Annotated in this window: 42 protein-coding genes, 6 tRNA genes and 1 riboswitch (1 of these 49 running past the window's edge); of the genes, 23 read left to right on the forward strand and 25 right to left on the reverse strand. The window is 72.5% G+C overall.

What is annotated here, in order from left to right:
- Positions 1-453 precede the first annotated feature (453 nt).
- A complete protein-coding gene (locus AB0E62_RS02590) occupies positions 454-1,002 on the reverse strand; it encodes a MarR family transcriptional regulator (protein ID WP_362186976.1) in 549 nt (182 codons plus the stop codon).
- 122 nt (positions 1,003-1,124) lie between these two features.
- On the opposite strand from AB0E62_RS02590, the gene AB0E62_RS02595 reads away from it, so the two are divergent.
- Complete coding sequence (locus AB0E62_RS02595) at positions 1,125-2,399, forward strand: MFS transporter (RefSeq protein WP_362188070.1); 1,275 nt, start codon at positions 1,125-1,127, stop codon at positions 2,397-2,399.
- 78 nt (positions 2,400-2,477) lie between these two features.
- Here AB0E62_RS02595 and AB0E62_RS02600 read toward each other — a convergent pair whose 3' ends face one another.
- Together AB0E62_RS02600 and AB0E62_RS02605 are read right to left on the reverse strand one after the other, a co-directional pair.
- Positions 2,478-4,124 carry a SpoIIE family protein phosphatase gene (locus AB0E62_RS02600; protein WP_362186978.1) on the reverse strand — a complete coding sequence of 549 codons (1,647 nt, stop codon included), beginning with the start codon at positions 4,122-4,124 and terminating at the stop codon, positions 2,478-2,480.
- A gap of 155 nt (positions 4,125-4,279) precedes the next feature.
- Positions 4,280-5,653, reverse strand: a complete 1,374-nt coding sequence (locus tag AB0E62_RS02605; protein WP_362186981.1) for an NAD(P)/FAD-dependent oxidoreductase — start codon at positions 5,651-5,653, stop codon at positions 4,280-4,282.
- A 378-nt stretch (positions 5,654-6,031) separates the two neighbouring features.
- Between AB0E62_RS02605 and AB0E62_RS02610 the strand changes: the two genes are divergently transcribed.
- Positions 6,032-6,793 (forward strand): helix-turn-helix domain-containing protein, encoded by a 762-nt coding sequence (locus AB0E62_RS02610; protein WP_362186983.1) that lies wholly within the window; start codon positions 6,032-6,034, stop codon positions 6,791-6,793.
- A gap of 532 nt (positions 6,794-7,325) precedes the next feature.
- Positions 7,326-9,230, forward strand: a complete 1,905-nt coding sequence (locus AB0E62_RS02615) for a sigma-70 family RNA polymerase sigma factor (protein WP_362186986.1) — start codon at positions 7,326-7,328, stop codon at positions 9,228-9,230.
- 6 nt (positions 9,231-9,236) lie between these two features.
- Here the strand turns inward: AB0E62_RS02615 and AB0E62_RS02620 are convergent, their stop codons facing one another.
- On the reverse strand, positions 9,237-12,566 hold the full coding sequence (locus AB0E62_RS02620; protein ID WP_362186989.1) for a BTAD domain-containing putative transcriptional regulator: 3,330 nt from the start codon (positions 12,564-12,566) through the stop codon (positions 9,237-9,239).
- Between the two features lie 169 nt (positions 12,567-12,735).
- Complete coding sequence (locus AB0E62_RS02625) at positions 12,736-14,817, reverse strand: asparagine synthase-related protein (protein WP_362186992.1); 2,082 nt, start codon at positions 14,815-14,817, stop codon at positions 12,736-12,738.
- A 710-nt stretch (positions 14,818-15,527) separates the two neighbouring features.
- Here AB0E62_RS02625 and AB0E62_RS02630 point away from each other — a divergent pair.
- The 4 genes from AB0E62_RS02630 to AB0E62_RS02645 all read left to right on the forward strand — a co-directional run bounded on the left by AB0E62_RS02630 (position 15,528) and on the right by AB0E62_RS02645 (position 20,792).
- Positions 15,528-16,952: an MFS transporter gene (locus tag AB0E62_RS02630; protein WP_344350222.1), complete on the forward strand. Its 1,425-nt coding sequence runs from the start codon at positions 15,528-15,530 to the stop codon at positions 16,950-16,952.
- 100 nt (positions 16,953-17,052) lie between these two features.
- The gene (lhgO, locus tag AB0E62_RS02635) at positions 17,053-18,264 is read left to right on the forward strand and encodes an L-2-hydroxyglutarate oxidase (RefSeq protein WP_362186995.1); all 1,212 of its coding nucleotides are present in this window, start codon (positions 17,053-17,055) and stop codon (positions 18,262-18,264) included.
- 326 nt (positions 18,265-18,590) lie between these two features.
- Complete coding sequence (gene trmB, locus AB0E62_RS02640; protein WP_362186998.1) at positions 18,591-19,406, forward strand: tRNA (guanosine(46)-N7)-methyltransferase TrmB; 816 nt, start codon at positions 18,591-18,593, stop codon at positions 19,404-19,406.
- A gap of 90 nt (positions 19,407-19,496) precedes the next feature.
- Positions 19,497-20,792 carry a PrsW family intramembrane metalloprotease gene (locus tag AB0E62_RS02645; RefSeq protein WP_362187001.1) on the forward strand — a complete coding sequence of 432 codons (1,296 nt, stop codon included), beginning with the start codon at positions 19,497-19,499 and terminating at the stop codon, positions 20,790-20,792.
- Positions 20,793-20,846: 54 nt separating this feature from the next.
- On the opposite strand, the gene AB0E62_RS02650 is transcribed toward AB0E62_RS02645, so the two are convergent.
- Positions 20,847-21,791 carry an aldo/keto reductase gene (locus tag AB0E62_RS02650; RefSeq protein WP_362187004.1) on the reverse strand — a complete coding sequence of 315 codons (945 nt, stop codon included), beginning with the start codon at positions 21,789-21,791 and terminating at the stop codon, positions 20,847-20,849.
- A gap of 141 nt (positions 21,792-21,932) precedes the next feature.
- Positions 21,933-23,000, reverse strand: a complete 1,068-nt coding sequence (locus tag AB0E62_RS02655; RefSeq protein WP_362187006.1) for a M23 family metallopeptidase — start codon at positions 22,998-23,000, stop codon at positions 21,933-21,935.
- Positions 23,001-23,007: 7 nt separating this feature from the next.
- Positions 23,008-23,178, reverse strand: a riboswitch (cyclic di-AMP (ydaO/yuaA leader).
- A 321-nt stretch (positions 23,179-23,499) separates the two neighbouring features.
- On the opposite strand from AB0E62_RS02655, the gene AB0E62_RS02660 reads away from it, so the two are divergent.
- Positions 23,500-23,573 (forward strand) — tRNA-Met (locus tag AB0E62_RS02660).
- A gap of 100 nt (positions 23,574-23,673) precedes the next feature.
- On the opposite strand, the gene AB0E62_RS02665 is transcribed toward AB0E62_RS02660, so the two are convergent.
- Complete coding sequence (locus AB0E62_RS02665) at positions 23,674-24,807, reverse strand: dihydrofolate reductase family protein (RefSeq protein ID WP_362187009.1); 1,134 nt, start codon at positions 24,805-24,807, stop codon at positions 23,674-23,676.
- 95 nt (positions 24,808-24,902) lie between these two features.
- Here AB0E62_RS02665 and AB0E62_RS02670 point away from each other — a divergent pair, with 95 nt between their 5' ends.
- The gene (locus AB0E62_RS02670) at positions 24,903-25,412 is read left to right on the forward strand and encodes a MarR family transcriptional regulator (RefSeq protein WP_362187011.1); all 510 of its coding nucleotides are present in this window, start codon (positions 24,903-24,905) and stop codon (positions 25,410-25,412) included.
- Positions 25,413-25,534: 122 nt separating this feature from the next.
- The gene (ribA, locus tag AB0E62_RS02675; protein ID WP_362187014.1) at positions 25,535-26,179 is read left to right on the forward strand and encodes a GTP cyclohydrolase II; all 645 of its coding nucleotides are present in this window, start codon (positions 25,535-25,537) and stop codon (positions 26,177-26,179) included.
- 13 nt (positions 26,180-26,192) lie between these two features.
- Here ribA and AB0E62_RS02680 read toward each other — a convergent pair whose 3' ends face one another.
- Both AB0E62_RS02680 and AB0E62_RS02685 read right to left on the reverse strand, forming a co-directional pair.
- Entirely contained in the window at positions 26,193-27,617 is a 1,425-nt protein-coding gene (locus tag AB0E62_RS02680; RefSeq protein WP_362187017.1) for a DHA2 family efflux MFS transporter permease subunit, read from the reverse strand.
- A 14-nt stretch (positions 27,618-27,631) separates the two neighbouring features.
- A complete protein-coding gene (locus AB0E62_RS02685) occupies positions 27,632-28,264 on the reverse strand; it encodes an NAD(P)H-dependent oxidoreductase (RefSeq protein WP_362187020.1) in 633 nt (210 codons plus the stop codon).
- A gap of 144 nt (positions 28,265-28,408) precedes the next feature.
- On the opposite strand from AB0E62_RS02685, the gene AB0E62_RS02690 reads away from it, so the two are divergent.
- Positions 28,409-29,095 (forward strand): TetR/AcrR family transcriptional regulator, encoded by a 687-nt coding sequence (locus AB0E62_RS02690; protein ID WP_362187023.1) that lies wholly within the window; start codon positions 28,409-28,411, stop codon positions 29,093-29,095.
- 117 nt (positions 29,096-29,212) lie between these two features.
- On the opposite strand, the gene AB0E62_RS02695 is transcribed toward AB0E62_RS02690, so the two are convergent.
- From AB0E62_RS02695 to AB0E62_RS02725, 7 genes are all read right to left on the reverse strand, one after another.
- Positions 29,213-30,319: a DUF6615 family protein gene (locus tag AB0E62_RS02695; protein ID WP_362187026.1), complete on the reverse strand. Its 1,107-nt coding sequence runs from the start codon at positions 30,317-30,319 to the stop codon at positions 29,213-29,215.
- Positions 30,320-30,721: 402 nt separating this feature from the next.
- Entirely contained in the window at positions 30,722-31,579 is an 858-nt protein-coding gene (locus AB0E62_RS02700; RefSeq protein WP_362187029.1) for a hypothetical protein, read from the reverse strand.
- A 1,342-nt stretch (positions 31,580-32,921) separates the two neighbouring features.
- Positions 32,922-32,994: transfer RNA gene (locus tag AB0E62_RS02705), tRNA-Lys, on the reverse strand.
- A 100-nt stretch (positions 32,995-33,094) separates the two neighbouring features.
- Positions 33,095-34,612: an amino acid permease gene (locus tag AB0E62_RS02710; protein WP_362187032.1), complete on the reverse strand. Its 1,518-nt coding sequence runs from the start codon at positions 34,610-34,612 to the stop codon at positions 33,095-33,097.
- A gap of 108 nt (positions 34,613-34,720) precedes the next feature.
- Complete coding sequence (locus AB0E62_RS02715) at positions 34,721-36,880, reverse strand: DEAD/DEAH box helicase (RefSeq protein ID WP_362187035.1); 2,160 nt, start codon at positions 36,878-36,880, stop codon at positions 34,721-34,723.
- Positions 36,881-37,138: 258 nt separating this feature from the next.
- Positions 37,139-37,696 carry a hypothetical protein gene (locus tag AB0E62_RS02720; protein ID WP_362187037.1) on the reverse strand — a complete coding sequence of 186 codons (558 nt, stop codon included), beginning with the start codon at positions 37,694-37,696 and terminating at the stop codon, positions 37,139-37,141.
- Positions 37,697-37,871: 175 nt separating this feature from the next.
- Complete coding sequence (locus AB0E62_RS02725; RefSeq protein ID WP_362187040.1) at positions 37,872-38,222, reverse strand: metallopeptidase family protein; 351 nt, start codon at positions 38,220-38,222, stop codon at positions 37,872-37,874.
- A gap of 105 nt (positions 38,223-38,327) precedes the next feature.
- On the opposite strand from AB0E62_RS02725, the gene AB0E62_RS02730 reads away from it, so the two are divergent.
- From AB0E62_RS02730 to AB0E62_RS02755, 6 genes are all read left to right on the forward strand, one after another.
- Positions 38,328-39,836: a metallophosphoesterase gene (locus AB0E62_RS02730; RefSeq protein ID WP_362187043.1), complete on the forward strand. Its 1,509-nt coding sequence runs from the start codon at positions 38,328-38,330 to the stop codon at positions 39,834-39,836.
- A gap of 80 nt (positions 39,837-39,916) precedes the next feature.
- Positions 39,917-39,989, forward strand: a tRNA-Glu gene (locus tag AB0E62_RS02735).
- A gap of 36 nt (positions 39,990-40,025) precedes the next feature.
- Positions 40,026-40,100, forward strand: a tRNA-Asp gene (locus tag AB0E62_RS02740).
- A gap of 24 nt (positions 40,101-40,124) precedes the next feature.
- A tRNA-Phe gene (locus AB0E62_RS02745) sits at positions 40,125-40,198 on the forward strand.
- A gap of 554 nt (positions 40,199-40,752) precedes the next feature.
- The gene (locus tag AB0E62_RS02750; protein WP_362187046.1) at positions 40,753-41,448 is read left to right on the forward strand and encodes a histone deacetylase; all 696 of its coding nucleotides are present in this window, start codon (positions 40,753-40,755) and stop codon (positions 41,446-41,448) included.
- Positions 41,449-41,551: 103 nt separating this feature from the next.
- Positions 41,552-41,872 carry a hypothetical protein gene (locus tag AB0E62_RS02755; RefSeq protein WP_362187049.1) on the forward strand — a complete coding sequence of 107 codons (321 nt, stop codon included), beginning with the start codon at positions 41,552-41,554 and terminating at the stop codon, positions 41,870-41,872.
- On the opposite strand, the gene AB0E62_RS02760 is transcribed toward AB0E62_RS02755, so the two are convergent.
- Complete coding sequence (locus AB0E62_RS02760; protein WP_362187052.1) at positions 41,869-42,903, reverse strand: ABC transporter permease; 1,035 nt, start codon at positions 42,901-42,903, stop codon at positions 41,869-41,871. The genes AB0E62_RS02755 and AB0E62_RS02760 overlap by 4 nt on opposite strands.
- A 116-nt stretch (positions 42,904-43,019) precedes the next feature.
- Between AB0E62_RS02760 and hrpA the strand changes: the two genes are divergently transcribed.
- The 3 genes from hrpA (at position 43,020) to AB0E62_RS02775 (ending at position 47,455) form a co-directional block, all read left to right on the forward strand.
- Positions 43,020-46,964, forward strand: a complete 3,945-nt coding sequence (gene hrpA, locus AB0E62_RS02765; protein ID WP_362187055.1) for an ATP-dependent RNA helicase HrpA — start codon at positions 43,020-43,022, stop codon at positions 46,962-46,964.
- Between the two features lie 93 nt (positions 46,965-47,057).
- Positions 47,058-47,132, forward strand: a tRNA-Asp gene (locus AB0E62_RS02770).
- Between the two features lie 131 nt (positions 47,133-47,263).
- Entirely contained in the window at positions 47,264-47,455 is a 192-nt protein-coding gene (locus AB0E62_RS02775) for a DUF6274 family protein (RefSeq protein ID WP_362187058.1), read from the forward strand.
- Between the two features lie 461 nt (positions 47,456-47,916).
- On the opposite strand, the gene bldC is transcribed toward AB0E62_RS02775, so the two are convergent.
- Positions 47,917-48,123 carry a developmental transcriptional regulator BldC gene (gene bldC, locus AB0E62_RS02780; RefSeq protein WP_003949541.1) on the reverse strand — a complete coding sequence of 69 codons (207 nt, stop codon included), beginning with the start codon at positions 48,121-48,123 and terminating at the stop codon, positions 47,917-47,919.
- A gap of 519 nt (positions 48,124-48,642) precedes the next feature.
- Positions 48,643-49,485, reverse strand: coding sequence for a hypothetical protein (locus AB0E62_RS02785; protein WP_362187061.1), 843 nt, complete (start codon positions 49,483-49,485; stop codon positions 48,643-48,645).
- A gap of 199 nt (positions 49,486-49,684) precedes the next feature.
- Between AB0E62_RS02785 and AB0E62_RS02790 the strand changes: the two genes are divergently transcribed.
- Both AB0E62_RS02790 and AB0E62_RS02795 read left to right on the forward strand, forming a co-directional pair.
- Positions 49,685-50,791, forward strand: coding sequence for a Glu/Leu/Phe/Val dehydrogenase dimerization domain-containing protein (locus AB0E62_RS02790; protein WP_362187064.1), 1,107 nt, complete (start codon positions 49,685-49,687; stop codon positions 50,789-50,791).
- A gap of 290 nt (positions 50,792-51,081) precedes the next feature.
- On the forward strand, positions 51,082-51,327 hold the full coding sequence (locus AB0E62_RS02795) for a DUF3073 domain-containing protein (RefSeq protein ID WP_189752880.1): 246 nt from the start codon (positions 51,082-51,084) through the stop codon (positions 51,325-51,327).
- Between the two features lie 114 nt (positions 51,328-51,441).
- Here the strand turns inward: AB0E62_RS02795 and purM are convergent, their stop codons facing one another.
- From purM to AB0E62_RS02815, 4 genes are all read right to left on the reverse strand, one after another.
- A complete protein-coding gene (gene purM / locus AB0E62_RS02800; RefSeq protein WP_362187067.1) occupies positions 51,442-52,506 on the reverse strand; it encodes a phosphoribosylformylglycinamidine cyclo-ligase in 1,065 nt (354 codons plus the stop codon).
- 35 nt (positions 52,507-52,541) lie between these two features.
- Entirely contained in the window at positions 52,542-54,071 is a 1,530-nt protein-coding gene (gene purF / locus AB0E62_RS02805) for an amidophosphoribosyltransferase (protein WP_362187070.1), read from the reverse strand.
- Between the two features lie 203 nt (positions 54,072-54,274).
- The gene (locus tag AB0E62_RS02810) at positions 54,275-54,640 is read right to left on the reverse strand and encodes an META domain-containing protein (RefSeq protein WP_362187073.1); all 366 of its coding nucleotides are present in this window, start codon (positions 54,638-54,640) and stop codon (positions 54,275-54,277) included.
- 119 nt (positions 54,641-54,759) lie between these two features.
- On the reverse strand, positions 54,760-55,557 hold the full coding sequence (locus tag AB0E62_RS02815; protein WP_362187076.1) for a sterol carrier family protein: 798 nt from the start codon (positions 55,555-55,557) through the stop codon (positions 54,760-54,762).
- A 112-nt stretch (positions 55,558-55,669) separates the two neighbouring features.
- Here AB0E62_RS02815 and AB0E62_RS02820 point away from each other — a divergent pair, with 112 nt between their 5' ends.
- Entirely contained in the window at positions 55,670-56,254 is a 585-nt protein-coding gene (locus tag AB0E62_RS02820) for a Uma2 family endonuclease (protein WP_362187079.1), read from the forward strand.
- 60 nt (positions 56,255-56,314) lie between these two features.
- Here AB0E62_RS02820 and purL read toward each other — a convergent pair whose 3' ends face one another.
- Positions 56,315-57,671, reverse strand: the 3' portion of a protein-coding gene (gene purL, locus AB0E62_RS02825; protein WP_362187081.1) for a phosphoribosylformylglycinamidine synthase subunit PurL. The gene runs 902 nt beyond the window's last position; the window shows 1,357 of its 2,259 coding nt (coding positions 903-2,259); its start codon lies off the right edge, out of view; it ends in the stop codon at positions 56,315-56,317.

Genomic DNA, 57,671 nt, shown 5'->3' on the forward strand with positions numbered 1-57,671 from the left:
TCTCGGGCTTTCCTCCGGGCGCTTCCCTTCGGTCTTGCGTTTCCGACTCTATCAGATCTTTTCTCGATCCGATTTCCTCGGTGCTTTCCAGGTTCCCGCTCTCGCGTTTCCCTTTCCGGCGGTTCCGACTCTATCAGATCCTTTCGGCGTCTGACTCCCAGTCAGGGGGGCTTGCCTTCCCGGCTGTTGGGCCGTTCCGACGTCTCAAACCTTAGCGGATCCGCCCGGCGAATCCCAATCGGGCCGCCGCGCCCGTATTCGAATTGAATTCGGGCACGCCGAAATCAACCCGTACGGGAGATCCTGCTGGTGGTGTGAGGGTGCCGCTCGAGGCGGCGGAGTGCTGTCGAGGAACCGTTACGGCTCCGCGGCAACCCGAAGAACTTTACGGATGGGACCGGGGCGTGTCAACACCCCCCTGTCAAGATCTTTTCGGCGTCCCGGGGGCCGGTGTCAGTCGAGGTCGCTGAGGCGGCCGCCGGCGTCCGGCTGGGCGTGCTCCACCCGGCGCAGGAGCCGGGTCAGGACCTCTCCGAGCACCGCCCGCTCGACGGGGGTGAGGTCCTGGAGCAGGTCCTCCTCGAAGACCGTCGCCAGGCGCATGGCCTCCAGCCACTTCTCACGCCCCTCGGGGGTCAGCTCCACGATGACGCGGACCCGGTTGGTCTCGTCCCGCTCCCGGGTGACCAGACCCTCGGCCACCATGCGGTCGATCCGGTGGGTCATCGCGGCCGGGGTGAGGCCGAGCCGCTTGGCCAGGTCGCTCGGGCCCATGCGATACGGCGCTCCGGAGAGGACCAGCGCCTTGAGGACCTCCCACTCGGCGTTGCTGATGCCGAGGGCGGCGGTCTGACGGCCGTACGCGACGTTCATCCGGCGGTTCAGCCGGGACAGCGCCGACACGATCTTCTCGACCTGGGGGTCCAGGTCCTGGAACTCGCGCTGGTAGGCGGCGATCTGTTCTTCGAGTGTCGGCTCCGTGACGCCGGGGGTGTCGGCCATGGCCGCAGTATCGCACGCGACCCCTTTGCCTTGAAGTCCTTCACTGTGTACTCTTTAGCTTCGAACTTTAGCTTCGAAGTCTTCAGGTCTAACTAGTGAGAGAGGTGAACGTGACCAGGGCGATGGGCGCGGCGATGCGCCGGATCCACGTGGGCAACGCACTCAGCGCGTTCGGGCTCGGCTTCACCGTCCCGTACCTGTACGTCTATGTGGCGCAGGTGCGGGGACTGGGAGCCATGACGGCGGGTCTCGTGCTCGCCGTCTTCGCCGTGGCCGCGCTGATCGTCCTGCCGTTCGCCGGCCGGGCGATCGTGCGGCGGGGCCCGCTGCCGGTCCTGCTCGCCGCCCTGGTCCTCGCCGCCCTGGGCGCGCTGAGCCTCGGTCTGGCGGGCGGTGCCGCGACCGTGCTGCTGTCCGCGGCCGCGCTCGGTGCCGGGCAGGCCGTGATGCAGCCGGCGCTGGCGACGATGATCGTGGACTGCTCCTCGGCGGACACCCGCTCGCGCGCGTTCGCGATGCAGTTCTTCCTGCAGAACCTGGGGCTCGGTGTGGGCGGCCTCATCGGCGGTCACCTCGTCGACACCACGCGCGTGTCCTCGTTCACGCTGCTGTTCGCGATCGAGGCCCTGATGTTCCTGGTGCTGGTCGTGGTGATGGCGACCGTGCGCATGCCGCACTCGCCCCGGATGGCGGACGCGCCCGCGCGGTCGGCCGCGGGCGGCTGGAAGCGGCTGCTCGGGAACCGGGCGATGGTGCAGCTGTGCGTGCTGGGCTTCGTGCTGTTCTTCGCCTGCTACGGGCAGTTCGAGTCGGGGCTGAGCGCCTACGGCGTGGAGGCGGCCGGGATCTCCACGTCCGCGCTGGGGACGGCGCTGGCCGCGAACACGCTGATGATCGTGGTCGCCCAGTTCGCCGTGCTGAAGCTCGTGGAGCGGCGCCGGCGGTCCCGGGTCATCGCCGCGGTCGGCCTGATCTGGGCCGTCGCGTGGCTGGCCGCCGGTTACGCGGGGCTGGGGCACGGCAGCCAGGAGATGGCCACGGCCGCCTTCGTGTCGACGTACGCGCTGTTCGGCCTGGGTGAGGCGATGCTGTCGCCGACGGTCGCGCCGCTGGTCGCCGATCTGGCGCCGGAGGGGCTGGCCGGTCAGTACAACTCGGCGTTCGCCCTGGTCAAGCAGCTGGCGCTGGCGGTCGGCCCGGCGGTGGGCGGTCCTCTGGGCGCCTCCCTGCACGCGCCGTACGTCGTGACCTTCCTGCTGTTCTCGCTGTCGATCACCGTGCTGGCCCTGCGGCTGGGGCGGCGCCTCACCGCGGCGCAGGACCGGCCGTGGACGGCTCGGGAGAGCCGGGTGGTCACTCGGGGCGGGGCGCCGGAGCCGGTCACCGCGGAGGCGTAGGAGCACGCCGCCGGGGTGGCGCCGCAGGGGCGCGAGGAACCGCGCTGACGGCCACGGATCACCCGTGCCCGCGCGGACTCACCCCTTCGGCAGGACGAACTCGCACCAGACCGCCTTGCCGCCGCCCGGGGTGCGGCGGCAGCCCCAGTGGGTGGCGATCGTCGCCACGATGGCGATGCCCCGGCCGGACTCGTCGCCCGGCTCCGCGCGCCGTCGGCGCGGCAGGTGGTCGTCGCCGTCCGTGACCTCGACGATCAGCCGGCGGTCGGTGCGGCGCAGGCGCAGCCGCATGGGCGGTGTGCCGTGCTGGAGGGAGTTGGCGACCAGTTCGCTCGCGGCGAGGACGCCGAGGTCGTGCAGCTCGGCGGGGAAGCGCCAGCTGGTCAGCACGCCGGAGGCGAACGCCCGGGCGCGCGGTGCCGCCTCGACGCCGCCGAGGAGTTCCAGGGCCGCGTTGCGGAAGAGATCGCCGTCGGGGCCGGTACGCGCCGGATGCTGGAGGACGAGGACGGCCACGTCGTCGTCGTGGTCGGCGGTGACGCCGGCCGAACGGACCAGGCGGTCGCAGACGACCTGAGGGGTGCCGGTGGCGCCGGCGAGGGCGCCTTCGAGGGCCGTGATGCCCTCGTCCAGATCGGCGTCCCGGCGTTCCACCAGTCCGTCGGTGTAGAGGACGGCCGTGGCGCCGGGGCCGAGGGCGATGCAGCCGGAGGAGTGGATCCAGCCGCCGGTGCCGAGCGGCGGGCCGGTGGGCTCGTCGGCGCGGGAGACCGTGCCGTTCTCGTCGCGGACCAGGATCGGCAGATGGCCGGCGGACGCGTACACCAGGCTGCCCTCGTTCGGGTCGTGGATGGCGTAGACGCAGGTGGCGATCTGGTTGGGGTCGATCTCGGCGGCGAGGCCGTCGAGCAGCTGGAGCACCTCGTGCGGGGGCAGGTCCAGGCGGGCGTAGGCGCGGACGGCCGTGCGGAGCTGGCCCATGACGGCCGCGGCCCGCACCCCGCGGCCCATGACGTCGCCGATGACGAGGGCGGTCCGGCCGCCGCCGAGGGTGATCACGTCGTACCAGTCGCCGCCGACCGCGGCCTCGGTGCCGCCGGGCTGGTAGGTGGCGGCGATGCGCAGGTCGTCGGGCTGCTCCAGTTCCTGGGGCAGCAGGGAGCGCTGGAGGGTGACGGCGGTTTCGCGCTGGCGGCGTTCGCTGGCGCGCAGGCGTTCGGCGGCCTCGGCGTGGTCGGTGACGTCCGTGGCGAAGACGAGGACGCCCGCGTCGCGGTCGCCGTCCTCGGTGACGGGGGTGCAGGTGAAGGTGTACGAGCGGCCGTCGACGGCCTTGCGGGACTTCAGGGTGCGGGGTCTGCCGCTGCGCAGTACCTGGTCGAGCAGCGGGAGCAGGCCCAGTTCGGCGAGCTCGGGCAGGGCGTCGCGGGCGGGGGTGCCGGCGGGGCGGGTGCCGAAGGCCGCGGTGTAGGCGTCGTTGACGTAGCCGATGCGGTGGTCGGGGCCGTGGACGAGGGCGACGAGGGCCGGGACGCGGTCCAGGACGTCACGCGCGGCCAGGACGTCGACGGCGGGCACCGGGGCGCCGCCGGCGGCGGACCGTTCGGCGCGGGCCGCGGGTACGGAGCCGTCACCCCGCCGGTCCGGGGAGAGCGCCGACTCGGTCCGCGCGGCGGCGCGGCGCTGCGTTCCGGGGAGCCGGGCGCTCCAGCGCGTGAAGTTCACTGTCGGGAATGCCTCGTGGGTGCGGTGGGCGGGCGGGGTGGCCGGTCCGGGGGCGTGGGCGGTCCGCGGACGTGGGCAGTCTGGCAGGGGGGCGGACCACGGCGACAACCGTCAGACGCCTCGAGGGTCCGCGGAGTTCCCGGGTCCGGTCAGGACTACCCCTTCGGGTCGGCGGAGGGGCTGTGGGGAGGTTTTCCACCGGCCGCCAGTTCGAACTCCGCGCGAGGGTGTTCGAGCGAGCCGAGCGAGACGATCTCCCGTTTGAACAGCCCGGCGAGGGTCCATTCGGCGAGCACCCGGGCCTTGCGGTTGACGGTGGGCACCCGGCTGAGGTGGTACGCGCGGTGCATGAACCAGGCCGGGTAGCCCTTCAGCCTGCGGCCGTAGACCTGGGCGACGCCTTTGTGCAGGCCGAGGGAGGCGACCGAGCCGGCGTTGCGGTGGGCGTACGTCTCCAGGGGCTCGCCGCGCAGCGCGTGCGCGATGTTGTCGCCGAGGACCCTGGCCTGGCGGACGGCGTGCTGGGCGTTGGGGGCGGTCTCGGTGCCGGGTCCGGCGGCGGTGACGTCGGGGACGGCGGCGGCGTCGCCCGCGGCCCAGGCGTGCTCGGTGCCGTCGACGGTGAGCTGGGCGGTGCAGCGCAGCCGGCCGCGGTCGGTGCGCGGCAGGCCGGTCGCGGCGATCAGCGGGTGCGGTTTGACGCCGGCCGTCCACACGAGGGTGCGGGTCGGGAAGCGCTGGCCGTCGCTGAGCACGGCGACCCGGTCGGCGCAGGACTCCAGGCGGGTGTTCAGCAGCACCTGGATGTTGCGGCGGCGCAGCTGGGTCACCGTGTAGCGGCCCAGCTCGGGACCGACCTCGGGCAGGATCCGGTCGGTGGCCTCGACGAGGATCCACTTCATGTCCTCGGGGCGGAGGTTGTGGTAGTAGCGCGCGGTGTAGCGGGCCATGTCCTCCAGTTCGCCGAGGGCCTCCACGCCCGCGTAGCCGCCGCCGACGAAGACGAAGGTGAGGGCGGCGTCGCGGACCGCGGGGTCGCGGGTGGAGGAGGCGATGTCCATCTGCTCGATGACGTGGTTGCGCAGGCCGATGGCCTCCTCCACCGTCTTGAAGCCGATGCCGTACTCGGCGAGGCCGGGGACGGGCAGGGCGCGGGAGACCGAGCCGGGGGCGAGGACCAGTTCGTCGTAGCCGAGCAGTTCGGTGGCTCCGCCCTGGTCGGAGGTGGCGAGTGTGCGGACGGCGGCGGTGCGCGCCGCGTGGTCGAGGGAGGTCACCTCGCCGACGATCACCTGGCACCGGTCCAGTACGCGGCGCAGCGGTACGACGACATGGCGCGGGGAGATCGAGCCCGCTGCGGCCTCGGGGAGGAACGGCTGGTACGTCATGTAGGGGTCGGGGGTGACGACCGTGATGACGGCCTCGCCCCTTCTCAGCTCGGTCTTCAGCTTCCGCTGGAGACGCAGGGCCGTGTACATCCCGACGTAGCCGCCGCCGACAACCAGAATGCGCGCACGTTCCTTCACCATCCCATGACGCACCCGGCGCTGGTGTTTGTCCACAGGCCCGACAATTTGTGTGACCGGCGGCCGGGTGTGCGCGGGGCCGGCCGCGGTGTCCCCGGGGAGCGAAAGGGAGCAGGTCAGCGCGGGCGGGCGAGTGGGTGGGAAGGGAGGGAAACGGGACGTACACGCCTCGTACTCCGATCGGGGGGCGCACTGTACGGAACCTGCCCCTTCTGAATTGACTCCCTCTCAACTATGTTCGTGTGTCGACGGAGTGTAGGGAATGTGGTCGAACGGGCCCGCGACGGGCGGATCCGGTCGGAACCGATGCCTGTTCCGCGCACTTCGCGTCCAGTGGTGGGGAAAGTCTCCGGGGGGAGACGTCATTACCGGGGGAAACACATGCATGTTCAGGACACGCATTGGGCATCGGCCACCGCCATCGCACCCGGCGGCAGACCGATGAGCACGGCGGCGGGCACCGGACGCGCGGACGGGGCGCGGACGACTCCGCTGCGGGTGGACGCACAGCGCAATCTGGAGCACGTGCTGCGCGCGGCGCGTGAGGTGTTCGGCGAACTGGGCTACGGCGCGCCGATGGAGGACGTGGCGCGGCGCGCCCGGGTCGGGGTCGGCACCGTGTACCGGCGCTTTCCCAGCAAGGACGTGCTGGTCCGGCGGATCGCCGAGGAGGAGACCGCGCGGCTGACCGAGCAGGCGCGGGCCGCGCTCGGCCAGGAGGACGAGCCGTGGTCGGCGCTGTCCCGGTTCCTGCGGACGTCGGTGGCGTCGGGGGCGGGGCGGCTGCTGCCGCCGCAGGTGCTGCGGGTCGGCTCCGCCGGTGCGGACGGGGCGGGCGAGGTGGCGCGGGTGCCTCAGCAGCGGATGCAGCCGGTGAGCGGTGAGCTGCGGCTGGTGCCGGACCCGCCCTCGCTGGGGGCCGACGACGGCGGGGCCGGGGCACTGCTCGACGTGGTCGGGCAGTTGGTGGAACGGGCCCGGGCGGCGGGTGAGCTGCGGGCGGACGTGTCGGTGGGCGATGTGCTGCTGGTGATCGCCACGGCGGCGCCGTCCCTGCCGGATGCCGCGCAGCAGGCGGCGGCTTCGGCCCGGTTGCTGGACATTCTGCTGGAGGGGCTCCGGTCCCGGCCGACGGCGGTCTAGGCGGGCTCGGCTCCGCCTGCACCGGACCAGGGCACCCGCCTTGCGGGGGGCGTCCGGCGGCTGCGGGGCCTGACGTCCGGTGCGCCGGGCGGCGCCGCCGGACGGCTGTGTCGCCGTGACGAGACGTACGGCATGGCAGGTGGCGGCGGGGCGGGCCGGCCGAGCGGCCGCGAGGCAGCCGCGAGCCGGACGGGGTCGCCGAGCGGCCGTGGCGCAGTGGGCGACGTCTGCCCGGTGGCCGCGGGGCAGCGGCTCGGTGCTGCTGCCCGGTGCTGTTGCCCGGTCGCCCCAGGCGTCCCCGGCCGCCGGCGCGGCGACGGCCCGGTGGCACCGCCGGGTGGCCGGCGACATGGCGGGCCGGGGCCCGCAGACCAGCGGCGAGGCCGCCAACTCCCCATCGTCCGACAGGCGTTCGGGTACCGGCGGACACGTGCCCCCGGACGAGTGGTTCAGGAGTGCGGGGGCGCTCGGGGGGTCCGGGTGTGGCAGTCTGAGCCGGTGACGGGTTGGGCTGGGCCGGGGGCTTGCCGTGATGAGCGCTGACGGGTGGGACGGGTCACGCGTGGACGACGGGGACGCGGAGGCGCACGGGCCGGTCCCCCCGCACGTACCGCACCAGGGCGGACGCCCCGGGCGCGGGGACGGCGGCGTGCCCGCGCAGCGGGACGGGAGTGCGCTGCCCCCGCCCCGCGGGACGCCCGCCGCCGACGGTGAGCTGATCGGGCGGATGCGGGCCGGTGACGACTCCGCCTACGAGGAGCTGTACCGGCGGCACGCCGACGCGGTACGCCGGTACGCGCGCACCTGCTGCCGGGACGGCCACACCGCCGACGACCTCACCGCCGAGGTGTTCGCCCGGATGCTCCAGGCGGTGCGCGGCGGCGCCGGTCCCGAGTACGCCGTGCGGGCCTACCTGCTGACCTCCGTCCGGCGCGTCGCCGCGCACTGGGCGACGTCGGCCCGGCGCGAACAGCTCGTCGACGACTTCGCCGTCTTCGCCCAGCAGGCCGCCCGGGCCGCCGGGGCCTCGGACGCCGGCACGCTCGACCAGGGCGCGGACGTGCGCGCCCTGCACGAGGCCGAGCAGTCCCTGGCCATGCGGGCCTTCCGTTCGCTGCCCGAGCGCTGGCAGGCCGTGCTGTGGCACACCGAGGTGGAGGACGAGTCCCCGAGCGAGGTGGCCGTCCTGTTCGGGCTGGACGCCAACGGCACCCGGGTGCTCGCCAGCCGCGCCCGGGAGGGGCTGCGGCAGGCCTACCTCCAGGCCCACGTCAGCTCCGCCCTCACCGCCGACGGGGAGTGCGCCCGCTACGCCGACCAGCTCGGTTCCTACGCCCGCCGCAAGCTGCGCGTCCGGGCCGAGCGGGGCCTGCGCAAGCACCTCGGGGAGTGCGCCCGGTGCCGGCTGGCCGCGGCGCAGATCGAGGAGGTCGCGAGCGGCATCCCCGCGGTCGTGCCGGTCGCGGTCATCGGCTGGTTCGGGGCCGCCGGATACGCCAAGGCGCTCGGGATCGTGGCCGGTGGTGCCGGGGCCGGGGCCGCGGGGGCCGCCGCCGCGGCCACCGGCTCGTCCTCCGGGGCGGGCGGCGCGGGCGGTGCCGCGGCCTCCGAGGGGCTCGGGGCGCCGGTGAAGGCCGGCATCGCGGCGGGGGTGGTCGCGGTGGCCGTCGCCGCGGTGGCGCTGGCCCTGGTGAACGACGACCGTCCGGTGCGGGAGGCCGCCGCCAGGCCGTCGCCGTCCGCACCGGTCGTACGCTCCGAGCCGCCCGCGCCCACGCCGACTCTCCCGCCGACGCCTACGCCCCCGCAGGAACCGAGGCCGGTCACCGCCGCACCCGAACCGGCCCCGGCCACGCCCACCCCGCCCCCCACCCCGACCCCCACACCTACGCCCACGCCCACGCCCCCGCAGAAACCGAAGCCCAAGCCCAGGCCGACCCCCACGCCCACGCCCACGCCCACCCCGACCCCGTCCCCCACGCCCACCCCGCCGCCCGCGCCCACCGTCTACGAGCTGAGTGCCCTGCGCTTCGACGCCTCGGGGGACGGCACCGAGCCCGAGATCAGGCTGGCCGGGAGCAGCTGGGTGTGGCAGCGGTACGGCCTGTCGGCCGGCGGCACGACGTACGCGTACGGGGTCACCGTCCACGGCGAGTCGTCCGTCACCGTCGACCTCAACCGGCAGTGCACGGCGTACGACGCGCGGGCCGGCGTGGACGACATGACCCTCGGCCTCGGCAAGGTCGCCTTCTCCGTCTACGCCGACGGGGTCCCGCTGTGGCGGTCCGGCACGGTCAGGGGCCGCGAGCCCGCTATCCCCGTCCATGTGGACCTCACCGGGCGCCGGACCGTACGGCTGGTGGTGGAGCCGCACGACCACGGGCTCGGCCGGGTGGCGCTGGCGGACTGGGCGGACTCCCGGTTCACCTGCCGGTAGGCCCGGTCACCCGGAGGCCGTGGGGCTCGCCTCCGTCGCCGCGTCCAGCTCCCCCAGGACGTCCGCCACGTCGAGCAGGGCGCCCCGGGCGCACTCGGCGGCGTGGGCGTCGGGGCCGAGGGCCGCCCGGGCGCCGGCGTGCACCCGGGCGGCCTCGGAGCGCTCCGGCTCGGGCCGTGGTACGCCCGCGCGCCAGTGGTCCGCGGCGGTGAACAGCCGGACGGCGCGCGGCAGATCGCCGTCCCGGGCCAGCACCCGGGCCGCCGCGTCCACCAGCCCGGAGGTGACCGCCTCGGCACACCGGTTGTCCACGGCCTCGCGCAGGGCCTCCGCCAGGATCCGCAGGCCCTGGGCCGGACCCGACTCCTCGGCCACGACCAGCCCCTCGACCGCCCGCTGGGCCGCCACGAACTGCGGGGGCGCGGTGCTGCCGTCCCCGACCAGCGTGCGGGACGCCCCGTGCAGTGCACGGGCGCGGGCGGTGTCCCCGTCCATCAGGGCGATGTGGGCGCGCAGCAGCAGCACGAAGGCGCGGGACTCCGGCACCGCGTACCGGTCGGCGGCCGCCTCCGCCTCGTCCAGGGCGGTCAGCGCGCCGTCCCGGTCGCCGCAGCGGTAGCGGATCTCGGCGAGCCGGGCGAGCAGGAACGGCGCCTCGGTGTCCGCGCCGACCTCGTGGGCGAGGCGCAGTCCCTCCTCGTACTCGGCGCGGGCCTCGTCGAACCGGCCGCGTGCCATGGCCGCCTCGCCGGCCGCGCTGCACACCTGGGCGCCCATCCAGCGGTCGCCCACGCGCCGGCACAGGAGCCGCAGCTCGGCCAGGTCCTCGTCCACGCCCTGGAGGTTGCCCGACGTGTCGACGGTCACGTGGGCGCGGTACATCAGGGCGACGGCGATCTCCCAGTCCCCGCCGTACCGGCGGGCGTTGGCCACGCACTCCGACAGATTCGGGCGGACGTCGGACGGGCCGCCGAGGTAATAGGTGGTCAGCGGCCAGAGGATGCCCGGGAACCGGGCGGCCTGGGGGCCACCGCGCTCGTAGGCGTTCCGTACGCGGGCGACGTACTCCGGGGCCCGCTCGTCGCCCGCGAGGTGGTCGGCGCCCGACTCGGAGGTCAGGAACAGGTCGAGCATCCGCAGGTCCGTCCGCAGCTCGGCCAGCGGGTGCCGGGCCTCGCCGTCGGGGCCGGCGAGGAAGGCGCCCACCGGGTCGGCGGACTCCACCCGCGCCGCGAGCTCGCCGGCCGGGGCGTCCGCGGGCAGGGTGTCCAGGGCGGCGCCCAGGCGGAGCACCAGCCGGACCCAGGTGACCGCCTCCTGGCGGTGGCTGCGCAGCCACCAGAACCAGCTGATGGCCAGCACCAGGGCGCCGGCCTCGGCCTCGTCGCCCGCGCGGACCGCGCGGTCCAGTGCGGCGCGGATGTTGTCCAGCTCGGTCTCCAGGCGGGTGAACCAGGGCAGCTGGGCCGCCGACCGCAGCTGCGGGCCGGCCTCCTCCACCAGCGAGCGCACCCAGGCGCGGTGGCGTCGCTCGGCCGCCGCCCGCAGTCCGGGGACCTCGGCCGCGCGCTCGGTGGCGTACTCGTGGATGGTCTCCAGCATGCGGTAGCGCATACCGGTGCCGCCGCCGGTGCCGTCCGGGTCGCCGGGGGCGGCGACCACGAGGGACTTGTCGACCAGGGCGCCGAGCAGCTCCGCGGCGGGGCCGGTGCACACGGCCTCGGCCGCCGCGAGGTCCCAGCCGCCGGCGAACACCGACACCTCGCGCAGTACCGTCCGTTCCCGCTCGTCCAGCAGGTCCCAGGACCAGTCGACGACCGCGCGCAGGGTCTGCTGGCGGGGCAGGGCCGTGCGGCTCCCGGAGGTGAGCAGGCGGAAACGGTCGTCCAGGCGGTCGGCGATCTGCCGTGGGGTGAGCAGCCGGAGCCGGGCGGCGGCCAGTTCGATGGCGAGCGGCAGCCCGTCCAGGCGGCGGCAGATCTCGGCGACGGCCTCGCCGTCGCCGAGCACCGCGTCGGCGTCGGGGCGGACGGCCCGCGCGCGCTCGGTGAAGAGGCGGTGCGCCTGGTCCGGGACGAGGGGCTCGACCGGGCGCACCGACTCCCCGGGGACGCCCAGGGGTTCCCGGCTGGTGGCGAGGACCGTGAGCCCGGGGCACCGGGTGAGGAGGGTCTCGGCGAGGGCGGCCGCCGCGCCGATGACGTGTTCGCAGTTGTCGAGGACCAGGAGCAGGCCGCGCGAGGAGCAGTACTCGATCAGCAGGGCCGTGGGGTCGGTCTGCGGGGTGCCCAGCTCGTTGGTCAGCAGCACGGTCTCGCGCAGGCCGAGCGCGCTGACCACGGCGCCGGGGACGGCCTCCGGCCGCTCGAGCGGGGCCAGCTCCACCAGCCAGGCCGAGGGGTGGGCCGCGGCGGCCTCCTCGGCGAGGCGGGTCTTTCCGGAGCCGCCCGGCCCGGTGAGCGTCACCAGGCGGGTCCGGCGCAGGTCGGCGCGGATGGCCTCCAGCTCCGGTTCCCGCCCGACGAAGGAGGTCAGCCGGGGGCGGAGGTTGCCGGTGCGCCGGGGCGGGCGGGCGGGGGTGGCGGGCTCCGCGGCCGGGTGCTCGGGGGCGGCGGGGGGCTCCTGCCGCAGCAGGGACGCGTGCAGGTCCCGCAGTTCCCGGCCGGGGTCGGTGCCGAGGGTGTCGGCGAGGGTGCGGCGGGCGGACTCGTAGGCGGCGAGCGCGTCGGCGGTGCGGCCCGTGTCGCGCAGGGCGCGGATGAGCAGGACGCGCAGCGGCTCGTCGTAGGGGTGCGCGGTGGTCAGTTCCCGCAGCTCCGGTACGACCTCCTGGGCGCGGCCGAGGTCGAGGGCGGCGGCGGCGCGGGCGCGGGCCGCCTCCCGGCGCAGGGCCTCGGGGCGGGTGGCCGCGGTGCGGTCGGGCAGGTCGGCGAGGGCGGGGCCGTACCAGAGGGACAGGGCCTCGGTGAGGGTGCGGTGGGCGGTGGCCGGGTCGCCGGCGGCGAGGGCGGCGGTGCCGGTGCGGGTGAGCCGCTCGAAGACGTGGAGGTCGACGTCCTCCGTGCCGGCTTCGAGGCGGTAGCCGCCCGGGGTGGAGGTGACGGTGTCCCGGCCGAGGGTGCGGCGGAGCCGGCCGACGAGGGCCTGGAGGGCGGCGGTGGCGTCCTGGGGCGGATCGTCCGCCCACACCTCCCCGATGAGGGTCTCGGGGGTGACGGTACGGCCGGGCCGCAGGGCCAGCGCGGTCAGCAGCGTACGCAGCCGGCGCCCGCCGATGGGTACGGCGGTCCCCTGACCGTCCGCCGCTTGGGCCACGCCCAGGATTCTGTACCGCACCTGGACATTGTGGCGGGGGGCGGGGGGCGGGAGCACGGGGGTTCCGGCGTCGGGGTTCGTCACCGGGCCCGGAACCGGCGCGCTGGAGGGTGCCCCGTGCGGTGGCCGGGAGCGCCGCAGGGGCGCGGGGCCGGCGGCCCCGGCCGCTCGCTCCGCTCCCCCGAACCGCTCACGCCCCCGGCGCCAGCGCGCCCCGCCTCGGCTGGATCCCCGAGGGGACCGCGCGGGCGCGGGACGGCGTGCCCGTCCAGCACGTGCCGCGGCGGGCGAGGAGCCGCCGCAGCCACAGTTCGAGGGAGACCAGGTCGGCGAGGCCGTCCAGCGGCAGGGGCTCGCCCGCCGCCCCGCTCCGCAGGGCTGCGCGCACGACGCGGGCCTCCACCAGCCCGGCGTCGGCCAGCAGCGGCGTGGCGAACAGGTCCAGGAGGGGGTCGGCCGCGGCCCGCAGCCCGGCGCGCGCGGCCGCCGCCGTGGACGCGTGGGAGGGGGTGCCCCAGCCGGCCGGGAGACCGGCGACGCCGGCGCCCTCCAGGACGGTACGCAGGACGGCGGCGCGGGCGCCCGGCCGGACCCGCAGGGCCTCGGGCAGGTCGCGGCAGGCGCGGACCACCTGGTTGTCGAGGAAGGGGGCGTGCAGCCGCTGGGAGCGAATCTCCGCGGCCTGTTCCAGGACGCGGAGGTCGGCGGCGTGCCGGGCGAGCGCCGCCCGCGCGCGGTAGTCGCCGGGCCGCTGCGCGCCGGTTGCGGAGCGGTCGGCCTCCGCCTGGAGCAGAACCGATACTTCGGCCAGCGCCTCCCCGGTCAGCCACCGCGCGGCGGGCCCGGGCCCGGCCCAGCTCAGCGCGGCGAGGGACGCGTCGGCCGCCCCCTGGGGCTCGTCGAAGCGGCGCCGCAGCAGCCGCTCGGCCAGCCCCTCCAGCCCGGCCCGGTACGGGGTGCGGGCCAGCCGCCGGGCCGCGCCGTACACGCGCGCGGGGACGAACACCGAGCCGTCGGCCCGGGCCAGCGCGGCGACCGGCCGGACCAGGTGGCGCCGCCGGCGGTCCACGAGGAGGTCGGCGAGCCGGGCCGGGTGGGCGTCCAGGACCTGGCGGGCGCCGTGGCCGGTGAAGTGGTCGGCGCTGCCGGCGGCGAGCCGCGCCCGGTGCCGGGCCGCCTGGACCAGGCAGGGGCCGGGTTCGTCGGTCAGGGGGCCGTCCAGGTCGGCGTACGGGAGGGTCTCCTGGCCGCCGGTGACCACGACGTGGTGCAGCCGGGGGCTCGCGGCCAGGGCCGCCGCCCGTTCGAGTTCGGCCTCGCGGCCGGGCACGGCCAGGTCGTTGAAGGTGACGGCGAGCAGGCGCTCGCCCGCGCCGGTGCGGTGGCCGAGGAGCGTGCCGGGCCGGCCGGGCAGCCCGGCGGCCAGCAGCGCGAGGGTGCCGGAGGCGGGGCCGCCGGACAGGTCGGCGCCGACGCCGGGGACCGGCATGCCGCGCGCGGCGCGCCGCTCGGCGGGGCCCATGCCGGGCACCGGCCCCGGGTCCAGGTCGGGGACGTGCCGGGGGGCGGCGAGCCGGGTGCGGACGGCCTCCACCAGCGCGTCCCGTACGGCGTCCACGGCGCGGTCGGGGTCGGCGGGGGGCGCGGCCACGGCGAGGGAGGCGACCGGTTCGTACCCGGCGATCTCGCGCGCCCCGGCGCGCAGCACCAGGGCGTGCCCCGGCGGAACGCGCCGTACGCCGTCGTACGGGGTGGTGTCGCGGAGCGCCGCCGGCACGTCCGGGGCGGCGAGCAGGGCGGCGAGGTGGGTGAAGTCGAGGTTGGCCTCGATCAGGTCGGCGAGGGGCAGGGCGGCGGTGGCGTAGGCCGTGCCTCCGGCCCACGGGGTGTAGAAGACCGGCCGGGCGCCCGCGAGGTCGCCGCAGACGGTGATGCGGCGGCCGGCCCGGACCACGGCGGTGTAACTGCCGGGCCAGGTGGTCAGATGGCGCACCGCGCCGCCGCGCGCGGTGAACAGGCCGCGCCGCAGTTCCTCGTCGGTGGCGCCGCAGATGCCGAGGACGGCGATCCGGTGCTCGGGGTCGGCGTGCACCACGCGCACCTCGTCCGGGCGCCAGTCGCCGACCGCCCACAGCGGGTCCGGGTCGCCCCACAGGAGCTGGGAGCCGACCGGTTGCAGGGTTTCGCCGTCGTGGCCGACCGCGCCCGCGGAGCCGGGGCCGGGCCCGGCGGCGCCCGCGGCGGTGCTGCTCCACCCCACCAACCACCGCATCGACGCCTCCACAGGCTGTGGACCACCAGTGCACCGCACGAACGGCCCCCATGCTGCCACGAAGCACCGGGCTCGGAGGCGCGGCGCGACCGCCTTCGGGCGAGGGATGTCCGCGGTGCGGGAAGGGGAGTTGAGGGCCGGCCGGTCGGCGGGGCGGAGACGGCGTCCCAGGAGGGCGATACGAATGCGCCCCCAATGCGCTCCCCCAAAACCTCTTTCACGCCCTGGAGTTACATGGTCACGAAGGAAATGCACCACACGACTGGGGGATTATTTTCAGCCAAATCCTCGACGGCGTGCCGGAATTGAGCACTCTCCGTACAGGCCTGCGGGGCGCCTGGGGGCTTACCCACACGCACGGTCCGGGAGGCGGATGACGCCTCCCGGACCGGTCCGCCGCCCGCGGGGATGAAGGCGGCGGTGTCCCCCAGCCCGCTGGATCCAGTACAGCGGGCCGACCCACGCACGACCCATGGAATCGTCCCCCCGATGGCCGGAGGAGAGCGCACGGGCAGGCGCACGGCCACACGAACGGGGGCACGTCGCGACAGCGCGTGCACGGTGCGTACAGGGCCGCGCGTCCGTACCGACCACAATCCCGCCATCCGGAACATTGCCCCTTAACGCTTGGGATGCGGCGAACTACGCTGGGTTTACGAATGCCGCACGGTTATGCCAGCGCGGCAGCCGTCTGTGTCGAGGGGTGGCGCATGTCCAGGGAGCAACGCGGGCCGAACGAAAAGCTCGGCGCCGTTCTCGCCCTCGCGGGAATCAGCAACGCCGGACTCGCCCGGCGCGTCAACGACCTTGGCGCCCAGCGCGGTCTGACGCTTCGCTACGACAAGACGTCCGTGGCGCGCTGGGTGTCGAAGGGCATGGTTCCGCAGGGTGCGGCGCCGCATCTGATCGCCGCCGCCATCGGCCAGAAGCTCGGCCGCCCGGTCCCGCTGCACGAGATCGGCCTGGCCGACGCGGATCCCGCGCCGGAGGTGGGCCTCGCCTTCCCCCGGGACGTGGCGCAGGCGGTGAAGTCGGCGACCGAGCTGTACCGCCTCGACCTGGCCGGCCGCCGGGCCGGCTCCGGCGGCATCTGGCAGTCCCTCGCCGGATCGTTCGCAGTGAGCGCATACGCAACGCCCGCCTCGCGCTGGCTGATAACCCCCGCCGACAGCTCGGTGGCGCGGGAGGCGAGCGCCGCCGAAGGCTCCGGCGCACCGCTCAAAGTCGGCCACAGCGATGTGCAGAAGCTGCGGGAGGCCGCCGAGGACGCCCGGCGCTGGGACTCCAAGTACGGCGGCGGGGACTGGCGTTCCTCCATGGTGCCGGAGTGCCTGCGGGTGGAGGCGGCACCGCTGCTGCTCGGCTCCTACTCCGACGAGGTGGGCCGCGCCCTGTTCGGCGCCTCCGCCGAACTCACCCGCCTCGCGGGCTGGATGGCCTTCGACACCGGGCAGCAGGAGGCCGCGCAGCGGTACTACATCCAGGCCCTGCGCCTCGCCCGCGCGGCGGCGGACGTCCCCCTCGGGGGGTACGTGCTGGCCTCCATGTCGCTGCAGGCCACCTACCGGGGCTTCGGCGACGAGGGCGTCGACCTCGCGCAGGCCGCGCTGGAGCGGAACCGGGGGCTGGCCACCGCCCGCACCATGAGCTTCTTCCGGCTGGTCGAGGCGCGGGCACACGCGCGCGCGGGCGACGCCCAGGCGGCCGGCGCGGCGCTCAAGGCGGCGGAGGGCTGGCTGGAACGGTCCCGGCCCGGCGACAACGACCCCTCCTGGCTCGGTTTCTACGGATACGACCGGTTCGCCGCGGACGCCGCGGAGTGCTACCGCGATCTGAAGGCGCCCCGGCAGGTCCGGCGCTTCACCGAGCAGGCCCTGTCGAAGCCGACGGAGGAGTTCGTGCGGTCGCACGGGCTGCGGCTGGTCGTCTCCGCCGTCGCCGAGCTGGAGTCGGGGAATCTCGACGCGGCCTGTGAGCAGGGGGTGCGGGCCGTGGAGGTGGCGGGGCGGATCTCGTCCGCGCGGACCACCGAGTACGTGAAGGACCTGCTGCACCGGCTGGAGCCGTACGGGGACGAGCCGCGGGTGGTGGAGCTGCGGGAGCGAGCCCGGCCGCTGCTGATGGCACCGGCGTAGGGCCGCGCCGCACCGGTGTCCGCCGCGGGGCGCCGAGGGTCCGGCGTTTGAAGCCGCTGTCAGTGGCGCAGTGCACTATCGGGAGTGGAGGTGGTGCTCGGTGCTGGGCGGGGCGTACGACTGTGATGTGCTCGTGGTCGGCGGGGGGATCGTCGGGCTGTCGACGGCGTACGCGATCACGCGGGCGGCGCCGGGCACACGGGTGACCGTGCTGGAGAAGGAGGACGGGCCCGCCCGGCACCAGACGGGACGCAACAGCGGGGTCATCCACAGCGGGATCTACTACCGCCCGGGCTCCCTCAAGGCGCGGTACGCGGTGCGGGGCGCCGCCGAGATGGTGAAGTTCTGCGCCGAGTACGGCATCGCCCACGCCGTCACCGGCAAGCTGATCGTCGCCACCGAGCGCGCCGAGCTGCCCCGGCTGCACGCGCTCGTACAGCGGGGCCGGGAGAACGGCATCCCGGTGCGGGAGCTGGGCCCGGCGCAGATCGCGGAGTACGAACCGGAGGTGCGCGGCCTGGCCGCGATACACGTCGGCACGACCGGCGTGTGCGACTACGCGGCCGTCGCCCGGGAGCTGGCCCGGGCCTCCGGGGCGGAGATCCGGTACGGCGCGGAGGTCGTCCGGGTGGACCGGCGGCCGGAGCGGGGCGTGGCCGTGCTCACCGCGGCCGGGGCCGTCGTCCGCGCGCGCGTGCTGGTCAACTGCGCCGGGCTGCACTGTGACGAGGTGGCGCGGCTGACCGGCGACGACCCCGGGATGCGGATCGTGCCGTTCCGCGGGGAGTACTACGAACTGGCCCGGCCCGAGCTGGTGCGGGGCCTGGTGTATCCGGTGCCGGACCCGGCGTTCCCGTTCCTCGGCGTGCATCTGACCCGCGGCATCGACGGCACCGTGCACATCGGCCCGAACGCGGTGCCGGCGCTGGCCCGCGAGGGGTACGGCTGGACGGTCGTACGGCCCCGGGAGCTGGCCGGCACCCTGGCCTGGCCCGGCTCGTGGACGATCGCCCGGCGGCACTGGCGGTACGGGGCGGGCGAGGTGCGCCGCTCGGTGTCCAAGGGGGCGTTCCTGGCGGCGGTGCGCCGGCTGCTGCCCGGTGCGGACGCCGGGGACCTGGTGCCTGCCCCGGCCGGGGTGCGGGCGCAGGCGGTGCTGCGGGACGGAACGCTGGTGGACGACTTCCTGATCCGGGAGGGAGTGCGGGCCGTGCACGTCCTGAACGCCCCCTCCCCCGCGGCCACCGCCTCCCTGCCCATCGGCCGCGAGATCGGGCGCCGGGCCCTGGACATGCTCCGGGCCCCGGAGTGACCCGCCCGGACCGGCGGAACCGACCCCTGGCAACCGGACCGGCGGGACCGGACCGGACCGGGCCCGCGGAACCGGCCGCGTAGACCGGGGCCTGCGGAACCGGACCGGGCCCGCGGAACCGGACCCACCGTGCCCGTCGCCCCGGCCCCACCAGATCCACGGAGCCGGACCAGAACCAGCCGGACCGGACAGGACAGGACAGGACCCACAGAACCAGAACCGTGGCACGAGCCCCGAAGAAACCAGGCCGCAGCACCCGACCCACCACACCCGTCGAACCGGACCCACCGGCCCCGCGGAACCGGACCCGTAAAATTGGGCTTACTGTGTCTGACTCCCTGAACTCCCCCGCCGCCCCGCCCGCACCCGGTGACCCCGTCCGGCCCGTCCGGGCCAAGGGGGAACCGCGCTTCCCGGGCGGGCCCAAGGCGGACCCCGCCGGTTCGCACTTCGAGCGGCGGATCCGGAGTTTCCAGCCGCGCCGCAGCCGGGTGACGGCCGGACAGGCCGACGCCCTGCGGCGGCTGTGGCCCCAGTGGGGGCTGGACATCGACGGACAGCGGGTGATCGACCCGGCCGAGCTGTTCGGCAACGACCGCCCCGTGGTCCTGGAGATCGGCTTCGGGATGGGCGAGGCCACCGCGCGGATGGCCGCGGGCGACCCGGACACCAACATCCTCGCCGTCGACGTGCACACCCCGGGCCAGGGCAACCTGCTGGGCCTCGCCGAGCGCGGCGGCCTCACCAACGTCCGGGTGGGCAACGGCGACGCGATCATCCTGCTGCGGGAGATGCTCCGCCCGGACGCGCTGGACGGGCTGCGCGTCTACTTCCCCGACCCCTGGCCCAAGAAGCGGCACCACAAGCGGCGGCTCATCCAGCCGGAGTTCCTGACGCTCGCCGCCACCCGGCTGAAGCCCGGCGCGCTGCTGCACTGCGCCACGGACTGGGAGCCGTACGCCGAGCAGATGCTGGACGTGCTCACCGCGCACCCCGACTTCGAGAACACGCAGCCGGACGGCGGTTTCGCGCCGCGCCCGGAGTTCCGGCCGCTGACCCGTTTCGAGGGGCAGGGACTGGACAAGGGACACGTCGTGAACGACCTGCTGTTCCGACGCGTACCGCACCGCCAGGACGGATAGCCGACCGGAAGGCCACGGACCACGGACCACCCGCCGTCCAGGCCGATAATCCGATCAGCCCCTCGTCCCGTCACCGTTAGGGTCGATGCCGTGGCCACCAGTCCCCCGTTCCCGACCCGCCCCCCGAGCCCCGGCGAGGGCGGGCTCCGCCACCCGCACTGGTGGCAGCGCAGGTGGGTGCGGTACGGGGCGCCGAGCACGCTGCTGGCGCTGTCCGGGCTGGTCATCCTCGCGCTGGTGCGGCGGCAGACCGGCACGGACGGGTTCCTCGTCGGGCTCGGGCTGGCCGTGCTGCCGGTGCCCTGGCTGATCGCCGCCTTCCGGTGGCTGGACCGGGTGGAGCCGGGCCCCTGGCGGAACCTGGTGTTCTCCTTCGCCTGGGGAGCCTGCGCGGCCGCGCTGATCGCCATCGTGGCCAACAGCTTCGCCACCGAGTGGATCGCCACCTCCACCGCCGACCCGGCGAGCGCCGACACCCTCGGCGCCACGGTGATAGCGCCGGTCGTGGAGGAGTCCGCGAAGGCCGCCGCCGTCCTGCTGGTCTTCCTGTTCCGCAGACGCGACTTCACCGGGATCGTGGACGGCGTGGTGATAGCGGGGACCACCGCCACCGGCTTCGCGTTCACCGAGAACATCCTCTACCTCGGTACGGCCTTCGGGACCGACCAGCTCACCGGCGACCGGGGCATCGCCTCCGTCACCGCGGCGACGTTCTTCGTGCGCATCGTGATGTCCCCGTTCGCGCACCCCCTGTTCACCGTGCTGACCGGCATCGGCTTCGGCATCGCCGCGCTGTCCGGCGAGCGCCGGCCCGTCCGGCGGATCCTGCTGCCGGCGGGCGGACTGCTGCTCGCGATGGGCATGCACGCCTTCTGGAACGGCTCGGCCACCTTCGGTCAGTACGGGTTCTTCGCCGTCTACGGCGGCTTCATGGTGCCCGCGTTCGGGCTGGTGACCTGGCTCGCGGTCTGGACCCGGCAGCGGGAGCTGCGCACCGTGCGGGCGGAGCTCCCGGCGTATGTGCTGGCCGGGTGGCTGGGGCCGGGCGAGCCGTTCGCGCTCGGGTCGATGCGGGCGCGCCGGATGGCCCGGGACTACGCCCGGCACCACCACGGCCGCCCCGCGGCCCGCGAGGTGGCCCGCTACGAGGGCTACGCCACCTCGCTCGCCTTCCTGCGGTGGCGCGGGCGCGCGGGCAGGGCCGGGGCGGACTTCACCGTGCGGGAGCGGGAGCTGCTGGAGGAGCTGTGGCGGCGGCGGCACGTGGCCCGGCCGGCGCTGGAGTACGCGAGCCGGGCCGCCGCGCCGGCCCCGGTGTACCGGCCGGCGGCGCCGTACGGATACCCGGCGGTGACGTACGCCCCGTACGACCCGTACCGGACCTGACCGCGGGGCACCCGTGCGGACGGCGCCGCCGGGCCGCGCCGCCGTGACGGCGGACTAGGCCGAGGCCTCCGTCAGCTGCGCGACCTCCGCGTCGGTCAGCTTCAGCTCCGCCACGCCGAGCAGGGCGGGAAGCTGCTCCGGGGTGCGGGCGGAGGCGATGGGGGCGGTGACCGTCGGCTGGGCGGCCAGCCAGGCCAGGGCGACCGTGGCGACCGGGGCCTCGTGGGCGGCGGCGACCTCGTCCAGGGCGGCCAGCACCCGCTGCCCGCGCTCGGAGGCCACGTAGTCCTGGACCCGGTCGGCGCGGGCGCTGTCCACCGTCGCGCCGGGCCGGTACTTGCCGGTCAGGAAGCCCGAGGCCAGCGCGAAGTACGGAACCGCGGACAGGCCCTCGGCGGCGGCGACCGCCTGGAGCGGGCCCTCGTAGGTGTCGCGGGAGACCAGGTTGTAGTGCGGCTGGACGGCGACGTAGCGGGCGAGGCCCTCGCGGTCGGAGAACTCCAGGGACGCGCGCAGGCGCTCGGCGCTGATGTTGGAGGCGGCGATGTGCCGGACCTTGCCGGCCTTCACCAGCTCGTCCAGCGCGCCGATGATCTCCTCGACCGGCACCTCGGGCTGGTCGAAGTGGGTGTAGTAGAGGTCGATGTAGTCGGTGCCCAGGCGGCGCAGCGAGGCGTCGGCGGCGGCCTTGATGTTGGCGGCGGACAGGCCCTGGAACTCGGGGTGCTGGCTGACCTTGGTCGCGACGACCACGTCGGAGCGGTTGCCGCGGGCCTTCAGCCACTTGCCGAGGATGGTCTCGGACTCGCCGCCCTTGTTGCCGTCGACCCAGGCCGAGTACACGTCTGCGGTGTCGACGAAGTTGCCGCCGGCCGCGGTGTAGGCGTCGAGGACGGCGAAGGAGGTCTGCTCGTCGGCGGTCCAGCCGAAGACGTTGCCGCCCAGGGAGAGCGGGAAGACTTCCAGGTCGGAGGAGCCGAGCTTACGAAGTGACGTCATACGTCATGCCAACACCGGCGGAGGCTGATCGCATCCCGCCGCCGGCGCCGGATTCCCGCTTTCCTGGGATGAGCCGTCAGGGTGAGGGCCCTCGTCGTGAGGGGTGAGGCCCCTCGTCGTGAGGGGTGAGGCCCCTGGTCGTCAGGGGGTGAGGCCCTTGTCGCGCAGCCATGCCATCGGGTCGATGCCGGTGGGGGAGCCGCCGGGGTGGACCTCGAAGTGCAGGTGCGGGCCGGTGACGTTGCCGGTGGCGCCGACACGGCCGATGACCTCACCGGTGGCGACCTTCTGACCGGCCGTGACATTGACCGAGGACTGGTGGCAGAACCACAGCTCGGTGCCGTCGTCCAGGGTCAGGACGGTGCGGTAGCCGTACGCGCCGGCCCAGCCCGCCTCGGTGATCGTGCCGCTGTGCACGGCCTTGATCAGGGTGCCGGTGGGGGCGGCGAAGTCGAGGCCGGTGTGGTGGCCGGAGGACCACATCGAGCCGGCCTGCCCGAACGTCGAGGTGATCGTGTACGAGGAGGTGGGCAGCGCGTACTGCCGGGCCAGCGCGGCCAGCCGCTTCTCCTCCGCCGCCTTCTTCGCCTCGGCTTCCGCCTTCTCCGCCTGGGCCTCCGCCTTCTCCTTGGCGGCGGCGGCCTGGGCGGCGGCCTGCTGCTCGGCCTGGGCGGCGGCCGCGGCGGTCTGCTTCTCGGCGGCGGCGAGCGCGGCGGCGGCGGCCTTGCTGTCGGCCTGGCCCTGCTGCTGCTCGGCCTGCGCCATGATCCGGTTGCGCAGCACCTCGCCCGCGTCGGCGCTGTCCTGGCCGGTGTCGGAGGTCACGGCGACGGTGGCGAGCGTGGTGGCCGCGGCGGCCTCGGCGGGCCGGTCGTCGTCGGAACCGTCGTGGAGGAGGGAGCCGACCGAGGGCAGGTCCGGCATGGAGAGGGAGACGGGCGCCTTGCCGTCGTCGGCGCTGGCCATGCCGCCCGCGCCGACCGCGGCCATGACACCGACGCCGAGGACGGTGGAGCTGCGGGCGAAGCCGCCGCGCTGCTTGGCGACCCGGTGCCGGCCGCGGACCGGGGCGACGGAGTCCTCGGTGGGGTTCCACTCCTCCCACGGGCCCTCGTCGGCACGGTAGGCACCGAAGCCGAAGACCTCGGGCTCGCTCTCGGGCTGTGCCGGTATGGACGGGGCTTCGGGGCCAGGCCGGTTGGACGCCACGCGGGCGCGCTCCTTTCCTTCCTCCGCCTACCGGGTTAGCTGACGGGTTCGGAGCAGGAAGGTCTCCTACGCGCGTATACCGGTCGTGGACTCGCGTGAGTACACGGCGGGTATCCGCGTGATTCACCCCAAAGTGGTGGTTCCCCGGTTCCCTCGCGGGATTCGGCGCGTGCGCACGGAGCCGCCTCTTGTGACGGCTGGGACGACCGCGCTGCGTTATCGAACGTTAATAGACCTGACAGTCACTTTCCAAGCCGGTCCCCTTGATCATTAACGTTTTTACCGGTGGAGTTATCAGCAACTATCCCGTCAAGTCGGGCAAAGTGATCGACACTCAGAAACGGTCAGCAGTCACTCGCGATTTTGATGGTGACTCAGATGTTATGCGGACTGCGCTCACCCGATCACCTTGCGTGACTCTTGTGCCCGCCCGGCCGGGGGCCCGCCGAAACCGGTGTGCGAACCATCCCGCGGATGACGTACACTGGAGTCACAACGACGCGGGGTGGAGCAGCTCGGTAGCTCGCTGGGCTCATAACCCAGAGGTCGCAGGTTCAAATCCTGTCCCCGCTACTGAAGGCCCAGGGCCCGGAATCCCAAGGATTCCGGGCCCTGGGTGTATGTGCGCCCCCGGTGCCCCCGGTGCCCCGGTGCCCCGGGCGCCCGGTCCGGCTCAGCCCGGCAGATGCCCGTTCGGCGCCTTCGCGAGGTCCTCCAGCTCCGGCAGGACGACGACCCGGGCGCCCGCCGCCGTCAGCACCCCCGTGCCGTCCGCCGCCGCCACGAAGGTGTCGGGCTCCCGCCAGGCGGTGACCACCCGGCGCACCCCCGCCCGCAGGATCAGCTCCGCACAGGGCGCCGGCCGGGAGGCGCGGCGGGCGCACGGCTCCAGGCTGGAGTACACCGTGGCGCCGGGCAGCCGCGGGTCGTCCGGGCCGGTCTTCGCGAGCGCCGCCTCCTCCGCGTGCACCACCGGGTCGCCGCCCTCGCGCGAGTACCCCCGGGCCAGCTCCGTGCCGTCGGCGGCGACCACGACCGCACCCACGCTGAACGCCGTCCGCGAGGGCGGGCACAGGGCCGCCAGTTCACAGGCGGTGCGCAGCCAGTGGCGGTCGGCGGCGGTGGCGGCCGTACCGGTCCCGGGAGCCGTGGGCGCGTAGCGCATCAGGACGACGTCCTCGATCCGGCGGGTGTCCAGCAGCCGCAGCCGTCCGCCCGGGTAGGCGCCCGGGCCGAACAGCCGCGGGGCCGCCGGGTCACCGACCAGCAGCGGGGCGAGGACGAGCTGGAGCTCGTCGGCCAGGCCCTGCTGGAGAAGCTGGGTGTGCACCGTGCCGCCGCCCTCGACCAACAGGCGCCGCACCCCGCGCGCGTCGTACAGGTGCTCCAGCAGGACCCGCCAGTCCAGGGCGGGACCGAGCGGGACGACGTCGGCGGTGTCCCCGAGGAGGCGGGTGGCCCGTACGGCGCCCTGGTCGGTCGTACAGACGAGCTTGTCGCCGCCGGTGTGCCAGAACCGCGCCGCCGGGTCGAGATCGCCTGAGCCGGTGACGGCGACCTTCAGCGGGTGCTCCGGGCGGCCCTCCGCACGCCGGGCCGCGCGCCGCTCGGCCGAGCGGACCAGCAGGCGGGGGTTGTCGGCGCGGATCGTGCCGGCGCCGACCAGGACGGCGTCGGCACCGGCCCGGACCCCGTCGACCCGGTCGAAGTCGGCCGGGCCGGACAGCAGCAGCCGTTCGGGACCGGTGTCGTCCAGGCAGCCGTCGAGGGAGACGGCGGCGGACAGCAACACGTACGGCAGGGGCATCGGCGCTCTTTCCTCCGGGGCGGGCGGGCGGAGCCGGCGGTGAGGCGGACCACGGACGGCTTGGTTCAAGTTTTAAACAAACTTACACTGGCGGCATGACGACCCGCTGGCTGACGCCCGAGGAGCAGCGCGCCTGGCGCGCCTACATGGCCGCCTCCCGCCTCCTGGAGGACGCGATCGACCGGCAGCTCCAGCAGGAGGGCGGCATGCCGCACCTGTTCTACTCGGTGCTGGCCAACCTCTCCGACGCCCCCGGCCGGCGGCTGCGCATGACCGACCTCGCCGAGACGCTGAAGATCACCCGGAGCCGGCTGACGTACGCGGTGAACCGGCTGGAGCGGGACGGCCTGGTGCGCCGGGAGAACTGCGCCACGGACAGGCGCGCCTCGCTCGCGGTGCTGACGGAGGAGGGGACGGCCGTCCTGGAGCGTACGGCGCCCGGGCACGTCGAGACGGTCCGCGCGCTGCTGTTCGACCGGCTCACCGAGGAGCAGGTGGGGCAACTGGAGGCGATCTGCGCGGGGATCGCGCACGGGCTGCAGGGAGAGGGGGCCGCGCCGGGGGCGGACGACGTTCCCTGGCGGCGCCGGTCAGCGTGTTCCTGACCCCGTCGCCCCGGTGTCGCACCGGCTGCTCGGCGAGGGTCGTCGCTTTAATTTTTAAGCATGCGGTAGGGTCCCCCGTACCCTTGCTTCAAATCTGAAGCACCCGCCTCAGAGGGATCCGCATGCCCGACATCCCCGCCGCCACCCCGCGTGCCCGCGTCCGGGTACCGCTGCGCTTCGCCGACGGCTACCGCGCCGACGCGGACCTGGTCACCTTCCACGGCCTCACCGACGGCCGGGAGCACCTCGCCGTCGTCCTGGGCGACCCCGGCCGGGTCCCGCTGGTGCGGCTGCACTCCGAGTGCCTGACCGGGGACGTCTTCGGCTCGGCCCGCTGCGACTGCGGTCCGCAGCTGCGCGAGGCGGTCGAGCGCATCGCCGGCCGCGGCGGGATCCTGCTGTACCTCCGCCAGGAGGGCCGGGGCATCGGCCTCTACAACAAGCTCGACGCGTACGCCCTCCAGGACGACGGGCTCGACACCTACGAGGCGAACGCCGCCCTCGGCCTCCCGGAGGACGCCCGCGACTACACGGCCGCCGCCCAGATGCTCGCCGCCCTCGGTGTCACGGAGCTGGACCTGCTCTCCAACAACCCCGACAAGGCTGCGCAGTTGCGCGCACTGGGCGTGACCGTCCGGGACCGGGTGCCCACCGGCGTCTTCACCACCGCCCACAACATCCGCTACCTGCGCGCCAAGGCCGTCCAGACCCGGCACTCCCTTCCGCTGTCCGAACTGACGGAGCTGACGGAGCTGACGGCGGGCTGACGGGCGGCCGGGCTCAGCCCGGCCGCCCGGCCGGGAGGCGGAGCGCGGCCGGTACCGCGAGGGCGAGCAGTGCCGCCGCCACACCGTAGGCGAGCCGGAAGCCGTCCGGGTCCGGGCCGGCCGCGCCGAGCAGCACGGACAGCAGGGCCGTACCGACCGACGCGGCCAGCTGGGCGTTGATGCTCAGCGCGGTGCTCGCCCCGGCCAGCCGGTCCGCCGGCAGGGCACGGCTCGCCGTGGTCATCGCCGGCATCAGCGTCATCCCCGCGCCCACGCCCATCACCGCCCCCGCGACGACGATCCGCCACGACGCAACCCCGGGCGTGCCGGTCTGCCAGGCCAGCAGCGCCATGCCGAGCGCGCCCACCGCGCAGCCCGCCGCGATCAGCCGGCGCGGGGCGACCCGGTCCACCCGCCGCGCCGCGATCTGCATCGTCGTGCCGACCACCAGCCCGACCGGCGCGCCGAGCAGCCCGGCCGCCGTGGCGCTCAGGCCCCGCTCCTGCTGCCAGTACAGCGGGCCCAGCAGCGTCGAGCCGAAGTAGCCGCAGGTGAACGGCGCGAGGGTGGCGATACCGGCGGCGAAGGTACGGTCTCGCAGCAGCCGCAGGTCCAGCAGCGGCGCGCGGACGGTGAGCGCGCGCCGTACGAAGGCCGCGGCGAGCAGGGCACCGGCGAGTGCCGGCACCAGCGCGCCGGGGGCCGTGAAGTCCCCGCTCTCGCCGCCGCGTGACAGGCCGTACAGGAGCAGGGCCAGGCCGGGCGACAGCATCAGCAGACCGGGGAGGTCCAGCCGGGGCCGGCCGGCGCCGGGGGTGTGCGGGGCGTCCTTCGGCAGCAGGCGCGCGGCGAGGAACAGGGCCAGGGCGCCGACCGGCAGGTTGATCAGGAAGATCCAGTGCCAGGAGGCGGCGTCGACCAGCCACCCGCCGAGCACCGGGCCGGCGACCGGGCCGACCAGGATCGGCAGCCCCAGCAGGGCCATCGCGCGGCCCAGCCGGGTCCGGTCGGCGACCCGCATGCCCATCGCCATGCCGACCGGCTGGAGCAGCCCGCCGCCGAGCCCCTGCACCGCGCGGAACGCGATCAGGACGGCCGCGTCCCAGGCGCAGGCGGCGAGCAGCGAACCCAGCGTGAACAGGCCGAGCGCGAGCAGATAGGTGCGCTTGGCGCCGATCCGGGCCATCGCCCAGGCGGCGACCGGGATGACCGCGGCGAGCGCGAGCGTGTACGCGGTCGCGGTCCACTGGATGGTCTCCAGCGGGGCCCCGAAGGACTCCGAGAGGTGGCGCATCGCGACGTTGACGATCGTCATGTCGAGCACGGACATGACGGTGCCGAGGATCACGACGGTGACGACGCGGTAGAGGGCGGCGGGCGGCGCGGCGGGCGCGGCGGCGCGGGCCGGACCGGACTCCGTGGCGCGGGGGACGCTCATCTCTGCGCCGCCCCTCAGGCCGCGTAGGGCTGCTCGGCGCGCGCGGCGCGCAGCGCCCGGGCCCACCAGGCGAGCTGGGCCAGCATGCCCCCCGCGGCGCCGGCGCACACCTCCGCGTCGCGCGGGACCCCGTCCGCGCCCAGCCCGGACCAGGGGCCGTGCAGGCTGACCGAGTCGCGCACGGTCACGGCGTGCAGTTCGGCGAAGACCAGGCGGAGCTGCTCGACCGCGCGCAGACCGCCGCCGAGACCGCCGTACGACACGAAACCGGCCGGCTTGGCCTGCCATTCACGCCCGTGCCAGTCCAGGAGGTTCTTCAGGACGGCCGGGAAGCTGTGGTTGTACTCGGGCGTGACGACCACGAACGCGTCGGCGGCGGCGAGCCGCGGCGAGACGTCCCGCAGCGCGGCGGCGGCCTCGGGACCCGGCGTACCGCCCCAGCCCGGCATCACCAGCGGCAGGTCCACCCCGGCGAGGTCGATCACGTCGTAGGCGAGGTCCGGGGCGGCCGCGGCGGCGGTGGCGAGGAACCAGTCGGCGACCGCGCGGCCCTGACGTCCCTCGCGCACGCTGCCGACGATGACGGCGACGCGGAGCGGCGAGTCCTCGGCGGCGCGGGCCCCGGTGACGGATTCGGTGACGGACATGGCTGTCCCCCTCTGGGCGATGCGATGACGGGCGACCGCGCCCGGCGAGCGCCCCGCAGCAAAGTACAACGACCGTTGTAAAAATTACAACGGTCGTTGTACTTCAGTTAGAGTGGGCCGGTCGCGGAAGCCAGGGAGGCGCGAATGGGCGGGACGGACGAGGCCCGGCGGGAGGAGGCGCGGTGCGAGATGTCACCGCGCAAGCTGCGCAAGCAGCAGGACATCGCGAACGCCGCGTGCGCGGTCTTCGGCCGCGAGGGATACGCGCGCGCCTCGGTCGACGCGCTCGCCGCCGCGGCCGGGGTCTCCACCCGCACGCTCTACAACCACTTCCCCGGCGGCAAGGCACAGCTCTTCCAGGCGGTCGTCACCTGGACGTCGGGCGAGGTCCGGGACGCCCAACTGGCCTGCCTGCGCGCCACGCTGGACCCCAAGCACCCACCGCGCCCCGAGGACCTCGAACGCGACCTCGTCTCCCTGGCCCGCGGCCTCATCCGGCTCATGGCCGAGTACGCGTACCACTTCGCCCTGGTCCGCCACATCCACGCGGAGGCCGACCACGTACCGCCCGAGGTCCTCACCGCCTGGCACGAGGCCGGCCCGGCCCCGGTCGGCCGCGCGCTCACCGAGGCACTGGCCCGCCTGGCGGACGCCGGCCTGCTCGACCTGCACGACGACGCGGCCCTGGCGGCGGGCCACTTCACGGCCCTGATCTCCCACACGATCACCCAGTTCACCCACTACGGCGTCCTGCCCCTGCCCACCGCGGAACAGGACCGCCTGATCAGGGGCGGGGTATCGGCGTTCCTCCGGGCGTACGGGACGGGGTGACCAGCGCGGCCCGTTCCCGAAACGAAACGGCGCCCGGGCCGGCCGAAGCCGGCGCGGGCGCCGTACCGCGGGTCAGGGTGCATTGCGTGATGTCGGCCCGGTTCGCCTGGATGGCGCTCAGCCACCGTCAGAGCCAAGGTTGATCAGAACGGCACCTGCCACTCGATCATCAGGTGGTGGGCCGTCACCGCAATGCACCATGTCTTGCACCCGTTGCGGCAACCTGCCGACCGGGCGATCGGCCATCTCCCTCAGCCGCCGGTGCAAGGCGTGATCCGCCGAGCTGAACGCTGCATCATCCCGCGGGCCCAGCACATGACCGGCACTTCCCCGGTCGGCCCTGCTTACGCGCTGGGGACGAACCACTGGTCTCAACTGCTGCAGGGCAGGAGAGGCCGGGAGTCCGACTGTGGGTGGGGAGGCACCCGTACGCCCCAGTTCCTCAAGCTCCACGAGAGCTGACCGATGCAGCTGCTGCACCCTCCGGTAGGCGATATCCAGGATTGGCGCCTCTGACACGCTCCCGTCACAGAGGATGCGGTTCCACGGTCGGCTGCGGCTCTTCACGTACCGAGAACTCACACGCGAACCGCGCAAGGTCTGCTTGACAACTAGAGCTGACGCGATGGTGCAACCTAACTGCCCTTCAGCGAACGGTCCATGCGTACACCCAACCCACGGCTTTCCAGGCCGACTCTGAGGCCAGTTGGTGTGATTATAGAAGACGTAGACCGGAAGGCAGTCCTCCGCAATAGCATCCTCGATCAGCAGATCATTTTGATATCTCTCACCATCCGGTCGATACCGCAGGTCGTATCCTCCGTTTCGATTTGCACGCTTCGCTTGTACACGCATACCGAAACCTAACCTCCCGGAGTAAAACCACCATTCCCAGTCCGCACCATTCAAGCGTTCTTCATCGCTCGTGAAAGGATGGATCGCGATGCGGTCTCCGTGAGCCTGATGGATGGCCCGAAGGTTCTCCTCAGTATGCGTTACTTCGCTCGACGGCCAGCCCTTACGATGCGCGGAAGCCAAAGCCTCGAACGTCAATTCAGCACGGCGACTCAAAGTCCCGCACAGTGAACCAACCATCGATGCGCGCATGCCACACTGACGACAAAAGGCATCACCTTCATCGATCCGTTGACCACAGGTACAATTTTCTGACCTTCTTTGGCCTTCCACCATGACCCCTTCCATACCCATGATGGCGTTCGCCATCTGAAAACTACTGCTTTCGGTCGAAACAGCCCCATTCTCGACCACGTATCGCGTGCCACATTCCCCGTCACTACTAACACATCCACGTGGTCGACCTCACCCCCTCAATGAGACGGGGGCGCCTGTTCCTGACCCTCCTTCCTTTTCTGCCCGGCTGCTCGACGGCGCTCCCATCTCTTCCTTTTCAAAGCTGCACGCTTCCGGCGATGCTCCCAAAACGCAATCCACCACATGTAGAGGTCACGTGATTCTTTTGGAAGGATTACGCGGGCGAAACCCAGTACAAAGACCAGGAAGAACGCGGCCCACCACGGCATTTCAACGAGGGCATCCTGAGGAATTTCAAGCACGTCGAGACTCTCTGGGCAAAGATGAATTTCGGACCCGTTCTCAAAATCTCCACTAAATTTGAATCTTAAGGACCGAATCTCCGAGAATCACTTCGTACACCCTGCCGCTTTTCGCGAGCCTTGCCCCAGAAACACCAACCGTAGGGTCAGCCAGCGCAGCCGCGACATCTTCCGGATAGGGAAGCCCTGTCCACTGGGCTTCCCATTCATCACCTGCACCCCAAAGTCTGCGCCGAGGATCCAAGTCGCCATCGCGGCCTCTGCCCTCATCACGCCGCAACGGGTCCCAGTACCAGTTCCCAGTGGCCCACCGCCCCTTGGGGTCAGCCATGGACATACGGACAGCAATGCCAGCCAATAGAGTCTGAGCTGTGACTCCCATGGGAGGCACGTCGGCAAGCTGGCGCTCCTCCGCCGAGTCCAAAGGGTCATCAAGCGTGCGAAAATCGAAGTACGAGCCTTCCCGCACCCCCTGCAGCTTTCCATCCAGCCTGCTCGTGACCACCAATTGAGCCCCCGTAGGGACATGTTCCAACGCATACGTCCGGTAGTCGTACACGGCACGCAATCGCATCCCGGGAAGCCTTGGGGTGCTTTCACCATGCGGTACCAGATACTTGGTGACGTTATCCGGGGCATCACTGATGAATACCAGCTGATTCCAACGAGGCGAAACTGTGATCGTATACCAGGTGAGGGTGCTCAGCAACCACTTCGCGGGAGGCGCACCATCTTCGCCACGGTTAAACAGTCCAAGAGCCAGCAAAGCGTTCATCTTCCGCTGCCCCGGAGCGCAAGAATCCAACCCATGAGTGCGGTCGTTGGAAATCCCAGCAAGCGCAGCTTCGTAAATTTCACCAGAAAATGCTTTGCGTGCATGTGCAGCTCGCTTTTTTGCAGAATTCGGCATGCCAATACCTCGTTCGCCGCACCGGTCGACGTTTGAGTTGGACGCCAAAAAATTCTGCCTGCTGCACTGCTGTCACAGAGTGGGTGCACATACACCCGCGAGACGACGCTTGTGGCCGGTGTCCACACGTCGGAGCTCCTGAGCCCCTGCGCTCAGGTTAGACAAGTCAACGGTGTGAGCGTAGCGACCGCTGCGGTGCTTCGCAGCCAACTCCCGGTTTTTCCGGCAAGGTTCCCCTGCACGAGTGGCCCGTCGCACGGTTCGTATAGCTTGGTGTCCTCCGGGCTGAACGTCCCCGCGCTGTTCAACCGCCGCGCCGACGACACCTACAGACCGCTCGTGTGGCGCAGGCCTGGCATCTACGAGCGGGGCGACAGGTCCTGGAAGTTCGGAGTCATCAGCCACGATCCGGCAGCAACGGTCTGCACCCAACCAGGCAGAACGCGAGGAAGCCGTACTCGCCCGAGCCGACTGCCGCGAATCCCACACCGGCAAGCCGCTCGGCAAGAAGTACCCCGAGCTCTCCAGCCGCAAGCACGGCTCGTACTCCATACGCCAGGAGCTCCCGCCCCGCGAAGACGGCACCCGCCGCTCCTTCAGCCGCGCCGGTTACGACTCCCTGAAAACGGCTCAGGCCGGCCTCGACGGCCTGCTGGAGGAGGTCGCAACCGTCGCGGAGACCCGGCGCCGGCTGATGACATGCCTGGCCCTCCGTGACAGCCTCAGCGTCGGCCGCTTGGTGGAAAGGTTCGACGGGACAGCCGACGACAAGAGGTCATCGAGGCCAAGAACGAGGCCCGCCACGAGTAGATCGCCCGCTGCAAGCCGTAAGCCAGGCCGCCCCGTAGGAGCCGAGCGGAGGCTGCTCACGGCCCAGCGGCCCAAGCTTCCTCGTTGCGACCAAGGGCGACCGCCTGTACGTGTCCTTCCACCTCATGGGTACCCGAGGTCTACGTCGCGGCGAGGCGGTCGGCCAGGACTGGCACGAGATCGATCCCCGACGCCGGCCTCATCTTTCCCGCCAAGGAGATCGTGGTGGACGGCTGGGACCCGTACGACGGCCCTCCGGGAGAAGGAACGCACAGACTGGGGCGACGCCTGACAGGTGCCTGCTCCCCGAGCTGGACCGTGAGATCGCCGAGAAGGCGGAAACTGATCACCAGGTCTCCTCCGGCGACTGCCGAACCGTCCGCCTCGATCCCGGCCGATCCGCAGGACTAAGGCGCATCCGCTCACGGACCACTCACGCAAGAGCCGGAAAACGGGACAGCGCCCGAGCCGACCGAAGCCGACCCGGGCGCTACCCAGCAGGTCAGAGGGGGTAACCCCTCCCCCGCAGCCGTAGGCCCTGTGGGACTCGAACCCACAACCAATGGATTAAAAGTCCACTGCTCTGCCAATTGAGCTAAGGGCCCAGGCGATGTTGCTTGTCCGAGCATAGCCGGACGGGGCCGTGTCGCCGATCGGGTATCGGGGTCACGGCCGCGTCACGGGTGCCGGGGGCGGGGGCGGGGGTCACTTTTCGGCCGGGGGGACGGCGGAGCCGGGCGTCAGGAACCAGCGGCGGGCCGAGGCCAGCCACCAGGCCGTGGCGAAGCCGAGGACGGCCAGGACCGCCACCGGGGCGTAGTTGAAGGTCTTCCAGGTGACCGGGGAGACCTGCGGCAGCATGAACAGGACCGTGATCACCAGTACCCAGGTCACCGAGACCACGCCGATCACCCCGGACCAGCGGCCCAGGTGCCAGGGGCCGCGGTCGAACGCGGCGCCCCTGCGGACCCGCAGGAAGGTGGGGATGACGTAGGCGATGTACAGGCCGATGACCGCGATCGACGTCACCGCCGCGTACGCCGTCGTGTTGATCAGGTAGGGCAGACCGAGGACCAGCGCGCCGAGCGCGGCCAGCCAGACCGCCGCCACGGGAGTGCGGGTGCGCGGGGAGACCGTGTGCCAGAGGCGGGAGAACGGCAGCGCGCCGTCCCGGGAAAAGGCGTAGATCATGCGGCTGTTGGCGGTGACGGAGGCCATGCCGCAGAACAGCTGGGCGCCGATCACCACCAGCAGGAGCAGCTTGCCGGCCGTGGCGCCGAGCGCGTCCAGGAGGATCTGGGCGGGCGGGGCGCCGGTGGGGGAGGCGAGTTCCGCGCCGTAGGACTGGATGGCGAAGGTGAAGCCCAGCAGGAGCACGAAACCGGCGATCCAGGACGTCCAGATGGAGCGGACGATGCCCTTCGGGCCCGCCGTGGCGGCGTCGCGGGTCTCCTCGGTCATGTGGGCGGAGGCGTCGTAGCCGGTGAAGGTGTACTGGGCCATCAGCAGCCCCAGCAGGACGACGTACGGGCCGCTGCCCCAGCCCGTCTCGTTGACGAAGCGCGTGAAGACGAAGGACGCCGGTTGGTGGTGGTCGGGGACCAGTGCCAGCGCGCCGGTGATGAGCGCGACCCCGAGGACGTGCCACCACACGCTCACACCGTTCAGGAACGCCACGATCCGGACGCCGAAGGTGTTCAGCAGGCCGTGCAGGACGAGGATCGCCGCGAACAGCGCCACCGTGCGGCCCGGGGTCACCGTGAACCCGGTCTGGAGGTTCAGGTACGCCCCCAGGAAGGAGGCCGCGCCGAAGTCGATGCCCGCGGTCACCGCCACCTGGCCCAGCACGTTGAACCAGCCCGTGAACCACGCCCAGGCCGCCGCCGAACGCGCGGGCGCCAGCCGGTGGGCCCAGAAGTACAGCCCCGCCGACGTCGGGTACGCCGAGCAGATCTCGGCCATCGACAGGCCCACGAACAGGGTCATCAGGCCGACCCCGGCCCAGCCCCAGGTGATCACCGCGGGGCCGCCCGTGGTCATGCCGAAGAGGTACAGGGTCAGACAGCCGGAGAGGACCGAGATGATCGTGAAGGAGACGGCGTAGTTGGAGAACGCCGACATCCGGCGGGCGAGGACCTGGGTGTAACCGAGCTGGGCCAGCCGCTCCTCGTCCGACGGGCCGGGCACCGCCCGCTGTCCGGTCACGCGCGCGTCGTCTGCCATGTCCCCAGCAATTCCCTGCCCCTCCGTGTGATATGCGCCACTGGGCGGGAATGCGGAAGGGCCCGTACGACCGGTGTCGTACGGGCCCTTCCCTCACCTCACGGGGTGTCAGCCGTTGCGCTTCCAGCGCGGCTTGTCCTCGCGGCGGCCGAAGGAGCCGCCGGTGCCGCGGTGGTCGTCACGACGGCCGTAGGGGCGGTCGTGGCCGCCGGAGCGGAAGCCCGGGCGGTCGTCACGGCGGTCGCGGTTGAACGGACGGTCGCTGCCCCGGTGGCCGCCCCGCTCGTCACGGCGGAAGCCCGGCCGGTCGTCACGGCGGAAGCCGCCCCGGTCGTCACGACGGTCGTCGCGGCGCTCGAAGCCACGGCCGCCACGGTCGTCACGACGCTCGAAACCACGGTCCCGGTCACGGTCCCGGTCGAACGGACGGCGGTCACCCCGGTCACCCCGGTCGTCACGACGCTCGAAGCCACGGCCACCGCGGTCGTCACGACGCTCGAAACCACGGCCACCGCGGTCGTCACGGCGCTCGAAGGGACGGCGGTCGCCCCGGTCGTCACGACGGTCGTCGCGACGGTCGAAGCCACGGCCGCCACGGTCGTCACGACGCTCGAAACCACGGTCCCGGTCACGGTCCCGGTCGAACGGACGGCGGTCACCCCGGTCGTCGCGACGCTCGTCACGACGCTCGAAGCCGCGCCGCTCCCGGCGCTCGTACGGCGCCGCCGCCGGGCGCTCCTCGCGCTCGGTCTCGCGCTCCTTCGGCTCCTCGGCCACGGCCGGCTGCTCCGCCGCCGCCGTCGCCTGGGCCTCGGCGACCGCCGCCTCCGGGTCCTCGCCGCGCTCGCGGGCGGCCCGGGCCACCAGGCGGTCGGCCTCCTCGCGCAGCTCGGTCGCGCGGCGCTGGGCGCGCTCCAGCTGCTTGGTGAGCTGGGCGACCTCGCGCTCGGCCTGCTGGGCCGCGTTGGCGGCGGACTCGGCTTGGACCTCGGTCATGGAGCGGGCGCCGGTGATCTCGGCGACCTCCGGGTCGAAGGCGGCGCCGCCCTGGATGATGTGGCGGGCCGCGTCGACGCCGGCGTCCTCCATCAGGCGGAAGATCTGGCGCCGCTGGTGCGGCAGGGAGAGCGAGACGACCGTGCCGGTACGGCCCGCGCGGGCGGTACGGCCGGCCCGGTGCAGGTAGTCCTTGTGGTCGCCGGCCGGGTCCACGTTCAGGACCAGGTCGATGCCGTCGACGTGGATGCCGCGGGCGGCGACGTCGGTGGCGACGAGCACGTTCACGTACCCGTCCTTGAAGTCCGCCAGGGTGCGGGTACGGGCGCCCTGCGTCATGCCGCCGTGCAGCGCGTCGGCCTTCACGCCGGCGTCGCGCAGCTGCTCGGCGACGCGGTCGGCGCCCAGCTGGGTGCGGACGAAGATGATCGTGCGGCCCTTGCGGGAGGCGATCGCGGCGGTGACCGGCGCCTTGTCCTTGGGCTTCACGATGAGGATGTGGTGCGACATGGTCGTCACCGCGCCCTGGGCCGCGTCCACCTCGTGCAGGACGGGCTCGTTCAGGTAGCGGTCGACCAGGGTCTTGATCTCGTTCTCCATGGTGGCGGAGAAGAGCATGCGCTGGCCGCCGGCCGGGACCTGGTCGAGCAGCTCGGTGACCTCGGGCAGGAAGCCCAGGTCGGACATCTGGTCGGCCTCGTCCAGGACGGCGATCCGCACGTCCTCCAGGGAGCAGGCGCCCCGGTTGATGATGTCGCGCAGCCGGCCCGGGGTGGCGACGAGGACGTCGACGCCGCGCTCCAGGGCGTAGATCTGGTTACCCATGGAGGTGCCGCCGCAGACGACCTTCATCTTCAGGCCGAGGACGTCGCCGTACGGCTGGAGGGCGTCGGCGACCTGCATGGCCAGCTCGCGGGTCGGGGTGAGGATGACGGCGCGGGGCCGCTTCTTCTCGGTGCGGCCCTCGGCCAGCAGGGCCAGGGTCGGCAGACCGAAGGAGAGGGTCTTGCCGGAGCCGGTGCGGCCACGGCCGAGGATGTCCTTGCCGTCCAGGGCGTCCGGGATGGTCGCGGCCTGGATCGGGAAGGGGGTCGTCACGCCGTTCTGCGCGAGCTTGCGCACGATGCCCTCGGGGAGGCCGAGGTCGGCGAAGGTGGTCTGGGGGGTGGTGTCAGCGGCCTCGGGGGCCTCGGTGACCTCGTTCGTCACGTCGAGTTCGTTCTCGTTCTCGTTCTCGGACATGACGATCTGGTCAGTACTGGACACGGACATGCGAATGCGAAACCTTCCGGAGTCTCGTCGGCACGCGCCCGTCAACTCCGTGATTCGCTCACGACCGCCTCGATGCGGTCCGCCACGGCAAAGGAGAGTACGCGCCACACGGCGCGCTCTGTGGTGGCGCCGGGCAAATGGGATCAAACGATCTACCACCATACGCACCTACCACCCCTGAAGGCAAACCGCGTGGCATTGACCCACGTCACACCGCGCCTGTCGGCACCGGCGGGCCGGCGCGGCGGGGTGGCGGGCTCACACCGGCACGCCCGCCGCGGGCGCCGGTTCCCGCTGGACCAACTGCGGCCCGGTCTCCTCGTGTGCCGACGAGGAGGGCTCGGCCGACGGCGGTTCCGTGGCGGGCGGCGGCTCGGTGGTGGCCGGCGGTGCGGGCGGGGCGGAGCTGGCCGGGGGCGTGGGCGGCGCCTTGGTGGGGGCCGGGCCGCCGCCGGGCGCCTCGGTCTTCCCGGGCTCCTCCGGCTCGCCCTGTTTCCCGGGCTTCCGCGGCTTTCCCGGCTCCTCCGGTCCGCCCGAGGCGCTGTCCTCGCCGGACGGGGTGGGCGACGCGGAGCCGGACGCCCCCGGCTTCGCCTTGCCGCCGTGCCCGTGCTTGCCGGCACCGGTCCCGCCCGCCTCGACGGGGCCGCCCACGCCCTGGGCCGGGCCGCCGTCGGGCGCCTCGCCGCCGGGCTGCCCCGCCGAGTGGGAGGGGCGGGCCCGGCCCGCGTCGTCGCCCACGTTCACACAGCCGGCGGCGGCGGTGACCGCCAGGACCGTCACGGCCAGACGGACGGGTACGGGCAAGGGGCGCACGGCGGCCACCTCCGGGGGCGAGGGACGGAGTCAACCTCCCCAACTCCCGCCGCCCACAAGAGGACACGCGTACGCCCGGGGCGCACGGCGGCACCCACCGCACCGCGTTCACCCGCACCGGGCGCCCCGCGCACCCGCGCTCGGCGCGCCCGGTCACCCGGCGCGGGCGTCCCCCTCACCCGTACCCGAGGGCGTGCAGCCGGTTGTCGTCGATGCCGAAGTGGTGGGCGACCTCGTGCACCACCGTCACCTCGGTCTCCGCGATCACGTCCTCGCGGCTGGCGCACATCCTGAGCGTCGGCCCGCGGTAGACGGTGATCCGGTCCGGCAGCACCCCCGCGTACCACTCGCCCCGCTCGGTCAGCGGTGTCCCCTCGTAGAGCCCGAGCAGCTCGGGATCGTCGGCGGGCGGTTCGTCCTCGACGAACACCGCGACGTTGTCCATCAGCCGCGTCAGCTCCGGCGGAATCCGGTCCAGCGCCTCGGCGACCAGTTCCTCGAACTCCTCGCGCGTCATCTCCAGCACACGGCCATTGTCCGCGAACGGCGCCGCATATCCACCCCTTGACGTGGGAATACGGCACCAATGGCCCGCGTCCCCCTCGCAGCCCTGAGCACCATGCGCCACCGGATGCCACACCGCGTACGACCCCGCCCGCTCCCCCGTCCCGGACTCACCGCCCGCCCCCGCCCCTGGGCGCGCGCCCTCGGCCTGGCCGCCGTGGTGCTCGCCGGTGCCTGGCTGGGCCTGCTGGTCGTCGGCACCGTCCGGGTCCCGGTCGGCCCGATGGACACGACGATGGCGCTACGGCCCTCCCTCACCGGCGGCACGAGGATCGACGTGTCCCCGCTGGGCTCGCTCGCCCTGGACAGCCATGTGGCCCCGGTCCGGCTGGACGTGACCGTCGACCGGCTGGACCCGCCGCGCTCCCAGGCGCTGGTCGACCATCCGGAGCGGATCTCCGGGCTCCAGGACGAGATCGTGCGGGACGTCGAGCACGGCACGCTCGACCTGGCCGTACGGTCCTGCGCCGCCGTGGTGTCCGGGGCCACCGCCCTCGGTCTCGCCGTCTTCCGCCGCCCGCGCCGGGCCCTGGCGGCCGGCGGGCTGGCCCTGGTGCTGCTGGCCGCCTCGGGGGCGTCGGCGTACGCCACCTGGAACCCGAAGTCGGTCCTGGAGCCGAGGTTCTCCGGGCTGCTCGCCTCGGCGCCGTCCGTGGTCGGCAACGCCCGCAGCATCGTCACGGAGTTCGACGTCTACCAGAAGGAGCTGGCCCGCCTGGTGACGAACGTGACGAAGCTGTACGACGCCGCCTCCACCCTTCCGGCCTACCGTCCGGACCCGTCCACCATCCGGGTCCTGCATGTGTCGGACATCCATCTCAACCCGGCGAGCTGGAAGATCATCGGCTCGCTGGTGAAGCAGTACCAGGTGAACGTGATCGTCGACTCCGGGGACACGATGGATCACGGCACGGCGGCGGAGAACGGCTTCCTGGACCCGGTCCGGGAGCTGGGCGTGCCGTACGTGTGGGTGCGCGGCAACCACGACTCCCGGACCACCCAGCGCTACCTGGAGCGCATGAGGAACGTGCGCGTGCTGGACGAGGGCCGGGCCGTGACGGTGGCCGGCCTGCGCTTCGCGGGCACCGGTGATCCGCAGTTCACCCCCGACCGCTCGGCGGTGCCCGGCGGCGAGGCGGCCGAGCGGCTGGCGGGCGCCCGGCTGGCCAGCGCCCTGCGCGACCAGCAGGCGGCCGGGACCCCCGTGGACGTGGCGGTGGCGCACGAGCCGACGGCCGCCGAGGAGACGGACGGCTTGGTGCCGCTGGTGCTCTGCGGGCATCTGCACCACGAGGGGACGCGGATGCTGCCGTACGGCACCCGGCTGCGGAGGGAGGGCTCGACCGGCGGCAGCGGGCTGCGGGCCGTGGAGCACCACCGTCCCGCTCCGATCGAGGCCTCGATCCTCTACTTCGACCGGGACAGCCGCCGGCTCCAGGCCTGGGACGCGATCGAGCTGGGCGGTCTGGGCCTGACGACGGCCGAGGTCAGCCGCCACCTGGTGGACGAGAACCAGCCCGGCGCCACCGGCGCCTCGCGTTCCCCTTCTCCCGCCTCCTCCAGTGCCTCTCCGTAAACCGTTTTGGCGATACCCCCCGCCATCCCATATGCTTCTCACGTCCCCGACGCGCTGAGAAGCGCCCAGGCGGGCCGATAGCCCTCATCGTCTAGCGGCCTAGGACGCCGCCCTTTCAAGGCGGTAGCACGGGTTCGAATCCCGTTGGGGGCACGCATTACCGTGTGCGACACTGTTGCACACACGCTTGGTCCTGTGGAGCAGTTTGGAGTGCTCGCCACCCTGTCAAGGTGGAGGCCGCGGGTTCAAATCCCGTCAGGACCGCTGGTGTTTCACGTGAAACACCGTGGCTGGGTAGCTCAGTTGGTACGAGCGTCCGCCTGAAAAGCGGAAGGTCGCCGGTTCGACCCCGGCCCCAGCCACAGCCGCCCTACCAGGGCGTAAGCCCCTCTCTGGCGCTAGCAGAGAGGGGCTTATTTTTTTGCCCGCGCCCACTGGTACGCCGACCCGTCTCAGGGGAGGGCGACGCCGGCCCTTCATCTGGCTGCTCCTGCGAACGGTGGCGATTTGTCGCTGGCCCCCGTTCACGCCGGAGTGCGCGCTAGGTTGCTGGTGAATCGGCTCTGTCGTGCCTGGACGCCTCGCTCGTCCCGGGCGAGGTCCGGCCTGGGGAACCGGGTCGGGAGCGACAACGGACAGGAGCCGACGGATGGGGCGAGTCACTGCCATCGCGGGGTGTGTCCAGCACTTCTTCTGCGTGCGCGGGAGATCGAAACGCAGGGAGGTCGCCCCCTGGAAGCCACTGCACGAGACAACCGCAAGTCATCAGCGCTCCACAATCGCCCGGTAGCGCCCCTTCGGCTGTGTCATCGAGGCTCTGACCCAACGCGTACCTTCCGCGCCGGCCGGGATCTCTTCGTCCCTACGCTCGTCCGTGCCGGCACCACCACCCCGTATGTCGACGGAGCAGCCCCTCGTGAAGGCCTTACCGAGCATCGACCCCACGCCGCCGCTCGACCGGTATCCCGAGCGGGTCTGGTACACCTCGTACGGCTCGAACACCCATCTGGGCCGGCTCGCCGCCTATATCCGGGGCGGGCGTCCGCCCGGTGCGGGCCGGGAGTACCCGGGCTGCCGCGACCCCGCCATGCCGGCCCGGTCGCTGCCGGTGGAGCTGACCGGCGCGATGTACTTCGCCACCGAATCCTCCGTATGGGGCGGCGGGCGCGCCTTCTACGACCCGGAGGCGGACGGGCGGGTGCTGGCCCGGGCGCATCTGGTGACCACCGGCCAGTTCGCCGACATCGCCGCCCAGGAGATGTACCGGGCGCCGGGCGTGGACCTCGACCTGGCGGACGTCCTCGCCCGGGGGCGTGCCGTGCTGGGCGAGGGCCGCTACGAGACGCTCGTCTGCGCCGGCCAGGTGGAGGGCCTGCCGGTGCTCACCTTCACGGCGCCGTGGGGGATGAACGACGTGCCGTGGGTCGCGCCCTCCGCCGCCTACGTCCGCTTCCTGGCCGCGGGCCTGCTCTCCGCCGGCGCGTGGGACACCGACGCGGTCGCCTCCTACGTCGCCTCCTGCCCCGGCGCGGACGGACACTGGTCACCCCGGGCCGTCACCGCCCTCCTCACCGACGGCCCGGACGGCCACGGCGGCCCGGAGGACGCCTGACCCCGTCCGGGAGCCGCCCGGCCGGGCGCGCCTTGGCACCGCGCCCGCCCGGCGCTACGTTCGGGCTCGTCGCGCGTGGTGCGCGGGAACGGGGGGAGAGAACATGAGCCGGAACGAGGACAGAGCCGGGCGGGACACCGACCTGGAGAAGATCCGGGCCCGGTACGGGCTGTTCGCGGTCGTCGCCAGCAATCTCGCGATCTCCCTGGTGGCGGTCGTCGGGGTATGGCGGCTCGACGGGGACAAAGCGGTGATCGTCGGCATCCTCACCGCCGCGTTCACCGCCGTCAGCAGCATGACCACGGCCTACCTGGGCATCAAGGCCATCTCCAACACCGCCAGGTCCATCGCCCTGGGCGAGGGCACGGCCCGCCGGCAGCCCGAGACGGCCCCGGCGGCCCCGCCCGCCCAGCGCGCCTCCTAGAGTCCCCGGTCCTCCTCCGCGGCCGGTCCCACCGGGCGTCCGCCCGGGTGGCGGTGGCGCCAGATCAGGAAGACCGCGCAGGAGACCACCGCCCAGCCCGCCAGCACCAGGAACGGGAACGCGTGCTGGTGGCCCCGGAAGTACACGGCGGTGTGCTGGGCGTTCACCGAGGCGCCGGGCGGCAGCCAGCGGCCGATCGTGCCGAGCAGGGACGGCAGCAGCGGCCAGGAGACGGCACCGCCGGACGACGGGTTGCCCAGCAGGACCATCAGCCCCCAGGTCGGCAGCATCGCCCACCGGCCGAACAGGGTGTTGAACATCGTGAACACCATGCCGGAGGTGAACATCGTGTAGGCGAGGATGGCCCACGACTCGACGAACGGCAGCCGCACCGCCCCCAGCCACCAGTCGACCACCGCGGCGATCGTGAACCCGCCCAGCACGGAGTAGGCGACGGTGTAGGCGATCCGTTCCGCCGGGTTCAGCTCCCGCGCGTGCACGCTGAGCTGGATGGCGCCGACGAACCCGATGATCACGGCGGCCAGGGTGATGTAGAAGATGGCCAGTCCCCGCGGGTCGCCCCGCTGCAACGGCTTGAGGTCGTGGACCGCCACCGCCGTCCCGGTGGCCTTGCCGACCTGCTCCGCCGCCTGCCCCAGCACCTGGGCGACCGTCGCGCCGGACGCCCCCGACACGTCCAGGGTGACCGTCCGGCCGCCGGCGGGCATGTCCAGCACCGCGAACACCTTCTGCTCGTCCACGGCCCGTACCGCGTCCTCGCGGCTGCCGTACGCGTGCAGCCGCATGGAGGCGGCCAGCGCCTTCTCCATGCCGTCGATGAAGCGCCGGGCGGCCGGCTCGTCGTAGTGGCCGGTGACCGCCGTCGGGATGCCGTGCGGGGTCGGGTTGGCCATGGCGTACGTGTACGAGCCGGCGAAGAGGCCGGCCGCGGCGGCGAGGATGAGGACGAGGACCGTGGCGGGGAGGAAGGGCGATTCCCGGAATGCCGCCCAGCGTCGTGAATCGGGCATAACGGTCACTTTGGCATCCCGTCGTACGAGGTGCCTCCCGATCGCCCGGGACCGCCCGCCGCCCCCGGTCAAATCGTTCGCGTGTTTTTCGCCCCGGGTGAGATCCTGGATCGCGTATGTCTACGCATCCCGCCCCCGCCCTCGGCACCCTCGCCCCCCGCCTGACCGAGCTGTCGCTGCGCGACGCGCACCGGATCGGGCGGCGGCTGGAGGGCGCGCGCAAGATCCGCAAGCCGGAGGCGCGCGCCGCCGTCCTCGCCGAGATCGAGACCGAGATCGACCGCGCCGCCCACCGGATGGCCGAGCGCCGCTCCCGCGTGCCGGCCGTCACCTACCCCGAGCAACTGCCGGTCAGCCAGAAGAAGGACGCGATCGCGGACGCCATCCGCGACCACCAGGTCGTGATCGTGGCCGGTGAGACCGGCTCCGGCAAGACCACGCAGATCCCCAAGATCTGTATGGAGCTGGGCCGGGGCGTGCGCGGCATGATCGGGCACACCCAGCCGCGCCGGATCGCCGCCCGGACGGTCGCCGAGCGGGTCGCGGAGGAGCTGAAGACCCCGCTGGGCGAGGCCGTCGGCTGGAAGGTCCGCTTCACCGACCAGGTGAACCCGGAAGCCACCTTCGTCAAGCTGATGACGGACGGCATCCTGCTCGCCGAGATCCAGACCGACCGCGAGCTGCGCGCCTACGACACGATCATCATCGACGAGGCCCACGAACGGTCCCTCAACATCGACTTCCTGCTGGGCTACCTGGCCCAGCTGCTGCCCAGGCGCCCGGACCTGAAGGTCGTCATCACCTCGGCGACCATCGACCCCGAGCGCTTCTCCCGGCACTTCGGCGACGCCCCGATCATCGAGGTGAGCGGGCGGACGTACCCCGTGGAGGTGCGCTACCGCCCCCTCCTGGAGGAGGAGTCCGAGGACGCCGACCGCGACCAGATCACCGCCATCACCGACGCCGTCGAGGAACTGATGGCCGAGGGGCCCGGCGACATCCTGGTCTTCCTCTCCGGTGAGCGGGAGATCCGGGACACGGCGGACGCGCTGGAGAAGAAGAAGTACAGATTCACCGAGGTCCTGCCGCTGTACGCCCGGCTCTCCCACGCCGAGCAGCACCGCGTCTTCCAGCAGCACACCGGGCGCAGGATCGTCCTGGCCACCAACGTCGCCGAGACCTCCCTCACCGTCCCGGGCATCAAGTACGTCATCGACCCCGGCTTCGCCCGCATCAGCCGCTACAGCCACCGCACCAAGGTGCAGCGGCTGCCCATCGAGCCGATCAGCCAGGCCAGCGCCAACCAGCGCAAGGGCCGCTGCGGCCGTACGTCCGACGGCATCTGCATCCGGCTGTACTCGGAGGAGGACTTCCTCGCCCGCCCCGAGTTCACGGACGCGGAGATCCTGCGGACGAACCTCGCCTCCGTCATCCTCCAGATGACCGCGGCCGGCCTCGGCGACATCGAGAAGTTCCCCTTCATCGACCCGCCGGACCACCGCAACATCCGCGACGGCGTGCAGCTGCTCCAGGAGCTGGGCGCGCTGGACCCGGCCCAGAAGGACCCCCGCAAGCGGCTCACCGACACCGGCCGCAAGCTGGCCCAGCTGCCGGTCGACCCGCGGCTGGCCCGGATGGTCCTGGAGGCCGCCGGGAACGACTGTGTCCGCGAGGTCATGGTGATCGCCGCCGCGCTGTCCATCCAGGACCCGCGCGAGCGGCCGGCCGACAAGCAGACCCAGGCCGACCAGCAGCACGCCCGCTTCAAGGACGAGACCAGCGACTTCCTCGCCTATCTGAACCTGTGGCGTTACGTCCGCGAACAGCAGAAGGAGCGCGGCTCCAGCTCCTTCCGCCGGATGTGCAAGCAGGAGTACCTGAACTTCCTGCGCATCCGCGAATGGCAGGACATCTACACCCAGCTGCGCACGGTCGCCAAGCAGCTGGGCATCCACCTGAACGAGGAGGACGCCCCGGCCGACCGCGTCCACGTCTCCCTCCTGGCCGGCCTGCTGTCCCACATCGGGATGAAGGACGTCAAGGACGGCAACAAGAACGAGTACCTGGGCGCCCGCAACGCCAAGTTCGCGATCTTCCCGGGCTCGGCGCTGTTCAAGAAGCAGCCCAGGTTCCTGATGTCGGCCGAGCTGGTGGAGACGTCCAGGCTCTGGGCCCGGGTCAACGCCAAGATCGAGCCCGAGTGGGTCGAACCCCTCGCCGGACACCTGCTGAAGCGCACGTACAGCGAACCGCACTGGGAGAAGGACCAGGCGGCCGTGATGGCCTACGAGAAGGTCACGCTGTACGGCGTCCCGATCGTCGCCCAGCGCAAGGTGAACTACGGCCGGATCGACCCCGAGGTCTCCCGCGAGCTGTTCATCCGCAACGCGCTGGTGGAGGGCGACTGGCGCACGCACCACAAGTTCTTCGCCGACAACCGCAGGCTGCTCAGCGAGGTCGAGGAGCTGGAGCACCGCGCCCGGCGCCGGGACATCGTGGTCGACGACGACACGCTCTTCGACTTCTACGACCAGCGGGTGCCCGAACACGTCGTCTCCGGCGCCCACTTCGACTCCTGGTGGAAGCACAAACGCCACGAGCAGCCCGACTTCCTGGACTTCGAGCGGGAGATGCTCATCCGGGAGTCCGCGGAGGCGGTCACCAAGGCCGACTACCCGGACACCTGGCGCCAGGGCAACCTGAAGTTCAGGGTCACCTACCAGTTCGAGCCGGGCGCGGACGCCGACGGCGTGACCGTGCACATCCCGCTCCAGGTCCTCAACCAGGTCACGGACGAGGGTTTCGACTGGCAGATCCCGGGCCTGCGCGAGGAGGTGGTGACGGAGCTGATCCGCTCGCTGCCCAAGCCGATCCGCCGCAACTACGTACCGGCGCCGAACTACGCCAAGGCGTTCCTGGAACGGGCGGTGCCCCTCCAGGAGCCGCTGACCGTCACCATGGCCCGCGAGCTGAAGCGGATGGTCGGCGTGCCGTTCGAGGCGGACGACTTCGACTGGGCGAAGGTCCCCGACCACCTGAAGATCACCTTCCGGATCGTCGACGAGCGGCGCCGGGGGCTCGCCGAGGACAAGGACCTGGAGGCGCTGAAGCTCCGGCTCAAGCCGAAGGCGCGCAAAGCCCTGTCCCAGGCCGCGGCGGCGACCGCGTCCCGCGAGGGCGGCGAGGCCCTGGAGCGCAAGGGGCTCACCGACTGGACGATCGGCACCCTCAACCGGGTCTTCGAGACCCGCCGGGCCGGACAGCCGGTTCGGGCGTACCCGGCGCTGGTGGACGACGGCGACACGGTCTCGGTCCGGCTTTTCGACACCGAGGCGGAGCAGGCGGAGGCCATGTGGAAGGGCACCCGCCGGCTGATCCTGCGCAACATCCCGGTGAACCCGGCGAGGTTCGCGTCCGAGAAGCTGACGAACCAGCAGAAGCTGGCCCTGTCCGCGAATCCGCACGGCTCCGTCCAGGCCCTGTTCGACGACTGCGCGATGGCGGCGGCGGACAAGCTGATCGCGGACTTCGGCGGCCCGGCGTGGGACGAGGAGTCGTACCGGAAGCTGTACGACAAGGTGCGCGCGGAGATCGTGGACACCACGGTCCGCACGGTCGCCCAGGTGCAGCAGGTGCTGGCCGCCTGGCAGGCCTGTGAGCGGCGCCTGAAGGCCGTACACAGCCCCGCCCTGCTCGCCAGCCTGACGGACGTCCGCAAGCAGCTGGACGCCCTCGTGAAGCCCGGCTTCGTCACCTGGGCGGGCATACGGCGGCTGCCCGACCTGATGCGCTATCTGGTGGCCGCCGACCGGCGTCTGCAGCAGATGCCGGCCAACGTGCAGCGGGACACCACGCGCATGGAGAAGGTGCACGAGATGCAGGACGAGTACGCCTGGCTGCTGGAGCAGCTTCCCCGGGGCCGCCCGGTGCCGCAGCAGGTGCTGGACATCCGCTGGATGATCGAGGAGCTGCGGGTCAGCTATTTCGCCCACGCGCTGGGCACGGCGTACCCGGTCTCGGACAAGCGGATCGTGAAGGCGATCGACGCGGCGGCCCCGTAGCCGCCCGGGTACGGAGGGTGAGTTCGACCAGGGCCCTCACCCTCCTGTACAGTCCTTCTCGCAGCGCAACGCACGAACAAGCGCCGCGAGCAAGGTCCTGTGGAGCAGTTTGGAGTGCTCGCCACCCTGTCAAGGTGGAGGCCGCGGGTTCAAATCCCGTCAGGACCGCATCGTGAAGGGCCCCCGAGAGGGGGCCCTTTCGTTTGTGCCGGGTCGGCGTGCGGCCTTGACGGGGTGTCTTCCCGCCGGTACCCAGGGAGCAGGGCCCGTTCCTCCTGTGCGGCCCCTGGAGGTGGCGTATGGCGGCGTCGGTCAGGCACGAGACCCGGGCGCTCCTGAGAGCCCATCTGTCGGCCGCCTCGTCCTACCGTCACCTCACCCGCCACTGTCCCGTCTGCCACCGCCTGCTGCGGCTGGCGATGGCCGCCGGCCCGCGGGGCCGGGAGGGCGAGCGGGAGACCGCCGAGGGCGACGGACGCCGCCGCGCGTGACCCCGCCGGGCCCAACACCCGTACGGGCGTGGGACCCTGGCACCGGCGCCTCCCTTTAACCCACACGGACCGCGAGCAGCAAGCGCCCTGCCGTGTGACGGGAGTCACCGCACAAGTCCGGGAAACAGGGGAACTTACCCCCTCCCTACAACGGGTCAATTTAATATGTGCAATTGCACCCTCTCCCGAGGTCGCACACAGCGGTTCCGACAGCCCTCCCCAGAGTCCGACAAGGACGCTCACAGACGCCGCCCCCGCCCTCGACCTGCGCACAAAAAAGATCGCGCCGGACTCGGCGGAGTCCAGCGCGATCTACGACGCACCCTGTGCCGTGTGCCTACGGCGTCCTCTTCGGCCTGGGCGGGGGCCCTGTTGGGGCAGGACCCGCGTCGCTTGGAGCTAGGGTTTCGGGCGCCCCGGACGGTTGGGGGACCGTCCGCCTTGCCCGGTTATGCGGTTGTTCAGGCCTCGCTGCGCTGCTGCGGGATGCCCGCCAGCAGCGCCCGGACCTCCGCCTCGCGGTAGCGGCGGTGCCCACCGAGCGTGCGGATAGACGTGAGCTTGCCGGCCTTCGCCCACCGCGTGACCGTCTTGGGGTCGACGCGGAACATGGTGGCGACCTCAGCGGGGGTCAGCAGCGGCTCGGCATCAGGGGTGCGAGCGGTCATGAGCGGCCTCCTCGGGAGAACCGAACCTTCTCGGTTCTTTCCTCTAAATTCTGCACCTTGACCCGCGTTGCCCGAAATGGCGGACGCGAGTCGAGTCGGTTATAGGACGAACGGCTTGTCCTCGGCACTACAACTACACCATCTGTCCAGCCGCGTCGGCCAAACCGATGGAATTGCCCTCCCAGGTGTTCATCAGCGACGGATGCCGATGGACCATGCCATAGCGGACAGTCACGCCACTGTGACGATCAGTCACAGTGGCGTGCAGGAGTCACCGGACCCCCCAAAGCGTGCAATGCTGAGATTCCGGCCACAGTGGAGCATAGTGGGACGGAAGGAGTCCTCCCCGGACTCCTTGTCCTATTTTGGCACGAGGGACGGCATCCAGGGCAAGGGCCTTGTAAGTGCAGTCCATCACCCTTGGGACAAAAGTCCAGATCGAGTCCAACGTCCCGTCAGATGGTCAAGCGAGGTAGAACGTACGTCTTCCGGTGCCGGTTTGACTGTGACGCACGCCACTCAGTTCGCGGAGCGCCGGTCCCTGACCGCCCGCCAGCGCTCCACCAGCCGCCCGTACGCCTCTCCGGCGGCCGTCCCGTCGCCCTGGCGCAGCGCCTCGATGCCGGCCGCCACGTCCGCCGCCGAGTGGTCGCCCTCCAGCTCGCCCGCCGGCAGCACGTGCACCAGCCCGCCGTAGTCCAGCTCCACCAGCGAGCGCGGGTGGAACTCCTCCAGCCACCGGCCGACGTCCACCACGCCGTCGACCAGCGGGCCCTCCTCGACGGTGTCCCGCAGGGTGCGCAGCGCCCGCGCCACCCGCCGCCGGGCCTGCACCATCGGGGTGCGGTAGCGCAGCACCGGCGGCACGTCGGCGGTCCCCTTGTCGTACCGCCGCTCCTCGTCCGAGACCAGCACGAACCAGTTCAGCGGCACCTGCCAGGTCGCCGTGCGGATCCACGGGCGGGCGTCGGGGTTGCGGGCGAGCCAGCGCTCGTAGTCCTGCGCCGCCTGCCGGCGCACCACGGGCGGCAGCACCGCGTCCAGCACCGGCGGGGGCAGCTCCTCCGCCAGCCCGTCCAGGGCCTGCCAGCCGCGCAGCCGGGTCCGCCAGGGGCACACGCAGACCTCCCCGTCGACCTCCAGCACGAAGGCGTCCCCGCTCTCGTGCACGGGTACCGCGATCGGCGGGACGGCCACCAAGTCGGCCAGGGAACGCCGCAGTTCGTCCTGGTAGGACGGGCGGTCGGGGCGGCGGGCGTAACGCGCCCAGTGGTCCCGCTCCGGCTCCGGGAAGGCGCCCAGCGGTTCGTACACACGCAGGTAGGCGGCATAGGGGACGACCACGGAGGACACCTTGGGCACGCCTGCTCCCTCCCCATCGGGCCCGGCTCGAAACCACTGCGAATCGTGCCACGGACATGCGTGCGCGGCGGGCCCGGGAGAGTGATCCTGAACACTGAGCGGATGGTGACGGGGCCGAGGCTCTACGCTCATGCCACGGCTCCCCGCCACCCGTACGGGGACCGACCCCACTCGCCGCTAGTACACAGGAGTCACCACAGTGACCGACGTAACCGGCGCGCCTGCCGATGTCCTGCACACCCTGTTCCACTCGGACCAGGGCGGCCATGAGCAGGTCGTGCTCTGCCAGGACCGCGCCAGCGGCCTCAAGGCCGTGATCGCCCTCCACTCCACCGCCCTGGGCCCCGCCCTCGGCGGCACGCGCTTCTACCCGTACGCGACCGAGGCCGAGGCCGTCGCCGACGCCCTGAACCTCGCGCGCGGGATGTCGTACAAGAACGCCATGGCCGGGCTGGACCACGGCGGCGGCAAGGCCGTGATCATCGGCGACCCGGAGCGCGACAAGACCGAGGAGCTGCTGCTCGCCTACGGGCGGATGGTCGCCTCCCTCGGCGGTCGCTACGTCACCGCCTGCGATGTCGGCACGTACGTCGCGGACATGGACGTGGTGGCCCGCGAGTGCCGCTGGACCACCGGCCGCTCCCCGGAGAACGGCGGGGCCGGCGACTCCTCGGTGCTCACCGCCTTCGGTGTCTACCAGGGCATGCGGGCCAGTGCCCAGCACCTGTGGGGCGACCCGTCGCTGCGCGGCCGCAAGGTCGGCATCGCCGGCGTCGGCAAGGTCGGCCGCCACCTGGTGCGGCACCTGCGCGACGAGGGCGCCGAGGTCGTGATCACCGATGTGCGCGCCGATGCCGTGCGGCGCATCCTCGACGAGCACCCCGAGGGCGTGACGGCCGTCGCCGGCACCGAGGCGCTGATCCGCGCAGAGGGTCTCGACATCTACGCCCCCTGCGCGCTCGGCGGCGCCCTGAACGACCTCACCGTGCCGGTGCTCACCGCCGAGGTGGTGTGCGGCGCGGCCAACAACCAGCTCGCCCACCCGGGCGTGGAGAAGGACCTCGCCGACCGCGGGATCCTCTACGCGCCGGACTACGTGGTGAACGCCGGCGGGGTCATCCAGGTGGCCGACGAGCTGCACGGGTTCGACTTCGACCGGTGCAAGGCGAAGGCGTCGGAGATCTTCGACACCACGCTGGCCATATTCGCACGTGCGAAGGAGGACGGGATCCCGCCGGCCGCCGCGGCCGACCGGATCGCCGAGCAGCGGATGGCCGACGCCCGTGCGGAGCGCGCCGCGCGCTAGTCGTTTCGCACACATGAGCGGTACCCGTCGGCGGGAACTTCGAGAGAACTCTCACTTCCCCCGGCGGGTCGCTCCCCGATAAGTGGTTAAAATCGCCACTGACCAGCGAGGACGGGGCGCCTCGAAGGTCCTGGGCACACGCGCGTGCTGCGGGCGACGTACCGTATGGGCGCGGGCTCAGGTACCGTGGAAGCCCTACGGACCGGCCTCTCCACGGAGAGTCCGTTCCAGAACATGAACGCGTGTCAGACTCTGGGGCCGTCGAGCCCCGTCGTTGAGGGGGTCGAGCCATGGGGCGCGGCCGGGCCAAGGCCAAGCAGACGAAGGTCGCCCGCCAGCTGAAGTACAACAGCGGTGGGACGGACCTCTCACGCCTGGCCGAGGAGCTGGGCGCATCGACGTCGAACCAGTCGCCGAACGGCGACCGATTCGAGGACGATGAGCACGACGACGACCTGTATGCACGGTACGCCGACCTCTATGAGGACGACGACGACGAGGACGAGGGTCCTCAGCAGCACCGTCGCGGCGCGTAACGCTTGCAGCGGGCTTGCTTGCAGCGGGATTCACCGCACTTTCCCGGTCCGGGGCCGTAGCACCGGACCGGGTTTTGTGCTGCCGTGGCGGGGCCGGGGCCCCGCGGGCCGGTCCTACGCGTAGTCACCGATCAGCTCGGCGCCCGTGGTCTGCTCGCCGCGCTCGGTGATCTCGCCGGCCACCCAGGCGTCGACGCCCCGGTCGGCGAGCGTCGCGAGGGCCACCTCGGCCGACTCCGGCGGCACGATCGCCATCATGCCGACGCCCATGTTGAGGGTCTTCTCCAGCTCCAGGCGCTCGACGCTGCCGGTCTTCCCGACCAGGTCGAAGATCGCGCCCGGGGTCCAGGTGGAGCGGTCGACCACCGCGTGCAGACCGTCCGGGATCACCCGGGCCAGGTTCGCCGCGAGCCCGCCGCCGGTGATGTGGCTGAACGCGTGCACCTCGGCCGTGCGGGTCAGGGCCAGGCAGTCCAGCGAGTAGATCTTCGTGGGCTCCAGCAGCTCCTCGCCGAGGCTGCGGCCCAGCTCCGCGATCTCCGACTCCAGGGACAGCCCGGCGCGGTCCAGCAGGACGTGGCGGACCAGGGAGTACCCGTTCGAGTGAAGACCGGAGGACGCCATGGCGATCACGGTGTCACCCGTGCGGATGCGTTCGGCGCCCAGCAGCCGGTCGGCCTCCACGACGCCCGTACCGGCCCCGGCGACGTCGAAGTCGTCCTCGCCCAGCAGGCCCGGGTGTTCGGCCGTCTCACCGCCCACCAGGGCGCAGCCGGCCAGCACACAGCCCTCCGCGATGCCCTTGACGATGGCCGCGACCCGCTCGGGGTGGACCTTGCCGACGCAGATGTAGTCGGTCATGAACAGCGGCTCGGCACCGCACACCACGATGTCGTCCATGACCATGGCGACCAGGTCGTGGCCGATGGTGTCGTAGACGCCCATGCGGCGGGCGATGTCGACCTTCGTGCCGACGCCGTCCGTGGCGGAGGCGAGCAGGGGGCGTTCGTAGCGCTTGAGGGCGGAGGCGTCGAAGAGTCCGGCGAAGCCGCCGAGGCCGCCCAGCACCTCGGGGCGGCGGGTCTTCTTCACCCACTCCTTCATGAGCTCGACGGCGCGGTCGCCCGCCTCGATGTCGACGCCCGCCGCTGCGTAGCTGGCACCGGTTGTCTCAGACATGGCTGTGAGAGCTTTCGTGTCGTACTGCGGGGGTGTTACGGGCGGCGGATCGCGTCGGACGCGGCCGTGGCGGCGGGACCGGCGGCCAGCTCGGTCTCCAGCAGCTGCTTGCCGAGCAGCTCGGGGTCCGGCAGCTCCATCGGGTACTCGCCGTCGAAGCAGGCACGGCACAGGTTCGGCTTGGCGATCGTGGTGGCCTCGATCATGCCGTCGAGGGAGATGTAGGCCAGGGAGTCGGCGCCGAGGCTGGTGCCGATCTCCTCGATGCTCATGCCGTTGGCGATCAGCTCCGCGCGGGTGGCGAAGTCGATGCCGAAGAAGCAGGGCCACTTCACGGGCGGCGAGGAGATCCGGATGTGGACCTCGGCGGCGCCCGCCTCGCGGAGCATGCGGACCAGGGCGCGCTGGGTGTTGCCGCGCACGATCGAGTCGTCGACGACGACCAGGCGCTTGCCCTTGATGACTTCCTTGAGCGGGTTCAGCTTCAGCCGGATGCCCAGCTGGCGGATGGTCTGCGAGGGCTGGATGAAGGTCCGGCCGACGTAGGCGTTCTTGACCAGGCCGGCGCCGAAGGGGATGCCGGAGGCCTCCGCGTAGCCGATGGCGGCCGGGGTGCCGGACTCCGGGGTCGCTATGACCAGATCGGCCTCGACCGGGGCCTCCTTGGCCAGCCGGCGGCCCATCTCCACCCGGGAGAGGTACACGTTGCGGCCGGCGATGTCGGTGTCCGGGCGGGCCAGGTACACGTACTCGAAGACACAGCCCTTGGGCTTCGCTTCCGCGAATCGCGAGCTGCGCAGGCCGTTCTCGTCCACGGCGATGAACTCGCCGGGCTCGATCTCGCGCACGAAGCTGGCGCCGGTGATGTCCAGGGCGGCGGTCTCGGAGGCGACCACCCAGCCGCGCTCCAGGCGGCCGAGGACCAGCGGGCGGATGCCCTGCGGGTCACGGGCGGCGTAGAGGGTGTGCTCGTCCATGAAGACGAGCGAGAAGGCGCCCCGCACCTTCGGGAGGACCGCATGGGCGGCCTCCTCGATGGTCAGCGGCTTGCCGTCCTCGTCGACCTGGGCGGCCAGCAGGGCCGTCAGCAGGTCGGTGTCGTTGGTGGCCGCGACCCGGGCGGAGCGGCTGTTGTTGTCGTTGGGCAGGGCGGCGACCATCTCGGCGAGCTGCGCCGTGTTGACCAGGTTGCCGTTGTGGCCGAGCGCGATCGAGCCGTGCGCGGTGGCACGGAACGTCGGCTGGGCGTTCTCCCACACGGAGGCGCCGGTGGTCGAGTAGCGGGCGTGTCCGACCGCGATGTGACCCTGGAGCGAACCGAGCGAGGTTTCGTCGAAGACCTGGGAGACCAGGCCCATGTCCTTGAAGACGAGGATCTGGGAGCCGTTGCTGACCGCGATTCCCGCGGATTCCTGACCCCGGTGCTGGAGGGCGTAGAGCCCGAAGTACGTGAGCTTTGCGACCTCTTCACCCGGAGCCCAGACGCCGAAGACGCCGCAAGCGTCCTGGGGGCCCTTTTCGCCGGGAAGCAGATCGTGATTGAGTCGACCGTCACCACGTGGCACGCCACCGAGTGTAGGCGAGGTCGTCCACTGGTCCGAATTGGGGACACGTGGCCTCGGCCGGACCGGGCACCCCGATCACCTTGGTGGTTTTCGCGTTTACGCAGGTCAGGTGATGTGCCCTGGCGACAGCTCCGCTCCCGGACCCGGCCACGGTCAGGCGATTACGAACGATTTCGCCGCCGCGATGAGTGAGGTGTCGCACATCATTCGGGAGCGTCCCGGGTGAGGTGGACGCGGTCACCGTGACCGGTGGTGAGCGTGAGCCTGCCGTGCTCGGCCGTGCCGGTGAGGGTCTGCCCGTCGAGCGCCCGGGCGAGCGCGCGCTCGAAGGTCATCCGGACGGGGTCACAGGCCATCTTGGTGGTGCGCAGCGCCCCGAAGGCGATCCGGTCCCCGTGCACGCCGACGCGGGCGCTGAACCGGTTGCAGCCGAGGTTGCCGGACGCGCTGCCGTCCGCGCCGATCCGCAGGCTCGGGGAACCGGCGGCGGGCGCGGCCAGGCTCTCACCGCCGACGGCGACCCGTTCGACCCGCCACTCCACCCCGGTCACCGGTTCGCTCCCGTCCATGGCCCCACTGTCCGCCTTCCCGGCCGCGCAGGCCACCACCAGCGGAACCGCCGCCGCACCGAGCCACCGCTTGTACCGTTCCATACGGTTTCGACGTCGCCGGGCGGCCGCCGGTTCCGCTATCCCAGCAGCGGCAGCAGCCCGCCGAGGTCGGCCCGCTCCCCGCTGGCGCCGACCCGCGCCCCGGCCACGGCGTCCGCCCAGGACAGCCGGCCGGTGGCGAGCCGGATCCAGGTCAGCGGGTCGGTCTCCACCACGTTGGGCGGGGTGCCGCGCGTGTGCCGGGGACCCTCCACGCACTGCACGACGGCGTACGGCGGCACGCGCACCTCGGTGGAGCCGCCGGGCGCCTTGACGGCCAGCGCGTCGGCGAGCAGCCGGGTGGCGGCGGCCAGGGCCTGCCGGTCGTACGGCACGTCGAGGCCCGGGACGGCGGCGTTCAGGTCGTCGGTGTGGACGACGAGTTCCACGGTGCGGGTGACGAGGTAGTCGTCCAGCGGCATGGCACCCACGTTGGTCTCCAGCAGCCGGCCGTCCGGGTACTCGGCCAGCAGGGCGCGCAGGCCGTCCTCGGCCTCGGCGAGGTAGGCGCCGAGGTCGGCGTGCTCCGCGGCGAGCCCGCGCGTGAAGGCGTCGATGGCGGCGGAGTTGGCGGACGTGGCGAAGGCCCAGTCGACCACCTGCACGTCCCGCTTCGCCGGCGCCGGCCGGGCGGCGGCCCGGTGCACGGCGGTGACGGCCATGCCGATGTGCGCGACCAGCTCCCGCACGGTCCACTCCCCGAGCCGGGTGGGCAGCCCGAGCCGCTCCTCGTCCAGCCCGCGCACGGCCTCCCGTACGTTGCCGAACTGGGCGAGCACGGCGGCCCGGGTCCTGCCGGGGTCGTAACTACGGGGACGCTTCTTGGCTGTTGGCATGAGACCGAGCCTATGCGGACCTCGATCACTCGTGCGGGTGGCCGACGTCGGAACCCGGCTCGGCGACGCCGGGACCGGACAACACTGGCCTGCGCCTGGAAGGGGGTGCAACATGACCGTTATGGCCGAGCGCACGTCTCAGATGTCGGTGCAGGAGTTCGAAGCGATCGCCTCCACCGCTCCCGAGACCGTCACGTTGGAGTTCATCAACGGACGGATCGGAGTCAAGAAGGTGGCCGACGGAGACCACGACACCATCGTGACCTGGCTGGCCCGGCGCTGTATGCAGACAAGGCCCGACCTCGATCTGTATCAGGGCCGTGGACTCCGAGTCGACGCATACCGCGAGGGCAGGGCGAAGCCGGACGCGGTGCTCGCCCCCGAGGCCCACTTCGCGGGGCACGGCGAGTGGGCCGACCCTGCCGGTGTGCTCATGGTCGTCGAGGTCACCTCGTACGACCCGGACACCGACCGGCGGGACCGGCAGGAGAAGCCGACGGCGTACGGCCAGGCGGGAATCCCGCTCTACCTCCTGATCGACCGGGACTCCTGCACGCTCACCGTGCACAGCGGGCCGGACCGGCGGATCGGCGGGTACCGCGACGTCCACACCGCGAAGTTCGGCGAGAAGGTGGCCCTGCCCGGCCCGATGGGCATCGAGCTGGACACGGAGCTCCTCAAGAACTACGTGCGCTGAGCCGGAAGGGCCCCGCCCGGACATGCTCGTCCGGGCGGGACCCTTCCGGCATGCGGGCGCTTACGCCAGCAGCGCCGGGATCGTCTCCTCGTGGGCCCCGCGGAGTTCGTCCAGGGTGAGGGAGAACTCGCCCTGGATCTCCACCGTGTCTCCGTCCACCACGCCGATGCGGGTGGCCGGCAGGCCGCGGGCGCCGCACATGTCGGTGAAGCGGACCTCCTCCGAGCGCGGAACGGCGACGAGGGCGCGGCCGGCCGACTCGGACAGGAGGAAGGTGAAGGCGTCCAGGCCGTCCGGGACGACCAGGCGGGCGCCGATGCCGCCGAGCAGCGCGGACTCCACGACCGCCTGGATCAGACCGCCGTCGGACAGGTCGTGCGCGGAGTCGATCATGCCGTCGCGGGAGGCGGAGATCAGGATCTCGGCCAGCAGCCGCTCCCGCTCCAGGTCCACCGCCGGGGGCAGCCCGCCGAGGTGGTCGTGGACCACCTGGGACCAGGCCGAGCCGCCGAACTCCTCGCGGGTGTCGCCGAGGAGGTAGATCAGCTGGCCCTCCTCCTGGAAGGCGACCGGGGTGCGGCGGGCCACGTCGTCGATCACGCCGAGGACGGCCACGACCGGGGTCGGGTGGATCGCCGCCTCGCCGGTCTGGTTGTAGAGCGAGACGTTGCCGCCGGTCACGGGCGTGCCGAGCTGCCGGCAGCCGTCGGCGAGGCCGCGTACCGCCTCCGCGAACTGCCACATCACCGCCGGGTCCTCGGGCGAGCCGAAGTTCAGGCAGTCCGAGACGGCCAGCGGCCTGGCGCCCGTGGTGGCCACGTTCCGGTAGGCCTCGGCGAGGGCCAGCTGCGCGCCCGTGTACGGGTCGAGCTTGGCGTACCGGCCGTTGCCGTCCGTCGCGATCGCGACGCCGAGGCCGGTCTCCTCGTCGATGCGGATCATGCCGGAGTCCTCCGGCTGGGCCAGCACGGTGTTGCCCTGCACGAAGTGGTCGTACTGCTGCGTGACCCACTTCTTCGACGCCTGGTTCGGCGACGCCACCAGCTTCAGGACCTGGTCCTTCAGCTCCTCGGCCGTCTCCGGGCGGGGCAGCTTGTTCGCGTCGTCCGCCTGGAGGGCGTCCTGCCAGCCGGGACGGGCGTACGGGCGCTCGTAGACCGGGCCGTCGTGCGCGACCGTGCGCGGGTCGACGTCCACGATCTTCTCGCCGTGCCAGAAGATCTCCAGCCGGTCGCCGTCGGTCACCTCGCCGATGACGGTGGCGATGACGTCCCACTTCTCGCAGATCTGAAGGAAGCGGTCGACCTTGTCCGGCTCCACGACCGCGCACATGCGTTCCTGCGACTCGCTCATGAGGATCTCCTCAGGAGACAGGGTCGAGTCGCGCAGCGGCACGTCGTCCAGCGTCACGCGCATG

This window comes from Streptomyces sp. NPDC038707, assembly GCF_040636485.1.
Taxonomy (GTDB): domain Bacteria; phylum Actinomycetota; class Actinomycetes; order Streptomycetales; family Streptomycetaceae; genus Streptomyces.

What these genes read in the sequence shown, in the direction of transcription:
- ribA (WP_362187014.1), top strand. Translation starts at nt 25,535, where the DNA reads ATGCCCGACATCCCCGCCGCCACCCCGCGTGCCCGCGTCCGGGTACCG.
- AB0E62_RS02710 (WP_362187032.1), bottom strand. Translation starts at nt 34,612, where the DNA reads ATGGCAGACGACGCGCGCGTGACCGGACAGCGGGCGGTGCCCGGCCCG.
- AB0E62_RS02625 (WP_362186992.1), bottom strand. Translation starts at nt 14,817, where the DNA reads ATGCGGTGGTTGGTGGGGTGGAGCAGCACCGCCGCGGGCGCCGCCGGG.
- AB0E62_RS02755 (WP_362187049.1), top strand. Translation starts at nt 41,552, where the DNA reads ATGAGCCGGAACGAGGACAGAGCCGGGCGGGACACCGACCTGGAGAAG.
- AB0E62_RS02695 (WP_362187026.1), bottom strand. Translation starts at nt 30,319, where the DNA reads ATGGCGAACGCCATCATGGGTATGGAAGGGGTCATGGTGGAAGGCCAA.
- AB0E62_RS02605 (WP_362186981.1), bottom strand. Translation starts at nt 5,653, where the DNA reads ATGGTGAAGGAACGTGCGCGCATTCTGGTTGTCGGCGGCGGCTACGTC.
- AB0E62_RS02760 (WP_362187052.1), bottom strand. Translation starts at nt 42,903, where the DNA reads ATGCCCGATTCACGACGCTGGGCGGCATTCCGGGAATCGCCCTTCCTC.
- AB0E62_RS02775 (WP_362187058.1), top strand. Translation starts at nt 47,264, where the DNA reads ATGGCGGCGTCGGTCAGGCACGAGACCCGGGCGCTCCTGAGAGCCCAT.
- AB0E62_RS02715 (WP_362187035.1), bottom strand. Translation starts at nt 36,880, where the DNA reads ATGTCCGTGTCCAGTACTGACCAGATCGTCATGTCCGAGAACGAGAAC.
- AB0E62_RS02595 (WP_362188070.1), top strand. Translation starts at nt 1,125, where the DNA reads ATGGGCGCGGCGATGCGCCGGATCCACGTGGGCAACGCACTCAGCGCG.
- AB0E62_RS02730 (WP_362187043.1), top strand. Translation starts at nt 38,328, where the DNA reads ATGCCACACCGCGTACGACCCCGCCCGCTCCCCCGTCCCGGACTCACC.
- AB0E62_RS02795 (WP_189752880.1), top strand. Translation starts at nt 51,082, where the DNA reads ATGGGGCGCGGCCGGGCCAAGGCCAAGCAGACGAAGGTCGCCCGCCAG.
- bldC (WP_003949541.1), bottom strand. Translation starts at nt 48,123, where the DNA reads ATGACCGCTCGCACCCCTGATGCCGAGCCGCTGCTGACCCCCGCTGAG.
- AB0E62_RS02700 (WP_362187029.1), bottom strand. Translation starts at nt 31,579, where the DNA reads ATGCCGAATTCTGCAAAAAAGCGAGCTGCACATGCACGCAAAGCATTT.
- AB0E62_RS02820 (WP_362187079.1), top strand. Translation starts at nt 55,670, where the DNA reads ATGACCGTTATGGCCGAGCGCACGTCTCAGATGTCGGTGCAGGAGTTC.
- AB0E62_RS02665 (WP_362187009.1), bottom strand. Translation starts at nt 24,807, where the DNA reads ATGCCCCTGCCGTACGTGTTGCTGTCCGCCGCCGTCTCCCTCGACGGC.
- AB0E62_RS02630 (WP_344350222.1), top strand. Translation starts at nt 15,528, where the DNA reads ATGTCCAGGGAGCAACGCGGGCCGAACGAAAAGCTCGGCGCCGTTCTC.
- AB0E62_RS02685 (WP_362187020.1), bottom strand. Translation starts at nt 28,264, where the DNA reads ATGTCCGTCACCGAATCCGTCACCGGGGCCCGCGCCGCCGAGGACTCG.
- AB0E62_RS02615 (WP_362186986.1), top strand. Translation starts at nt 7,326, where the DNA reads ATGAGCGCTGACGGGTGGGACGGGTCACGCGTGGACGACGGGGACGCG.
- AB0E62_RS02650 (WP_362187004.1), bottom strand. Translation starts at nt 21,791, where the DNA reads ATGACGTCACTTCGTAAGCTCGGCTCCTCCGACCTGGAAGTCTTCCCG.
- AB0E62_RS02680 (WP_362187017.1), bottom strand. Translation starts at nt 27,617, where the DNA reads ATGAGCGTCCCCCGCGCCACGGAGTCCGGTCCGGCCCGCGCCGCCGCG.
- AB0E62_RS02670 (WP_362187011.1), top strand. Translation starts at nt 24,903, where the DNA reads ATGACGACCCGCTGGCTGACGCCCGAGGAGCAGCGCGCCTGGCGCGCC.
- AB0E62_RS02590 (WP_362186976.1), bottom strand. Translation starts at nt 1,002, where the DNA reads ATGGCCGACACCCCCGGCGTCACGGAGCCGACACTCGAAGAACAGATC.
- AB0E62_RS02610 (WP_362186983.1), top strand. Translation starts at nt 6,032, where the DNA reads ATGCATGTTCAGGACACGCATTGGGCATCGGCCACCGCCATCGCACCC.
- hrpA (WP_362187055.1), top strand. Translation starts at nt 43,020, where the DNA reads ATGTCTACGCATCCCGCCCCCGCCCTCGGCACCCTCGCCCCCCGCCTG.
- AB0E62_RS02690 (WP_362187023.1), top strand. Translation starts at nt 28,409, where the DNA reads ATGGGCGGGACGGACGAGGCCCGGCGGGAGGAGGCGCGGTGCGAGATG.
- AB0E62_RS02810 (WP_362187073.1), bottom strand. Translation starts at nt 54,640, where the DNA reads ATGGACGGGAGCGAACCGGTGACCGGGGTGGAGTGGCGGGTCGAACGG.
- purM (WP_362187067.1), bottom strand. Translation starts at nt 52,506, where the DNA reads ATGTCTGAGACAACCGGTGCCAGCTACGCAGCGGCGGGCGTCGACATC.
- AB0E62_RS02815 (WP_362187076.1), bottom strand. Translation starts at nt 55,557, where the DNA reads ATGCCAACAGCCAAGAAGCGTCCCCGTAGTTACGACCCCGGCAGGACC.